The 47,392-nt window shown below is 53.7% G+C and carries 30 protein-coding genes (1 of these 30 running past the window's edge); 10 read left to right on the top strand and 20 right to left on the bottom strand.

Annotated elements, in window-relative coordinates:
• The 12 genes from VSS37_RS21430 to VSS37_RS21375 all read right to left on the bottom strand — a co-directional run.
• Positions 1 to 1,613 (bottom strand): DNA phosphorothioation-associated putative methyltransferase (locus VSS37_RS21430; protein WP_324698570.1); only part of this gene is annotated, 1,613 nt, incomplete at its 3' end.
• Between the two features lie 382 nt (positions 1,614 to 1,995).
• Positions 1,996 to 6,498: a coiled-coil domain-containing protein gene (locus tag VSS37_RS21425; protein ID WP_324698569.1), complete on the bottom strand. Its 4,503-nt coding sequence runs from the start codon at positions 6,496 to 6,498 to the stop codon at positions 1,996 to 1,998.
• A gap of 23 nt (positions 6,499 to 6,521) precedes the next feature.
• Positions 6,522 to 7,394: a DUF4007 family protein gene (locus VSS37_RS21420; RefSeq protein WP_324698567.1), complete on the bottom strand. Its 873-nt coding sequence runs from the start codon at positions 7,392 to 7,394 to the stop codon at positions 6,522 to 6,524.
• 14 nt (positions 7,395 to 7,408) lie between these two features.
• Positions 7,409 to 12,823, bottom strand: a complete 5,415-nt coding sequence (locus tag VSS37_RS21415) for an ATP-binding protein (protein WP_324698565.1) — start codon at positions 12,821 to 12,823, stop codon at positions 7,409 to 7,411.
• Between the two features lie 16 nt (positions 12,824 to 12,839).
• Positions 12,840 to 13,427 carry a nucleotidyl transferase AbiEii/AbiGii toxin family protein gene (locus VSS37_RS21410; protein WP_324698563.1) on the bottom strand — a complete coding sequence of 196 codons (588 nt, stop codon included), beginning with the start codon at positions 13,425 to 13,427 and terminating at the stop codon, positions 12,840 to 12,842.
• Positions 13,418 to 14,062, bottom strand: coding sequence for a type IV toxin-antitoxin system AbiEi family antitoxin domain-containing protein (locus tag VSS37_RS21405; RefSeq protein ID WP_324698561.1), 645 nt, complete (start codon positions 14,060 to 14,062; stop codon positions 13,418 to 13,420). Before VSS37_RS21405 ends, VSS37_RS21410 begins: the two co-directional genes overlap by 10 nt.
• Positions 14,063 to 14,152: 90 nt before the next feature.
• Positions 14,153 to 15,757, bottom strand: coding sequence for a hypothetical protein (locus tag VSS37_RS21400; protein ID WP_324698559.1), 1,605 nt, complete (start codon positions 15,755 to 15,757; stop codon positions 14,153 to 14,155).
• A gap of 18 nt (positions 15,758 to 15,775) precedes the next feature.
• Positions 15,776 to 18,196, bottom strand: a complete 2,421-nt coding sequence (locus VSS37_RS21395; protein WP_324698557.1) for a phosphorothioated DNA-binding restriction endonuclease family protein — start codon at positions 18,194 to 18,196, stop codon at positions 15,776 to 15,778.
• Positions 18,197 to 18,199: 3 nt separating this feature from the next.
• Complete coding sequence (locus VSS37_RS21390; protein WP_324698555.1) at positions 18,200 to 19,048, bottom strand: phosphoadenosine phosphosulfate reductase domain-containing protein; 849 nt, start codon at positions 19,046 to 19,048, stop codon at positions 18,200 to 18,202.
• Positions 19,045 to 22,491 (bottom strand): hypothetical protein, encoded by a 3,447-nt coding sequence (locus VSS37_RS21385; RefSeq protein WP_324698553.1) that lies wholly within the window; start codon positions 22,489 to 22,491, stop codon positions 19,045 to 19,047. Before VSS37_RS21385 ends, VSS37_RS21390 begins: the two co-directional genes overlap by 4 nt.
• On the bottom strand, positions 22,488 to 23,423 hold the full coding sequence (locus tag VSS37_RS21380; RefSeq protein ID WP_324698551.1) for a DUF4007 family protein: 936 nt from the start codon (positions 23,421 to 23,423) through the stop codon (positions 22,488 to 22,490). The genes VSS37_RS21385 and VSS37_RS21380 overlap by 4 nt, the downstream gene beginning before the upstream one ends.
• Positions 23,424 to 24,584 (bottom strand): cysteine desulfurase family protein, encoded by a 1,161-nt coding sequence (locus tag VSS37_RS21375; RefSeq protein WP_324698549.1) that lies wholly within the window; start codon positions 24,582 to 24,584, stop codon positions 23,424 to 23,426.
• Between the two features lie 276 nt (positions 24,585 to 24,860).
• On the opposite strand from VSS37_RS21375, the gene VSS37_RS21370 reads away from it, so the two are divergent.
• On the top strand, positions 24,861 to 26,729 hold the full coding sequence (locus VSS37_RS21370) for a 3'-5' exonuclease (RefSeq protein ID WP_324698547.1): 1,869 nt from the start codon (positions 24,861 to 24,863) through the stop codon (positions 26,727 to 26,729).
• Positions 26,730 to 26,904: 175 nt separating this feature from the next.
• Here VSS37_RS21370 and VSS37_RS21365 read toward each other — a convergent pair whose 3' ends face one another.
• The 3 genes from VSS37_RS21365 to VSS37_RS21355 are packed head-to-tail and all read right to left on the bottom strand — an operon-like array spanning position 26,905 to position 31,524.
• Positions 26,905 to 27,879 carry a dimethyl sulfoxide reductase anchor subunit family protein gene (locus VSS37_RS21365; protein WP_324698545.1) on the bottom strand — a complete coding sequence of 325 codons (975 nt, stop codon included), beginning with the start codon at positions 27,877 to 27,879 and terminating at the stop codon, positions 26,905 to 26,907.
• A 13-nt stretch (positions 27,880 to 27,892) separates the two neighbouring features.
• A complete protein-coding gene (locus VSS37_RS21360; RefSeq protein ID WP_324698543.1) occupies positions 27,893 to 28,624 on the bottom strand; it encodes a 4Fe-4S dicluster domain-containing protein in 732 nt (243 codons plus the stop codon).
• Complete coding sequence (locus VSS37_RS21355; protein WP_324698541.1) at positions 28,621 to 31,524, bottom strand: molybdopterin oxidoreductase family protein; 2,904 nt, start codon at positions 31,522 to 31,524, stop codon at positions 28,621 to 28,623. Before VSS37_RS21355 ends, VSS37_RS21360 begins: the two co-directional genes overlap by 4 nt.
• A 182-nt stretch (positions 31,525 to 31,706) precedes the next feature.
• Here VSS37_RS21355 and VSS37_RS21350 point away from each other — a divergent pair, with 182 nt between their 5' ends.
• Together VSS37_RS21350 and VSS37_RS21345 are read left to right on the top strand one after the other, a co-directional pair.
• A complete protein-coding gene (locus tag VSS37_RS21350) occupies positions 31,707 to 32,171 on the top strand; it encodes a phosphate-starvation-inducible protein PsiE (protein WP_324698539.1) in 465 nt (154 codons plus the stop codon).
• A 100-nt stretch (positions 32,172 to 32,271) separates the two neighbouring features.
• Positions 32,272 to 34,026: an endonuclease gene (locus tag VSS37_RS21345; RefSeq protein ID WP_324698537.1), complete on the top strand. Its 1,755-nt coding sequence runs from the start codon at positions 32,272 to 32,274 to the stop codon at positions 34,024 to 34,026.
• Positions 34,027 to 34,083: 57 nt separating this feature from the next.
• On the opposite strand, the gene VSS37_RS21340 is transcribed toward VSS37_RS21345, so the two are convergent.
• Together VSS37_RS21340 and VSS37_RS21335 are read right to left on the bottom strand one after the other, a co-directional pair.
• A complete protein-coding gene (locus tag VSS37_RS21340; RefSeq protein WP_324698535.1) occupies positions 34,084 to 36,375 on the bottom strand; it encodes a YncE family protein in 2,292 nt (763 codons plus the stop codon).
• Between the two features lie 38 nt (positions 36,376 to 36,413).
• Positions 36,414 to 37,649: a YncE family protein gene (locus VSS37_RS21335; RefSeq protein ID WP_324698533.1), complete on the bottom strand. Its 1,236-nt coding sequence runs from the start codon at positions 37,647 to 37,649 to the stop codon at positions 36,414 to 36,416.
• Between the two features lie 172 nt (positions 37,650 to 37,821).
• On the opposite strand from VSS37_RS21335, the gene VSS37_RS21330 reads away from it, so the two are divergent.
• The 7 genes from VSS37_RS21330 to VSS37_RS21300 all read left to right on the top strand — a co-directional run bounded on the left by VSS37_RS21330 (position 37,822) and on the right by VSS37_RS21300 (position 43,889).
• Complete coding sequence (locus VSS37_RS21330; protein WP_324698531.1) at positions 37,822 to 38,520, top strand: SDR family oxidoreductase; 699 nt, start codon at positions 37,822 to 37,824, stop codon at positions 38,518 to 38,520.
• Positions 38,514 to 39,701 (top strand): class I SAM-dependent rRNA methyltransferase, encoded by a 1,188-nt coding sequence (locus VSS37_RS21325; RefSeq protein WP_324698529.1) that lies wholly within the window; start codon positions 38,514 to 38,516, stop codon positions 39,699 to 39,701. The genes VSS37_RS21330 and VSS37_RS21325 overlap by 7 nt, the downstream gene beginning before the upstream one ends.
• On the top strand, positions 39,689 to 40,252 hold the full coding sequence (locus VSS37_RS21320; RefSeq protein ID WP_324698526.1) for a hypothetical protein: 564 nt from the start codon (positions 39,689 to 39,691) through the stop codon (positions 40,250 to 40,252). Before VSS37_RS21325 ends, VSS37_RS21320 begins: the two co-directional genes overlap by 13 nt.
• Before the next feature lie 149 nt (positions 40,253 to 40,401).
• Entirely contained in the window at positions 40,402 to 41,289 is an 888-nt protein-coding gene (locus VSS37_RS21315) for a LysR family transcriptional regulator (RefSeq protein WP_324698524.1), read from the top strand.
• Positions 41,290 to 41,533: 244 nt separating this feature from the next.
• Positions 41,534 to 42,736 carry an RtcB family protein gene (locus VSS37_RS21310; RefSeq protein WP_324698522.1) on the top strand — a complete coding sequence of 401 codons (1,203 nt, stop codon included), beginning with the start codon at positions 41,534 to 41,536 and terminating at the stop codon, positions 42,734 to 42,736.
• 6 nt (positions 42,737 to 42,742) lie between these two features.
• Positions 42,743 to 43,693: a hypothetical protein gene (locus tag VSS37_RS21305; protein ID WP_324698520.1), complete on the top strand. Its 951-nt coding sequence runs from the start codon at positions 42,743 to 42,745 to the stop codon at positions 43,691 to 43,693.
• The gene (locus VSS37_RS21300; protein WP_324698518.1) at positions 43,671 to 43,889 is read left to right on the top strand and encodes a hypothetical protein; all 219 of its coding nucleotides are present in this window, start codon (positions 43,671 to 43,673) and stop codon (positions 43,887 to 43,889) included. Before VSS37_RS21305 ends, VSS37_RS21300 begins: the two co-directional genes overlap by 23 nt.
• On the opposite strand, the gene VSS37_RS21295 is transcribed toward VSS37_RS21300, so the two are convergent.
• The 3 genes from VSS37_RS21295 to VSS37_RS21285 form a co-directional block, all read right to left on the bottom strand.
• Complete coding sequence (locus VSS37_RS21295; RefSeq protein WP_324698516.1) at positions 43,848 to 44,627, bottom strand: methyltransferase domain-containing protein; 780 nt, start codon at positions 44,625 to 44,627, stop codon at positions 43,848 to 43,850. The two genes, VSS37_RS21300 and VSS37_RS21295, sit on opposite strands and share 42 nt — an antisense overlap.
• A gap of 320 nt (positions 44,628 to 44,947) precedes the next feature.
• Complete coding sequence (locus tag VSS37_RS21290) at positions 44,948 to 46,741, bottom strand: ATP-binding cassette domain-containing protein (protein ID WP_324698514.1); 1,794 nt, start codon at positions 46,739 to 46,741, stop codon at positions 44,948 to 44,950.
• A gap of 61 nt (positions 46,742 to 46,802) precedes the next feature.
• Positions 46,803 to 47,392 carry the final stretch of an ATP-binding protein gene (locus tag VSS37_RS21285; protein ID WP_324698512.1) on the bottom strand. Its footprint extends 1,291 nt past the window's final position, so only the last 590 of its 1,881 coding nucleotides appear in the window; the start codon falls outside the window, past its right edge; it ends in the stop codon at positions 46,803 to 46,805.

Here is a 47,392-nt window from a genome sequence, read left to right as displayed (position 1 = left end):
AAACCGGCGATCTCCAACCGCAGGCGTTGTAGGGTGGCGTCGAATGCTTCAGGCGGCATGCCATAGCCCTCCAGATCCAGCTCCGGAATGGCGGTCAGCGCCTGGTCAAACGCTACCTGCTCGGCGTAATGCGGGTAATCCGGGGTGAGGAAGCGTGCTTTCAGGTACAGATAAGTCGGCGTGTAGGTTTCACCGTATTTGTAATACTCAAAACGCTGGTTGACCAGGCTGATTTTGATGCGTTCCAACAGGCGCGGCAGTGGCGACTCCTCAAATTCGTCGTATTTCATCAGCGACAATTTGCCGGATTCAGCATGGATTTTTAGCAAATCCGCCGAGGTCACATCACCGAAGATGAAGGTCGCGCAGCCGATGTAGACACGGAGCATGGGAGGCAATGACGCAACCTGCGAGGTGTGGAAGGTCAGGGAACCTTCTTCATCCAAATAGCCATAGCCTTGCGCGGCGGTCTGCTGACATAGGTCGCGGATCAGGGCAGGATTGCCAGCCGAGAACAACAGGCGTTCGCCTTCATCCAGGGCGTGTTTGTAATTCTGGAAGAAGGCTTTCACGTCTCGCTTGAGGCTTTCCGGCAAATGGCTGTAGATGCGTTGCTGGTCAAAACGGCGCATGGCGAAGTAAACCATCAAGTCTTCACGGCGGCTGTCGAATGCTTGTTTCAGGATGGCGTCGCCATGGTGGCGTTGCAAGAAACTCAGGGCGCGTCGCCAAGTGCCGAACAGTTCTGTAATTGCTGCAACGTCGGAGAATTCATCCTCCTGCGGCGGTCTGCCCAGTTCCAGCCAGTGTAGCCACAGGGCTTCCAACAACTCGGCGTGCTGTCCGTAGAAAGCGCGTTCCTTGTCCGCCTTGGTGACTCTGCCAGCTTTTGGTGCTCTGGGTACTTTGGGTAGCTGGCTGATCAGGCGGTTGGCGGTGGCGCGGTTACGGTAGCGGCGTTCCAGAAATGCCTGTTCTGCATCCTTGTCCTTGAACACGAAAAACACGCCGGGGCCGACGGCTACCGGGTCTTCGTCCAGCACATGGCGCAGGTATTCGCGGAATTCTTCCTGTGAGTAATAGCGTTGGAAGGTGTTGCGGCTGGTGAGCACGCCGTCGCGGAACAAACGCCCACGTTCGGGGGATTGTTCACCGAGCATGACCGCCGCGCAGAGGAATTGGGTGCAGAGTTGGTATGCGCCCAGAACGGCTTCCATGCGTTCGGTTTTGTCTTCGATCACGTTGATGACGAAGCCGAGGTTGACTATATCGGCGCTGTGTTTGGGGTTGTCGGGGCAGAAATGCGGGTCCCAGCCGTGGGCGGTGATGGCGTTCTTTTGCAGAATTTCCACATCGCTGCCTTTGCCACAGCCGTAGTCAAAGAGGGTGTGTTTGCCTTCCAGAAAGTCATGCTTTGCCAGTAATTGCATGGGTTTGGAGAGGGCGTAGCGGGTCAAGGCGGTGCGGTGGCGGTCAACGCTTCGTTGTGCCTTATCAGAGGGTATGAGCTGATGACCATCCAGTTCATAACCATGTTCATGAATGAGCGCATTCCAGGCCAACCGAAAACCGATGCCACGGGGATTTGCAAATAATCCAAGCCGTTCAGCCATTTCGGTTAAGGCTTGATATTCTGGAACGCGAGGGTGAGTGGCTGGAAGGAACAATTCCTTACGATGCAAAATAGGAGGATTGCCAGACCCAGCATAACTACGTCCTTTTACTGACTGCGCTGCCAAATCGACTGTCCAGGCGAGACTAAGCGCTGGAAACGGGTCATCAAAAAAATCCGGGTAATATAATAGCGACACCGAATTCTCAGTTTGGGCAAATTTGATGATATTAAAGTCTTTTCCGGCTTTGACACCGGCAAGCGCCGCCGCTTCCGCAATTCGATGCTGAACAACAAGGGGCTGTAAAGTAGTCAGTAAATAATGCCAATAGACATTGAAGCCAACCCGCTTACCTATCAATTCACTGCCTGTATCTTCGGCATCAGGCATCCTGCTGTTCCATCAGGCGCTGCGAAAGTAGCAGGGCTAATTTACGCTGGGCTTTCACAGGCAGTCGCTCAATACGTGCAATAATTTCATCCATACTCATTTGATCAAGATGAGCGGTCAACTGTGTTTCAAGAGGCTGCAATACTGATAGCTCATCGGGTTTGGCGTCCTGCGGTGGATTTCGCAATGACTTTAACCATCGCTCAGTTTCAGGCTGGGACAAAGCCGTAAGGTTTTGCAATGCCAGGAACTCTGCAAGCCAAGCCTTCACTTGTTTGCTGCACGTGTCCTCTTCAAGTTCCTTGCGGCGCTGGCTGACTAAGTGGAGTATCTCCGTGACTTTTTCCTGATCCTTTTGCGCCAAATAACCAGGTGCGGCCTGAAGCTCCCTTTCAAGGTTGGCACAACGGTTTCTATCCAGACCGGAAACTTGTGATCGCAATTCTAACCGGGGGGCAAGCCAATCTGCTGAACGTTTGCGCGCAGCCTCCATGCGTTCGGCGGCAAGAGCCAGATACAGCACCGACATTTCCCAGGCAGGGTCGATTTCTTGTTCTTGCAGATAATTATTGAATTCTGCCAATTGCCCTTGAACCTGGTGTTGCAACAATTCTTCCAAGCGTTCAACACCAACATCCTGGCATTCCCAGGCAGACACATCGGCGCGGACACGTTCCAGTTGCGCGTTCAGGTCTTGCACTTCCTGTGCGTCCGGTGTTCCCACAAAGATGTTCTGCAAACGCTTTACCCGCACCAGTGTTTCTTCCAGTTCAGCCTGAGTGGCGATGGATTGTGTAAAAATTTTCCCCAATGCTTCTGTGTGTCGGCGTACTGCCTCCCGCAGCCGAACTTGGCGTTGTTGGATTGCTGTCACCCGCGAATTGATTTCATCCTGTTTCAGCACGGGATAGGTTTGGCGGATGCCTTCAACCAAGGCATCACCCGTCGCTATTTCATCACGTAGGGTGCGTACTGGCGTTGAGTCGGTTGGTTCTGGTTGGAGAGGATAATCATTGCTCCGATCAAGGATAACCCGATGTTTTTCCCGTTCTTCGATTTGGGCAACACTCTCCCGTGACAAATTTTCGAGTTTTTGGGATTCGGTTGTAAAACCCAAATTTTTAAGGCTGGCCACCGCTTTTTCCATGCGTTGATTGTATTCACTGACCTGCACAATGCTGTTGCAGCCTTGTCGGGGAATCCAAGCGGCAATCCGTTGGGCAACAAATTCTTTCACTAAAGCCAGCAGCTTTTGATTGTCCTCATGCATTTGGGCTGGCCAACAATCTTGTTCCGCAAAAACAGCCTGTTGCCTTAGCAACAGGGAGCCAACCTTTAGCAAGTGCCCCACATTATCCTGGCGTTCAGCGTGTTCAATGTCCCGTTCCCAAAGATCCAGCTTTTTCTGTGCATCATGTATTTGTTCCTGCACCTTGTTTGCCCGATCGAGCAGGACACGGTAAAGCCCTTCCATGGATTCTGGCAGAGGTTCAATCTTACGGGTTTTCTCAACCTCATCAGTAAGATGAATGATAGCCTCATATTGCTGCTCTGCTTCCCATTGGTTCAACAATTGACGCCACCGGCCTGCCGCATCCGCAGACAGGAAACGAACTGCGCTTTTTCCGAGCGTCGCTTGGTCAAGGAAGTGCCTGCCTTTTTGGGCAGGAAACGCATCCGTCAACCAATCCCCCGCCGCCACCATCTGATGGTCGTATTCAATCCTGCGTGGTGGTGTTTCCAACCCCAGAAGCAAACCGAGCAACAAACCGGCAGAAGCAGCATTCATGCCATAGGGTGGGGCAAGCAACATTTGGTATGACTGCAATAATGTTTGTCCGGGATTGCCCTGATGGAGCTTCAGCAAATGCTCGTATGCCACCTTGGCCTGCGGGGTTGTGGGTTCCGCCAGTTGGCCGGATGTCCGCAAGCTCCCCCAACTTTGGGCAAGCAGCGTCATTACCCGGTTTTGCATCCGTTTGGGCTGCGCCTGTATCCACGCCCCATTCACCTGCCGGGAAACCAGGCTGCGGGTCAGTTGGGCGCAATCCGCAGCTCCTGCACCGACTGAACTCGCAAATCCATCGAAAGGGAACGGTACTGTTTGCGGGTAGACTGCCTCAAATACCGCTTCACCCACATGCTTTAAACGGCCTGCGGGAATACTGGAAAATCCTGCCATCCAGAACAAACGCTGCTTGATGACATCCTGGACAAGTTCTTTAAGCGCCCGTTCGCTACGGTCTTTTTCTTCAGGGACAAAACGGCGGAAGCGTTCCCTGTCCACTTCAGTAATTTTTTCATCAAACAAATAGAGCCGCCCGATATGCTCCGCCAGACTGGCCGAAGCATCATTCAAGCCGATGACCCAAACCGGAGCATTACTGGCGGTGGCGTTATTCAGCTCCTTTTGCAGGACGGCATGTACCTTGGCATCCAGCACACTGACATCTTCGTTAGGCTGAATGTACAGATAAATGACATTGCCTTTCGGGTCTGTTGGCAGGGATGCTTTTTTCCAGTCTTGGAAAGCGCCTGCCACGACTTTCCCTATATTCTGGCTGTGGGCAAGGTGTGGCTTAAAGTGCCAGTCGGGTGTGGAAATTTGTTTGTGTTGTGCAAAATCGGGAACAGAAAGGAGCGTTTCCAGACCCATGTCCAATGCACCCCGCCGCATGAACAAGTCGCGGATAACATCACCATTGAGCTTGGCCTGCTGTTGCCGTAACCATTGCTGGAATTGCCCGCGTGTCGAAGCATCCGCAATCAGCTCGTATTGCCCCAGATCGCGGTTCCATTCGATGACCCCCAATTCCTGGCTTAAGCCAGCCAAGGCACGGTCAAGCTGTTGCAATGGGAGCGCACACGTCTCGGCCAACAATCGGTTCATATGCTCCTGATCCAGCCTGCCAACCCGCATCCTTTCCAGAATGGCCACGCCCGCCAATGCCAAACGCTGGTCAGCCGTCAGGTGTGCCTGGAACTTTTCCAGCAGCAATTGCAGGGTTTCCGCCACTACGCCGCCGGTTTCACGCTCTGCGGCAATCATTTCCGGCAACATGCTTTGCAGCACCAACTCAGCAGCGCTGACTTGCCGCAAGCGCCCGGCTGTCACAACCTCTTCAGGCGCAATGCGCTCAACCATTTCCTTAATGAAGGTCAACGCCGAACGGGACTGCACAACATCCCGTTGACGGGTCAGGAACCACGTTGCCAATGGGTGCAAAGGCCAGCAGCCTTGCGCAATCACGCGGGAGAATTTTTCCGGGTCTGTCCAGACGGGAAAGCGCCCATAGCCGGGCAAGGCATGATTCATTAACTGCCTGGCCGCCTCATTATTGCGTTGAGCGGACGTATCCTGCCAGACCCCATCCAACGCCGCCTGTTTCTTGCCGATCATGTGCGCGAACAAGGTTTCCAGGTTGGTGGAGAGATACCATTTCTGGGCTGAATCAAACCGGGTGATATAACGCTGCAATTGCCGCAAATCAGCACTGCCAAAACGTTTCAGGTAGGCTTTCAGTTCATATTGGATAAAACCAACAAAGCGAATCTTGTTGCTGTTGTCTTGCACGCCCTGGAAAACTTGTTGCAACGCCGCATCCCCAGCCAGCAAAGGCTTCTCCGCCGCATATTCCAGATAACGCCCAAATTCATCGAACATGATCACGACATTGGAAAAAGCGCCTTCAGGGCCGCAGTACACTTCACACAAGGTATTCAGCAATTCTTGGGCGGACTCCTGTCCGACAACGGGTATATGTGACCCATTGGTTTCGCTATACAGCTCATCTACGGCAGCGTAAACATCTTCGTCATTGTTGCGCAAATGGGCGCAAATGGATTCTGCGCCCATTCCCGGCAAGCGCTCCGCAAAGCGGCTGGCACGGAAGCCATAGTTACGCTCAACAAACTGTTCAGCGAGTTGGAAACGGGGCGATAACGCCAGAACAGCGCCGGTGTCGGCACCATGCTGTTGTAACTGGGCGAGGGTTGCTTGTGTAAGGGCATTGCCAAGATGAAAACCTGACATGCCATCCAGCGTGATGACTAATGCCGGACGCTCCAAAGCATCAACGGCTTGCCGGACTTTCAGGCCAAGCCCTTCATCTGCCTTGCTGATATTGGCAATGACCGACTGGGCAGTTGCGGAAGTGGGTTCAGCCAGCAAGGTTGAGCAGGTCAACGCAAGGTGAGATTTACCGGAACCGTAGCCTGCGACCACTAACCAATAGGGGTTGTGTTCTTCACCACGCAAACCGCCCTGTATGGAGCCAAGCAGTTCATGCACGAAACTGGCGCTGTCTTTAAGGCGGTAGCCACCTGCGATCCCATCTGTTTCGGCATCAGCAGCGCCATGATAACGGGGGCCATGAAACACAAAGGCGTTGGCAGCCTGCTTCGCCTGTTCCGGCCGCTCAGTTACCCACCGTAGCTGCACTGCGCCTTCAAAAAAGTTTTCGCTATGAAAACTAACCAAATCCCCAATTTTCATATCCCTGCCCCTGTTCAACCTGTTTAAATAAGTTCGCTGTAGATATTGCCCACGACTTGCGCTGTCGTCCCCAAGCGCAACAGCATTGCCGTTCCCGTATACCGATCCAGTTGTATCAAACCCTTGTCAACCATCCATTCCAACCAACGGTTGATTGCCACATTATCCCAGCCCATTAGCACGAAACAGCGGCTTTCCCCTGCCAATCGATCCAGCCCTATCTGATTTTCACCCTCAAATAACTCATCCCAAATCAGATAAAGATAAGCAGCATAGACCGGGTAATAGCTCCTATCAGATGGAGCGGAACAACGCCCAAACAAAGCATCATCCCCGCTGCCTTGCTGGCGTAAGGCGGTGATCATCCCCAAGCAGCTTTCTTCCAGATAAGTCCGGATCGCCACGCCAGCCAGTGATTTCGTGTAGGTTTTCTCACCATACCGTTCAATCAGGCAATTCAGGAAGTCCTGTTGGCTAAAGTTTGTACCAAGCCGGACATGACTTTCTGCAAACAACGTAAACCAAACATCGGCTACGCCTGTTGGTGGGGAGGCCAAGTCCAGGCGGCGACACAACAGCAAATGCAGTAACCAAAGTGTATGCAGTTCACCAAGATAACGGTCTTCCTGAAACACCACCCGCCCCAATGCAGTCAAACCCAGCCGCCATTCCCCTGAATCCCGATTTGCAGTCACCAAACCCATGCCTTGGCAGTAATAAATCATCGGCTCAACTTTGCCCGTGCTCTCTCCGGTGGGAATGCCCGTTTGTTCGCCAATGGCAGTCTTCTCACCTCGCCCATCTTCAGCAGCAAATGCCAGGAGCTTTGCCAGCAAACGCCGCTCTGGCAAGAAAGTTTGCGGGAAATTCAGCGGTAAGGATTTGCGTTCCACCATGTGTATCTTGTTCCTCATCCGCCTAAATTGCGCTGTTCCAGTGCCGTCACCGATACCCGCACCGCCATCGTCCGCAACGTGCCATTGCTCGTCAACACCGGCCCCAATGAATAGCATTCCCCTTTGCCCAGCTTGGAAAGCCGTTCTGCCCACTCTGCTTCCGAACCATTACGCGAGGTCACGCTGAGTATCTTGGCGAATGACTTGATTTCCGTATCGGCTGGTTTAAAAAACAGCTTATGCCCGGCCTGGAACAAACGGTCACGCTGTTCTTGGTCAAAATTGCTGGTGGTTTGTGTGGCAAGCATTAACGACAAGCCAAACTTGCGGCCTTCCCGCAGCATCTTGTCGATAGGGGAATCGTTGCCATGGTTCAAGTTCTGGATTTCATCCAGCACTACGGGCAGCGGGCGGTTTTTGCTGCCTGTATTGCAGGCATAATCATACAAATCCCACAAGGCAAACTCGGTCACAATTCGGTAAGTGTCACGTGAAAGCCCTTTTAATTGCAGCACATTTACCCATTGGCCAACAGAACCAAAGATGCCATCCCAGGCTGTGTTATCACTATTCCGGAAGGGTTGGGAGCGCACGAAAGGTTCCAGTTTGTTTGCCAGTGTTTCCCCGGTTGTGCCTTCATCCCGCAGCATTGGCAACAGGTCATCCAATGTGAATGTTTGCCCACTGCCGATGCCTGCATCCAGTACACGGGTTAAGGTTGCCGCTTGCTGGTCACCCATATTGAACACAGAAGTAAAAATACTGGTAATGCGGGACGCCACATCAAATGAACTTTCCTCCATCGCAGGCATATCCGGGTCAATCACCTGCATTTGCCGCCGGAACGGGTTTAAAGGAAGCTTATCAATTCGCACATAGTGATTTTGGGGTTGCGTAATCTCTGCAAACCGTTTTTCCACCTGATTTGGCAAGAAGCCATCCGTGTAATCAATAATCGCGGAATGCAAATGTTGGGCGGCCATTTCCGCCAATAAGCACTGGATGCCATATGTCTTGCCAGAACCAGATGAGCCGAACAACAACAAATGGCGATTGGCCAAACTTGGGTGTCCGTAATACCAATAGACCGGCTCACCATTCGCCACATTTGTGCCAATCAACAGTTTCTCCGGCACACTCGGCAATATCCTGTCTGATGGCGCGGTTTCAATAAACGATGGCTCAGGCATTGCTGCTGGGGCAACAATTTGTTCAATGGGAGCAGGCACAGGCTGTGACCCGGTAACTGCCCCAACTGCCATTTCTGCTACAGGAACTACAGGGTCGGATATGGGGGAAATGCCCATGTTAACTGGTGCAACAATGGGCGCTTGTTCTGGTTCCACCACCAGCGGAGGTAATGGCTGCTCCGGTTTGCTTTCAGAGGCTGGCGACATACGAATCGCCTCGCCTTTGGCGACGATATTCTTCTCGCCAGCATGATCAAACAACCCCAACAACCCCTTGTATCCCATGATCCAGTGGTTAAACACAAAGCCTGCGGGCCGGTAAAATGGCGGGGTGAGCGCATAAGCGGGTAACGGGTGCTCTTTCAAAACCAGTTCCGGGTCTGGGGTATCAGTCCAGAATGTGAAAATGGCGCTTTGCCAAGCGATTTCATAATAGCCTTCCGTCACTTTTTCCAAGGCTGAATTGAGTTTCTTGTACCCCTCATCCGGAAGGGAGACAACCGTGCGAGAAGTCAATGCCCGTTGCAATTGCGCCCACCAATAACGCCGGTCGAAAGAGGGCCGTTGGATATCCTGGTGGAAAGGCACAAACAATTGGGTTAAGTGGTTTAAGCCTTCCTGTACCTGTTCAAGCGCCTTTTCCACATGACGCTCGGATTGTTTCGCCAGTTTGCATTCAATTACGGTTGCTTCAATCAGTGGCGTGCCTTTATCGCGCAGGGTCAATGAAAGCTGGAGCAAATCCGGACGCATGGCCGTGCCACTACCAGTAAACCAATGTGAAAAAGCGTCTATCGGCAACAGTTGCGTCATGACGGCTTGTTGCGGCGTCGCCAACATCCGGCGAATTGCAGCGAAGCCGACCACCTCGCGGATTTTTTCCCCCTTGCCAACAACCGCCCGCAATGATGATAGGCCGATAATTTCTTCAGCTTCTTGCACAATTTTACTGGCAGTTTCATCTGGCGTTTGCCCATTCTGGATCGGCAACAAGGCGTTTAAATGCTTTTTCACCAATGCTGCCAAGTGTGCCAGCGTATCTTGTTCGGTGGAGATGGAAAGGTTCAGCTCACCATAAGCCCCCAATCCTGAGGTGAAACCCACGATTTTGCGTTGGCTGCCATTATCACGCCTGCCCAACAAGCGCTTGTCGATGAATGGGTCAACACATGCCACCCATTGGGCTTTTTGGTGCAAGGCTTCCACAGTCTTTTGCCAAGGCTCATAGTTGACTGAGCCAAACATCAAATGTTCAAAGCCCGGGTCTCCCGGATGGCGTAGGCGGGCAGACAAATCAGCGTGCCGCGTTTGAATACATAGGCGGCGATTGCTCAATAGGCTCTGCCGTTTTAAATCATCGCCTTGCTTGATTGGCCGGGGGTGTTCACTAATAGGGAACCTGCTTAACGTTTCCGCGTTGGATGTGTCAAAGGCAAAAGGTTCGGCTGCTTCCACATCCGCGATCATGTCCTCGCCAAGGAAACGGAACAGGAAAGCGATGTCATACAAACGCTCTTCTTTGCTGAGCAATGCAATAATATCTTCACGCCTGGGGGCAAAACGATGCCCCACTGACAAATTCAGCCGCCGCCCTTTTTCGCGGAACTTCTCCACCATGTCATCACGCCACAAGGTGAGTTTTTTCTCGACAGAAATCGGTGACGACGAGGTTGAGTACACCATTAGCTCACAGAAAAAAGCAGGTTGATTAAAACCGGTTTTTTCTTCCAGATATTGGCGCAAGAACAGATCCAGCCCTGACAAGATCAGCGGGACATTCTCCACATGCACGGCAATAACACGCACTCCATCCGCCGCAAAGGCGTAGAGACTTTGGTAGTCTTTCAATACCTTGGTAATGATTTTACCGTCTTCGGAAGCGTGTTTGACTTCACTCAAGCCGTCTTCATTATCATCGTCTTCACGCAATAAAGTTTGGACGGCAAGGCTTTTTTCACCGCAAGGTTGCTCCCCCAAATAATGCAGCAAGTTAAAGCTTTTGATCTTGGCGGACAGCTTGAGTGTATCGTCCACCACCAGCCCAGCCACAGGACGTTGGATCGTGGCCAGATTGACCAGCCGCTCAAAAGCCTGTTTGGCTTTAGGGGCTTTGATGTCTTGCTCGCGGACATATTCCGCAATGACTTCATCAAAATGGTTACGCAAGAAAATTTCACGCGCCCATGTCAGTTCCAATACTGCGGGCGAAGTTCCCAAAACAACTGCGGAGCGTATATGGGAGTCATTCGCTTGCACTGTAGGGTCTAGCAACAAAAAGGCTTTATAAAACCGCCGCAAGAGTTCAGCGCTACCTTGCTTGCTTTTATCCAGAACACTGGTGGCCAACTCAGTATAAGCTTTCTCAAGTTGCGGGTAATGTACATTGGTTGCATGGTAGTAACCGTGCGTGACATAAGCCGTCAGCCAGGTACGGTAAACTAATGACAAAGCCTGCGCCTGTTCGTTTAACGTTGTATCCAAGCATTGCGGGTCATTCCGCTTCAACCCCGCCATCAGGTCAATGATTTTTACCATGCCTAATGCGTTATTGATAAGGCGATGGGCTTCCTCTTCATCGGCGGCAAAATACAGCGCGGTCATTTCCTCGGTTCCGAGCTGTAAAGCGGGCAGAATAAACGGGGATAAGCGCTCGGCTTGCCAGTTTTCCCCAATCGACTTGGCGCATTGGAAACGCACCCGTTCGGCATGGGTTGCTTCCAATGCCCATTCATAGCGGCAGGCATACTCAACCCCATCCTCGCCTTCATGATTCAAAAGGCTGACCTTGAAGCGTAAATGGGGGCGTTTGCGGCTGACACGGTACTCGTCTGGCTCCAGATTGCACACCACTTTGATCTGGCGTTCCCATTGCCTGGAGGGAAGGGCGGCTTGTTCTTCATCCACCGGCAGATGCAGATCGAGCTGCTGCAACAATTCTGCAAGGCCACCGAGACATCCTTGCAATAGCTCTTTCGCCAAACCGATGCCAGCAATGCCATTGTCAGAATCCGTTTCCAAATCATGGTTAAACTGTTCAGCGACTACATGAATTTCAGAAACATCATCTGTCCATGCCCCACCTTCATCTTTACTAGCCTTTGCAAACATCAGGATAGTTTCCCAAATCGCTTGCAAAAAGGCTTCCATGCTGGAGCCACGCAGGCGGATGTTTTTCTCACGAACAACTTTTTTATTTTTTTCACGGCCTTTTAAGCGCTTAACCAGCGTCACAACATCGGTATGCAACAGGCGCTCTCTCGCTTGGGCATCGCCGCTGAAAATAAAGCTTTCCAACGTGGCGCTATAATCTTGGGGGTCTGCATAAGCGGAGACATCGCCAAATGTCTGTGGTGGCGTAAAGTCTGTTTCCTGAAGCAATTTCTCGACTTTCTTCCAGGCTTTGTCCTGGTCACTTTTGCTTTTTAGCTTTTGGTGGGAAATAAACGCATCGGCTGATTTGATCAGGTCTTTGGTTTCCCTCGTTTTCCTGACCTGTTCGGTGGACAGGTGCAGCGGGGGAATCCCCCAGAATGGCAAATGCTCGTAGAAGGAGGCCAATACTTCATCCAGGTTATCGACAAACTTGTTTGTGGGGATAATCTCTGTTTCCAGGAATTCCGCCAGCCTGAGCAGACGGCGTGGCTTGATGCTGAATAGCTCCTGCAAGGCATTTTCAAAGCGCATAACATCTGGCTCAGGGGGATCAATGAGCCCCACTTTACGTGACAAACGTATTAACCACGGCTGGTAGCTTTGCCCCATATGGCTCCAGATACGCGACTCGTCAACCAGATGGAAGTCCGCCAAACCACCCTGATCCGAGGTGTGGTTCAGGCCAATCAACACCACGACCAAGCTGTCCTTGTCGGCGGGCTTGGTGAGGTTGCGGTACCACGTCAGGCGGTCATCTTCATCAATCCAACGCAAATGCAGGGTTTCATCGATGACCTCAACGCCCCCTAGGTTTTGCATTTTCTGGATCAGGTTTTCGCGCGATTCGCCGGGGTGCTTCAACCAAGCATCCCACAAGCCTTTGGCCACTTTGAAATGGCATTCCACGTGCGACTCCTGTGCGACTTGCAAACGGTGTTCTTCCAACTGGCGCAACAATGCGAAAGTGTTGTCCGGCGAAAGACTTTCGACGACAAAGCGGGCTTCTTTTGTGCCGCCTTGGGTTTGCTGGATGCGCTTCCATTCCTGGATCAGGTAAGCCGCTAAATCTTCAACAAACAGGTTCATGCGTTGTGCTCCAAAATTAACATGACTCAATCAGTTGCTGAGTCAATTGCAGAAAGTAGTCTGTTGACCAGATATTCAGTACCTTGGCGTCAGGTATGAATTTCACGACATCCTGCTTGGCATCATTAAAATCGACCGACTGGATACGTTGCTGCAAAAGCGTATGTAGCTCCGCCTTGGAAACCGCATCTTGACGGATTGCACCGCTTTCATAAGCACGTCTGGCGAAATGCTCCAGATTCGGCGTCACCCCATGGCGTACATACCATTCAAAATCGAACCAGTCGCGCCCCTTGACGCGGTTTTTCCACTGGCGGAACAGCAGCGCATGGAACTCTTCAAGCACGGCTTTGAAATACGGTTGCAGGGAAAAATCTGCATTCGGCTGCAATAGCGAAAAATCCAGATCCTCCGAAAAACGCGGCAAACCATGAAAAATCCGCAGGCAAGTGCCGCCATAAAAGGCTGCTTGCTCAAAGAACCATGCACGGTTAAGGCCCGCCAACGTGATCTCCTGCATCACTTCGCGGAGCGTTTGCTCCTGTTGCCCTACCGGACTCGAAGGGTGGCGGCCCAGCATTTGTTCCAGCACTGTCATTGCCATTGCTTGATAGCCTCATGCAGGTGTTTTAACAGCTCAGGCTTGTGCCCGGATTGCTGGTAGGCGGCAATCACTGCCAAATCCATTTGGCTGGCTTCATCCGCGTCAAAACGCATGTCGTCCAGCAAAAACTGCTGCATGGATTTGGCCGAATGCACCCGCAGGTTGCGCGTCAGCACCAAGCGGTCACACAAGGCTTTGGCAGGAGTCGCCAGCAGGCAATAACCACCGCCGGTCACAGCCACCGATTGCATACCGAGCGGGTACAAAGCATCAGGCAAATGTTGGTAGGAAAAGCGCCCCAACCCGGTTTCCAGCGTTTGGCTACGGCGGGTGGTCACGGAGGTCACTTCCACCACGGTTTCCGGGATCAGCCCGTAATGCCACAAGGCGTAGTCCAGCGACACACAGGAGGGGCCATACAGCAGGTTGGCCACCAGCAGACGCTCCACCGGTTTACCGCTCACGTCGGGGGATACCACATACATCCCACGTTTCACAGGCAACAGCACTCCCTCATCCAGCCAGCGGGAGATTTTGTTGTTGGGGGTCTTGTAGCCGTTGAGCACCGACAGCACGGTTTGGTGCATAAGCGGAATATTGCCAAAAGACCTAAGCTGTAACTCGGCGTTTTGCATGACTTTTCCGTTGAAAATGACAGGTTGGTTTCATTGAATCAAACCAACCATGCATAATCAACGCAACCTCCTCTATTCTGTTCATAAGGTTTAGCTGGTTTGCCCTTCGCCCGGATTCATGACCATTGACACGGCATCCGACAATTCCACCAGGAAGCCGCCTTGCTTGAGGGCTTCTTCCACCCACGCGCTGCTGGAAGCAACAGCGTAGGTGTCGCTATCTTCTTCCTTGCCGATCCATTGCAGGGCGACTTTCAACTGGTCACCACCAATGGCAATGCCATAATGGGCAAAAATGCGCTGGTAGAACTGGTTCAGGCGGATGCGTTCACCAGGGCGGATCAATGCCGCAACCAAAAAGCGTAACAAGCCTTGATGCAGGACAAAGCGCGCTCCCTGGCCTTGGCGTGGAATGACTAAGCCAATCTCTTTTGCAAGTTTTTTAAATATGTCATATCCATGTTTAGTTGCTTCTTTATAATCCTTAGGATTAGGCAGTACTTCATGGCGCAATACACGATAAAGTACATTATCTATTTTTCTGAATGACTCTTGTGCTATCTTTCTAAGAGAGTCATTAGCAGGCGCACCTTCACTTGCAGCAACCCAAACATAATTTCCAGCAAACCCATCTGTAAATGATTCAACACTATCAAGTCGACTTGCTTGAAAACAATGAGTACGTAAAACCTGCATGCAACATAATGTTTTTAGCAAATCTAACTTTTCCATGCTTCCTAAGTCAGATGTACATAAATTTTCAATTTCAATAGCAAATAATAATGCCTCAACCCTAGTTGAGGTAGGAACCCAGCCTAATGTTGCAGGACTCGAATCAATGTCATATCCATTTAAAGTATTATCAACAAAATCTACTATATAATTTAAAGAACCAGTCCCGTTAAACAACAAAGCAGATAAGCCATTTTCAATGTTTTTTTGAATGTTTTTTGAGAGCGGCTTAAGGTGATAATAATGAATGTCTTCCTGTAAATTTTTTAGATCTTCATGATTGATATTGTCAAATAAATTGACTAGTTGTAAAAAAATAGATTCTCCACCTCTTGCCATAAAGTTATGTCGGTCATGAACAAAATAATTCGTTATTTCACTTTGATTATTTCCAAAATTCCATTCCAAATCTTTATTTTTAGCGCCACTTTTTCCTGTATGGAGCCAATCTACTTCTCGCGATAAGAGGCTAGTAGATGCAGGTAAGAAACAGTGTGTAACCCATGTCCGATTATTTGAAACACCAACAAAACCATTAAACAAGCTTTGCAAGAGTTGAATAGCCTCTTTCTTATGGCTGACATCACCATCAATTTTATCAGAAAGTCTAATTAATGAATCTATATAAGCCTTGTAATGTGCTGGATGGCGGGTTTCCAATTTTGAATTGGAGAAAAATGAAAAAAGCTTCAACGCTACTTTGTTTTCAGGATAATAACGTGGTTCGGCCTTATCCAAATCAAATTCAAACATTCCTCGATAAATGATTTCATCATCACCAAGCACGCTCCTCGATTTTGGAGATGAGAAAACCAAAAGAAACTCAGCCAAATATTCAACAGGCGTCTGATCTTTATAAAATCGTTTTCCATATAAATATATGGCAGGATTCTCATTGGCACTGCTTTTTCCTCCCGATAAGCTATCAGGAAAGCGCTGAAATACTAATTGCTTATTATTCATGATAAAGCTCCCCAATCCTTATACAAATTCCAACGTGTTTTTACTTTTATCGATGTAAAAATGACTAGTTTTAACAGTGCCATCAACTTCAGCACTAAGCACGATAAATTCGTCATTATTTGTCGTTTCGTGCTCTGAAATTTTTAATAGTTTGGAGCGGAACCATTCCAGTTGCGCCAAATGAATGGGCACAAGCTGATTGCCAATACTGCCAATACTGCATGTTTGGATGTAGTCTAACAATGGCAGGCTCAACATTAGCTTGGCGTCACGGTAACGTAAAAATGGCAATTGTTGGTGTATGTCGTAGCCCACGGAAAAATCATTGGTATTGAAGCTGGCAATGACCATTTGTGCGGGTTGCACGACTGCCTTATCTGGTCGGCGCAACGTCAGATAGAGGCGATTATTGGAATCTTTGAACTGCCCGGCATTGAATCCTGAGTAAACCTCCAATAGCACGTCCAGAATATTGTTCTTGAATGCCCGCTGTTCTGATGATGACAAATCTAATTCCCCCTTGCGTTGCCAACGGTCAAACTGGCGCAGTTTGGGGGCTTGCAAAAAGTTATCCAGGAACGACTCGAAGCCCGTTTGCTCATGTTGGCTTACGGGTCGCCCGTAAAGGTACGCCATGCGCCGTAATGCAAAGCGCCAGCGTATTCCTGTCGCCTCGCGGGAATAATTCCGCCAGCGTTTGGCGACTGGAGTCAAGGCAGGTGGCAGATCAATCCAGGAGGTGTCATCATTGGCAATCAGTTTGCGCTCGAAATCCACCGCAAATGGGCTACCAAACTCCAAACGGTGGATCAGTTCAATGGCTTTTAAAGTCCCTGCCTTTTTATTCACTTCACCATTCTTGTAGCCAAAAAAGCTTTCGCTGAACAAGATGTTTTCCAGCCCGACATTCACCTCGCCGTTACTGGCTTGGGTGTCATAGGCAGAGGTACGGGCTTGGGTGCAATCCAATCCGCCAGTTACCGAATAAGCCAGATGGGCGACAATCTGGCGTAAGGTCAGGCGCTGTTCATAAGCTGTAAGCCGTTGATAAACCCAACGTACCCGGTCAGTAATATCCTGTTGCCGCAAGGCTTGGCGATTTTTGCGCAATGGGCAACTATCCTCCACATCACACCCTTGGCATTTTGACCAGCCGGAGTGCGACAGCATTTTCTCCAATACTTGTGCACCCAAGTCCACGTTGTTCAGGCGCGTCATATTGAGAATCACCAGGGGTTTGCTGACCTCAGGGAGTTGCAGGGTATGCGTCGGCAAATTTGTTTTCTGGTAAGGGGTGTCCAGCTTTTTCAGGACTTCATTTTCAATCCAACCACTATCAGCACCGTTGTGATATTCCCGGACGTAACCGGACAAACTGTCCAGCAACGGCCCAGTGTTGCTAATGATTAACCAGCTCCCCGGTTTGTCAAAAGCACTATCTAGCCAGCTTACCCGTTCTTTTGCCCCCAATTCACTCATGTCTTTGACAATGGAAATCTTCCGGTCACCAGATCGTACCTCCTCCAACTCCTTCAATTTGTGCTGAAGTGGCTGTTTGGGTACGTAACCGTTCAAATGCTTAAAGACATCCAGGGCGACCGTGGACTTGCCGTCGCCAGCATGGCCAGTCAAGACAATGACCTTTTCCTCACCAGAGGTCAGAGCCTCCTTAACGGTTTCGACTAGTGGGAATGCAACATATAACTCATCGAAATAAGGGTTCAATGCTTGTGACTCCGCCAAGGCATTTGAACCATCGGCAGAGAGGTTATGCAAAGAATTCAAGTAGCTGATGTAAGCATTTTGTTGGTCTTTATTTTTTGACCTGAACGTCGCAATCATATCAAGCAAATTCAAATTACCGTCATTAACACGGTTATCTTGTTTTGCCTCCGCTGGCATTGGTAATTCTTCTATAGTCCCCATATCTTGCTTCACTCCATACAATATATCGTGCGCCCTTGTATGGCCTGCGTCCGGTAGCCCTACCGCAGCACGCAGCCCCTGATGTTTTTCTGGTGGAAAATAACGTCCCAGTAGTAAACTCACTATATCTAGGAGTAAATATTTATTTTCCGATAAAGTATCATATATTTCTTTTGTAAAACCAGCCCTAATACTGAAATTTATCAATTCGCTTTTAATTAAATGCCCGACAGATGTTCTTTTTAAAGTTGAACTTCCTTCTACTTCCCATATGCCATCATTTTCAAGCTTTCCAAATGGATAATGTGTATTGTTGTATTCAGAGCCAGCCGGATAAAAAGCATCAAACAATGTCGTCAATTCTTTATCGGCTTCATTATAAGAAATGAGTCGCTCTCTGTTGTTCCAACAAAAACCTAAATAAGACAGCAACAATAAAGGCTTGTGAAGAAAATATTCTCCATTCTCTTTATAAACTGATATATTAGAAAATTGATCAAAGATACTCTTCATATGTTACAACGTGCAAATCAAGCACCCTCCATCAGCGTCGTCATCAGTATCCTCAACAATATCCATTAGCCGCTTTGATTTTTTTATAATTTTTTTTGAAGACACACTATCAGGTCTTGATATTAATTCTTCCAAAGTACCTACAGAACTCCAGGTGTAGCGAATATCTGTATCTTCATCTAACTGTTCATATTTTTTAGCTCTTTCAAATAAATCTGGATGATTTTTTTTCAAACCAATCCATTCTTCTTTTCGTTGAAAAAAACAAAAATAGCAACCAGACCTACTTCTCCATTTATAATATTCAGGAATGCCTATACCAGAAGATTCAAGTATTTTAAAAATATCTTCCTTGTCCAAACCATCCTCTCTGAATGGCATTCGCGTTTTTATATTAGGCTTACTTGAAATATAACCAACCCTATCAGGCTCGTCTGCACGAATACCTATATAACTAATTGCCTCGTCATTGCCAACGAATCTTTCAAAAGGAATTAATTTTAGATTAATTGTACACCATCGTTGTTGTGGCGATGGAAGATAATTCTTATGTAATTTCAGATAGTGACCAAAAAGACCATCTTCTTCATTGGAGTTTTCCTTTTTAATTTGATTCTCTTTGAATCCATCAGGTAGGAGTCTAACTATTGGCTTGCACAGATAATCTTCCAGTTTATCAATATATTCCAAGGTTTCGGGGAGTTCTGCTCCTGTATCTGAAAAAAAATACTCCATTTTTTCGTGGATTTCTGGATATTTGTCACGGATATAAATGGCCAGCGCGGAACTATCCTTGCCACCCGACAAACCCAGTAAATGCCGCACAGGTTTCTTTTCCGTTAAATCATTCATGACTGAACCTCTTCCATTTGCTCTTTTTGTGATAAACGCCCCAACAGGCTGGCAATAATGGCCAGTTGTTCGGATTCGTTAAGCCCATCCAATCCTTTGGCAATTTCCCCCACCCGCTTTTCAACAGCTTTCCGCTGGGAGTCCGAGAGTTGCACCACCCGGCTTCTTTCCCCATGCGTGGTGTCCACCCATCGGATCAAAACGGTGCCCTGGGCATTGTCAGCATTGGGAACAGCCAACCGCAGCTTGATCAAATCCCGCAACTGTTGCCCACGCTCTTCCAGCCGCAAGCCTGCCTGCAAGCGGTTCTCATCCGCCCATTTTTTCGGTGGGACGCCCTCAACCAATGTGGCGATGGATTCCAGCCAAGCCTGGTCAGAGTCATACCCAGAATCCCCAAGGCGACGGATGAACGCCCCAACCCCTTTCTGGTCAGTCGCGTATTTGTCCAACCCCGCATAACGCTTTGCCAACTCCGCCCGTAGTGACGGCAGGTCAGGCATCGCCCCATCCAGCAACACCTGGTTTAACTGCGCCTGCCAATGCTCCAATAGTGTCCCGTAGGCGGCATTCAGCTCGCGCAAAACGGCCACCAAACGCTGGATAAAGCTTTCCACCAACACCGCGTCGCCGGACTCAAATGCATCAACGGCAAGCCCACAAGCCTGAGGCAACTCATTGAACAACAAGGCCCCCGGACTTTTCGCCTGGGCGAACACCTTGCGTACCCGCTCGGCATCCGCACTCAAACCTGAACAACGCATGGTGTAGGGCGGCAAATTGGAAACAAAACGCACCAACGGCCCCACGATGTCCAATAGGGAGGCGTCTTCGCGCACCTTGCCAACCACTGTCCCCATGTACTGGTCAAACAAGTCGCCGCGCACACCTTTCAACTCGAAACGTTCCAGTGCAAACAGCTCGGGGCGACGGCACAGGAGTTCTGCTTGCGCCAAGGACATGTCATCGGAGAATACGCCTTCCTGATACAGCGCCACTTCACGACGATAGGCCAGGAAATAGGCAACCAGGATAACCGGCAATACCCCCAGCTTGATGCCGAAGGGCGGTTGCCGCAAGGCATTGTAGATTTCGGTGAGTGGCACTTGCCTTGCGCCTGCATTGCCCAGCAATTGGGTGATGGCTTCCCACATCGGCTGCAAACTATTAGGGATCTGGAATAGCAATTTCCCATTGTCCAGCACATCCTCTGGAGCGGGCGCATGAAATCCCCAACGCCCTTTTTCTTGCCGATGCAACTCTGTTGCGTAAAGCAATGACAAATACAAGCTCATTTCCGCAGGCGTTTTCTCAATCCCCAGATAGGGCTGGTCAGCCGAGGTGAGCATGGCGTTGATCAGGCGTTTGCGCCCAGTATTGGCACTAGGGGATGGCTTGTCCCAATTGGCCAACTCATTGCGGATCAGCGGCGCTTTCGGGTAGCAAGACTCCTTCATCCATGTGGATAACTGCCCCTGCAAACTGCGGCGGTTAAGCACAGTCCATGCCTTGCCATTCGCAGACCATTGCAGGGATTCCGGTTCTTCCAGAAAGCTCCGTAAACGCTTGCTGGTTTCTATTTCGGCATTGTGCAGCCAGTCCCGGTATTCACGCTGCGCCACCGGGTCTTGGTGCAGGGCTGCGTGATGCTTGGGCAATTCCTGCAAGGCCAATTGGGTGATGACGGCTTCCCGCAGCCGTTCGGTGGAGTGGCATACTGCAACCACGTCGTATTGGCCGAACGTGTTCATGTCCGGCAACACTTCGCCCTCTTCAGCGAGGTAAAACACGATGCGCGGGGATGTTTGCCCCAGCTTGGCTTTATTGCGGGTAAGGTGGGAAGCAAAATACGGCGAGAAGCTGCGTAATGTGCCCTTTTCAATGGTGGCGCGGCGTGCCACTACAGACTTGAACGGTGCGAGCGCGTTGAGTTTGTCCGCCAGTGGCAGGTTTTCAAACTCCACCCTTGCTTGCCGCAAACTACCGGCCAAGTCGAAATCACTGCCCTGCCAGACACGGTATTCCTGGTTGAAACTGCGGAAATGGATAATGGAGGCATCCAGCAACCGCTGGCTATGTTGTGGCAGGCTTTCACCAAAAGCCAGTTGCAAAATGGGCTGGCTGGCTTTCAGGCCACGTTGGCTGCCCACCAGATTCAGCAAGCCGATAACTTTCAGCAAACCAACAGCAGGGTCATTTGGGGCAGCATCAAAACGTTCCAGCGCTGTCACCACTTCCACCCAGCGATGGTAGGTCAGGGGATCTGAGAAACCGCCGGGATGATTCAGCATAAAGTAGTCATACAAATCGGCAGGCATGACCCATTCACCCACATGCAACTGGGCAAGCCGGTGACGTAGGCCAAATGGTTCCTGGCTACCCAAGTATGAAAACAGGGTGCGTTCATTCTGGGCAACCTTCTGGCACAAGGTCGGCAATATCAGCGTCGTCAGGGGGTGCAAGGGATAGCATTGTGCAAACAGGGCTTGGGCATTGGGTTTGTCCATGCCATGTGGGAGCGCCCCTTCTTCGGCCAGTACTGTTGCCCAAATGTCCAGTTGTGTTTGGGTGGCGGCGGGTAACGGGCAGTGGCCGTCAAATGCGGCGGCGACAATCCGTAATGCCTGTTCAGCAGGTTCAAGGAATGCCAGCGTATTGAAACGCCCCTGAATTTTCTGCCATTCGTCCCGCAGGTGTTTGCCCAAACGTTGTGTGTAATGCTCAAACGATTGGTGCAGCATGACCACGATGTGCAAGGGCGCATCCCCACCTTGATGGGCGTGTTCCGCCAACAGTTGCAGCAAATGGATTTCGCGGTTTTGCGGGTGGTACGCTTCATATTCGAGGAACTTGCCCAGTTCATCAATTTCGAGCAATACGCCCGCCCCACCCAGGATCGCCCACTCCAACTGAATCTCTTCGATCAGCGCGATGACGCGATCCATCGTTGGTGGCGTAGCATCTTGGGCGGCTGTCAGGACTTTGCGCTGAAAGGCTTTGTCCATACCTTGCTGCTCCATTGCATGGGCAAAGGCCGCCAGCAATTGCTTGCTCAAGGATGTTGGGATGCCATTAACCACGACGCGCAAAAAGCCGCGTTCGCCAACAGCGGGTTGCTTGAAGTGTGGCAGCAATGCCTTGGCATGGTCATGCTGCGCCAAGACGGTTAACGCAGCCTGGCGTAGCGGGTCATCATTCCCAGCCAGTAATGCGGAAAGGAACAAGGCAAAGGCGGATTTTCCCGAGCCGTAAGGGCCGATTAATGCCAGTGCCCGGTCAGCAGGCGCATCACTCAAGCTGTCGGTCACTTGCTCCAAGGCTTGCAACGATTTGGCTGTTGGCAAATAAGCCTTTACCAACTCCAGATTGCCCACATCACGCTGCAAATTGACGGAACGGGTGTAGCCTGCCCGCAAACGGATTTGTTCGCTCAAGCCACTCATGCCGCTTCCCCCTTGTAGTGCTGGTAGTAATTGGCCAACACAGTTTCAGGCCGTTGCGGGGGGGTCAAACGGTAAAGCTGGTTGACGCCTGCCGTATCGCGCAATTCATACATGCGCGGGTAATCTTCCATCATCTGATGCAAACACGTCATCAGGCCATCTTCATTCAAGCGGAATATAGCGCCAGGAGCCGCCCAACCACTGCCGCCATAAAGCAGGTCACGCACAGGAATGGCGGCTTCTTTAGCGTTTTGGTGTTTGCCTGCGTGTTCAGCAAAGCGTTGTTGCAGGGCAAAGTGCATGGCTACCGTTGGCAAAAAGGGGCGCGACGTCCGCAAACTGTTGTAACCATAGCCTTCGTCGATATTCACCAATTGCAAGGACGCCAAGGGTGAATCGAGGTGTTCTTCTCCACCACGACTGGCAACAGGTGAGTACATGCGTAGTAAAGTTGATATATCAGATTTCAGCGTAGTGTGTGCCCGCTTCAAGCCCAATTCTTGTGCCACGAAATCTTCCAGGGCTTGCAGGGCGTCCTTGTCGCGGAAACGTGGCGCGGAATAGTGGTTGAAGAACCAGAAAAACCCTGTCGCCCACTCGGCATTGGAGGCAATCAACCAATGCACGATCCACAATGTGGCTTCATCTTCCAGGTAAGGGTCGCCTTCTTTGCCCAGCAAAGCCTTACCTAGCGGGGAAACTGATCCGTCACCACCAACGAAGGTGGCTAATCCGGTAACGTGTAACCAGTAGTGCAGGGCATTGACCATGTTGCGCCCCAACCCCAACTCGGTCATGGCTGTTTCGTGTTCGCGTTCCTGAAAAATGCCCTTTTGCTTGCCAATAACTTCCACACCTTTGGTCAGCCAGCCATACCGCAAGGGGAAGGTTTCGTGCCGCCCAAAGGCCGTTTTGTTCTTGTTCAGTTTCATTCAATCCAATTCCTGCATCCGGCGCACAGCAGCAACAATGCGCTCCACCGCCAGTGAAATGTCTGCCATTGTGTGGTAACGGCTGAAACTTGCCCTGACAGCCCCATACAACGCATCCCCTTCGATCCCCATTGCCCGTAACACATAAGAGGGGTCGACAGTTCCCGAGGCGCAAGCAGACCCGGATGATAAGGCCACCTCTGTGGCGAGTTGGTTTATCAACGCATCGCTGCTAATGCCATAGATGGAAAAATTGACAATATAAGGTGAACTTCGTTCTCTATCGCCGTGTATTTTTATAGCAAAATTTTGTTCGAGCTGCTCAATAAATAGTCTATTCAGCGTTGAAACGTGTGAGTGGTCTTGTGCTTGATGCTTGGTGGCAAGCTGCAAGGCCACACTCATTCCAGCAATCTGATGGGTGGCCAATGTTCCGGAACGCAGCCCAAATTCTTGCCCGCCACCAGTCAATAGAGGTTCTAGGCGCAGATGGCGGCGATTGCGGATAACCAAACATCCCACCCCCTTGGGGCCATGGAATTTATGGGCAGACAGTGAAAGCAAATCAATGGGGGTTTCGCTCAGGTTGAGGGGCAACTTGCCAACTGCCTGGGCAGCATCGACATGAAATAGCACCCCAGCGTCCGCCAGCAAACTGGCAATTTCCCCAACTGGCTGGATCACCCCAGTTTCATTATTGGTATGGAGCAGCGAAACCAGCAAGGTATCAGGGCGCAAAGCATTTTTTACAGCATCAGGGTTTATCGTCCCCCCGCTATCCGGCCTTAGGTAGGTTAGCGTAAAGCCTTCCCGCTCTAGCGACCGGCATGTTTCCAGGACTGATTTGTGTTCAATGAGCGATGTAATTATGTGCTTGCCTTGGCTTGCATGGGTGTGCGCTATGCCCCTTAAGGCCAGGTTATTTGCTTCTGTTGCGCCTGATGTGAACACAACCTCTTCTGGTTCGCAGCCAATAGCCGTGGCAATCGCTGTGCGGAACGTGTCTACGGAGGCTGCTGCCTCTTGGCCGGGCAGGTGATTTGTAGATGAGGGATTGTAGTAACACCCGCTAGACCCTAGGTAGCAAAGCATTGCCGCTATGGCTTCCGGCGCAACAGGCGTAGTTGATGCCGCATCCAAGTATAGGGGTTGTTTATTCATTAACACTCAATTACTTAGCGAAAAATGAGAAAACCTGTAAAACATTAAGCCCGGAGATATGTATGAAACATAGCCAATAGAGCGCTTTGCCCAAAGAATACAGCGTGAAACAGGTAGGGTAAATTTACATCAGGCCACCATTGATTATCAATATTTATGATTATATTTTTATAATAAAAATGCTGGAATTACTTAAAAGATAGGCGGTTATTCGTCCAGCAAGGCAGTGGTATATACTTGACGCCATATCGTATGGTCGAAACAGTTACAACAATCATGGCTACCCTGATCCCTTCCCTGAACAGTTGCATCAGCAAGATGACTTCCGGCGAAAAGCGCTTCGCCCGGCGGTTGGAGCAATTGCTGGAAAATGATTACCTGTGCTGGTATGAGCCGCGTGTCGGCAGCGGCTTTCGGCAGCGCTATGCCGACTTCATTATCGTCCATCCTTGGCGCGGCCTGTTATTGCTGGAGGTGAAAGATTGGAAGCTGGAGCATATCCGCTCCATCGACAAGGTTTCCGCAACCTTGCTCACGGATAACGGTTTGAAAACGGTTGCAAACCCGCTGGAACAGGCAAGGCAATGTGCCTACAAACTGATACAGCAATTGGAGCAAGACCCGCAACTGATCATGCATGGCGGCAAGCATCAGGGAAAACTCGTGTTCCCCTACGGTTACGGAGTGGTGTTGAGCCAGATTACCCGCCAGCAATTTTCCAGCACTGACCTGCCTGAAGTGTTGCCGTGGAACCGTGTCCTGTGCCGGGATGAAATGCAGGAAAACACGGATCCAGAAGATTTTCAGCAATGTTTGTGGAACATGTTTGACTATCAGTTCAGCAAGCCGTTGAGCGTGCCGCAGATCGACCGCATCCGCTGGCATATCTTCCCCGAAATCCGTATCGCTGGACAAGGCAGCCTATTCGCTGACCCACTGGCGGGCAGCAGCGAAGCGTCAGAACCAGCGCAGGCTGACACACTCTTGCCAGACATCATCAAGGTCATGGATATGCAGCAGGAGCAATTGGCCCGGAGCATGGGGAATGGGCACCGTGTCATCCATGGCGTCTCGGGTTCAGGCAAGACGTTGATTCTGGGTTACCGCTGCCTGTATCTGGCGAAACTGCTGCATAAGCCTATCCTGGTGCTGTGCTACAACATTGCCCTTGCCGCCCGCCTACGCACGCTGATGGAGGAAAAAGGCGTCAACGATAAAGTCAGCGTTTACCATTTCCATGATTGGTGTGGTGAACAGTTACGCGCCTACCACATTGACCGCCCGCAAGCGCAGGGAATGGAATACGTGAATGCGTTGGTTGGCGCAGTCATCGCTTCTGTCGAAAATGGGCGGATCCCCCGCGCCCAGTACGGTGCCATCATGATCGATGAAGGCCATGATTTCGAACCGGAATGGCTCAAACTGATCAGTGGCATGGTGGATCCGGAAACTGACTCCCTGTTGCTGCTGTACGATGACGCCCAGTCGATTTATCAGCCGCAGAAACAACTGAAATTCAGCCTTTCCAGTGTCGGCGTCAAAGCCCAGGGGCGCACCACCATCCTCAAGCTCAACTACCGCAATACCGATGAGGTTTTCAGCTTTGCGTATCGGTTTGCCCGCCAATTTTTGCAGCCCCAAGACAGCGATGACGACCATATACCACTGATTGAACCACAAGCTGTTGGCCACCATAGCTTCAACCCAGAACTGCGCATTTTTCCAAGCTTCGGGGCAGAAGTCGCCAGGATCACACATTGGCTGCAACATTGGCATGACAGCAAGGGAATCCCATGGGCTGACATGGCTGTGCTTTACCGCCATGTCCCGCAGGGGCGAGAGTTGTATCAAGCGTTATCGTCAGCCTCTATCCCCTGCCACTGGTTAAGCGATTCAGCCAGCAAGAAGCGTTTCAACCCCATGGCCGACAGTGTGAAATTGATGACCCTTCATAGCAGCAAAGGGTTGGAGTTTTCCTTGGTTGTGATTGCAGGCGTGGGTTTCATCGACACTGACCAGACAACAGCGCCTGATGAAGCAAAACTCCTGTATGTCGGCATGACCCGCTCAACCGACAGGCTGTTATTGACCAGCCACCGGGAGACAGACTTTACCCATGCCCTATCGGAAGGCATCGAAGCCTAAACAAATCCAATTCCTAGATGCAACCAACTTTCAGCTGGCTTCCAGCAAGGAACCCGTCAACGCATCTAAATCATAACCCGCCAAAACCAGATGTTTAGAGGTCATGTAAACCACCACGTAATAGAACCAGCTTCACCAGCAAACGCCCTGCCATGGCCACCAACCAGCCCCAAAATCACGTCGCCTGGTAGTACAAATTCTGCGGATGGTTCGCCTGTGCGAAGAAAAACCAGCGTTCCGCCAGCAATCCGACATATTGCACCAGCACCGCCACCGCCAGCAGCGCCAGCATCTGGTTTGACCAGCCGATCACCACCAGCGTCACCGGCGCGATAAAGGCAGCGATCAGGAAAAACACTTTCACCGCCTGCACAAACTGCGGGCTTTTGTGGTGGAAGAATTCACGGGTATTGAACGAGCCGCCCATCGCCCCCTGCGAAATCTGGCGGATGTTCGGGTGGCGCACGCCAATTGCGGTGCTGAGGGTGCTCTTGCGCTTGAGGTTGGCATTGCGGCGCAGCGAAAACATGCGCATGACAAACCCCGCCAGCGTGAACACCAGCGCCCAGCCCGCATACGCATTGGTCAGGCTGCTGTTGAAATAGCCCCCCAACGTCGCCGCCAAGGTAAAACCGGAAGCCAGCCCCAGCAAGGTATAGTTGATGATGGTCAGCGGCGACGCCCATTCCTGGATGAATCTGATCGCCGCGTAAACCATGCCGGTGCACAGGTACAGCAGCAATGACAGCAACCCCGCCAGCAACCCAACCACCAGGGTCAACCTGATTTCCACCGCGCCGGTGGTGGTGAGAACCGGATCAATCCCGAAGTGATGCAACGCGCCCCAGATGAACGCCATGCCGCTGAAGGCGGGCAGCACAATCACTTCACGCGCCAGCCAGGAGGTTTTCCACTTGGTTGCTGCACGCCAGGCGCGTTCCGGGCGGCCCAAATGGAAGAAGGACGCAAACAAACCAAGCCCCATCAGCACCAGCACGATCAGGGTGCCGGTAAGGTACAGGTTTAGCGGGGCGGCATCGCCCACCACGCCGAAGGTGTTGTAAACCTGGCCGGTATACAGCGCCAGAAACAGGCCCTGGCCCGCGCCGATCAGCGTCGTCAGGAAAATGACCGAAAAAGCAGGGTGCATGGGTAAAATCTCCTTAGAACAGGAAGTCGTCCAGCGTCGGCAGGTCGGCGCTGGCCGGGGCACGCTGTTCTTCTTTCTTCAACGGGTTGTCGACACGGTGCAGGGACTCTTCGGTCACATGCGACTTGGTTTTCTGCCGGGGCAGGTAATGGTTGGCCGGGCGGGTTCCCCATTCCGGCTGCAACTGATAGCCGCCACGCTCGGCGATTGCGGTGGAAACTTCGGAATCCGGGTCATGTACATCGCCAAACAAACGCGCACTGGTCGGGCAGGCCAGCACACAGGAAGGCTTGCGGCGCTCTTCCGGCAGGCTCATGTCGTAAATGCGGTCGACGCACAGGGTGCATTTCTTCATGACCTTCTGCTTTTCGTCGATTTCGCGCGCGCCGTATGGGCAGGCCCATGAGCAGTATTTGCAGCCGATGCACTTGTCGTAATCGACCAGCACGATACCGTCTTCCTTGCGTTTGTAGCTCGCACCTGTCGGGCATACCGGCACGCATGGTGGGTCTTCGCAATGCAGGCAGCTTTTCGGAAAGTGGACCGTTTCCACTTTCGGATATTCGCCCACTTCAAACGTCTGTACACGATTGAAGAAGGTGCCGGTCGGGTCTTTGCCGTATGGGTTTTTGTCGACCATGCCACCGCCGCCGGAGCCGGAGGTGTTCCATTCCTTGCAGGAGGTGACGCAGGCGCTACAGCCTACGCAGACGTTCAGGTCAATAACCAGGGCTAACTGAGTCATGCTTTACCCCTCTTGAAGCGATTCTTGAACAGGCCGGAACCACCGATAAAGGTTTGCCACTTGCCTACTGGCTTGGCCATACCGGGGTAACGAGGCTGGGTCTGGAACTGCGGGAAGGTGGAGCCCTGTTCCTTTTTGTCCGCCTTGTACACTTTCACGCGCACATCAAACCAGGCCGCCTGGCCGGTCAGCGGATCGGAGTTGGAATAGTGCTGGCCTTCCGGCTGGTTGGGTAGCTCTTCGCCGATGAGGTGGTTGAGCAGGAAACCGCGCTGGCATTCGTTGGCGTCCTTTTCCAGACCCCAAGCGCCGGACGCCTTGCCGATGGCGTTCCACGTCCAGACCGTGTTCGGCTCGACCGATTGCGAGTAACGTGCCTGACAACGCACGCGGCCATGCACGGATTCAGCCCAGATCCAGTCGCCGTCCTCGAAGCCGTATTTCGCGCCCACGCTTGGGTGCATGTGCAAATAATTGTGTGCATGAATCTGCCGCAGCCACGCGTTCTGCGAATCCCACGAGTGGTACATCGCCATCGGCCGTTGGGTCAGGGCACTGAGCGGATAATCATGCTTATTGATCATCTCGTTTTCCAGCGGCTCGTAGTAGAACGGCAGCGCATCGAAGAAGCGTTCCACACGCTTGCGCAGACGATCCGGCGGCTGCTTGCCGTGGGAAATGCCTTGTGCGGCGCGGCGGAATTTGTGCAGCACTTCGGAATACAGGTGGATGTGGATCGGCTCGGCGTAACGGGTCAGGCCGTTTTCCTTCGCCCAGCGCAGATAACCCATGTTCCAGTTGCGCATGTACTGGTAGGACTTCGGCAGCACGTAATGGTGCATGCAGTTGTTCTTGGCGTAACGCTCCCACTGGTTCGGGTTAGGTGCGCCACGCATGGTTTTTTCGCCGCTCTGCCCGCGCCAGCCGCTTAAGAAACCGATGCCGGAGCCGGGTGCGGTTTCAAAATTGACAATGAAATCCGGGTAATCGCGGAATTTGCGCTTGCCATTGGCATCAACGAAGGCAGGGAGTTGCATGCGTGAACCCAGCTCGATCAGCACTTCCTGGAACGGCTTGCAATCGCCAGTCGGTGGCAGGATCGGGATGCGCACAGAGTCGACCGGGCCATCATATTCGGAAATTGGCCGGTCGAGCATCGACATGACATCGTAGCGTTCCAGATAAGTGGTGTCCGGCAGAATCAGGTCGGCGAACGCGGTCATTTCCGAATGGAACGCATCGCACACCACCAGGAACGGAATCTTGTACTCGCCGTTTTCGTCCTTGTCCGCCAGCATCTTGCGCACTTCGCTGGTGTTCATGGACGAGTTCCACGCCATGTTCGCCATGAAAATCAGCAAGGTGTCCAACTTGTACGGGTCGCCGCGCCACGCATTGGTAATAACGTTATGCATCAGGCCGTGCACGGAAAGCGGGTATTCCCAGGAGAAGCCCTTGTCGATACGCACCGGCTCGCCCTGATCATCAACGAACAAGTCATCCGGGTCGGCAGGCCAGCCCAGCGGAACGCCTTCCAGCGGTGTGTTCGGCTTGACATCATCCGGTGAAGTCGGTGTTTTCGGGCAAGGCGGAATCGGGCGCGGATACGGCGCTTTGTGGCGGAAACCACCTGGGCGGTCGATGGTGCCGAGCAGCGACATCAGGATGCTGAGTGCACGGATGGTCTGGAAACCGTTGGAATGTGCCGCGAGGCCGCGCATGGCGTGAAATGCCACCGGATTGCCGGTGACATGATCGTGTTCGTTGCCCCACACGTCCGTCCAGGCAATCGGCAGTTCGATCTTCTGGTCGCGCGCGGTGATGCCCATCTCGTGCGCCAGCCGCTTGATGGTGGCAGCCGGGATGCCGGTAATGTCTTCCGCCCATTCAGCGGAGTAGGCTTCGACGCGCTCACGCAGCAACTGGAAGGAGGGCTTTACCGGGGTGCCGTCCTTCAGTTTGAATTCGCCGGTCAGGAATGGGTCAGCGCCCGGCGTATGGGTGGAAATCGGCTTGTTCAATTCACGATCCCACCACAGCTTGTTCTGCGGGTCGAAACAGCCTTCTTCCAACGGGACTTCGAAGCGCAGGAACATGCCGTATTCACGGTTTTTCGGGTCCATATTGACCAGTTCCGGCCCGTTGGTGTAGTTCACCACGAAGTCGCGGTCGTACAGGCCCTGCTCGATGATTTCACGGATGATCGCCAGCAGCAGCGCGCCATCGGTGCCAGGGCGGATTGGAATCCATTCATCCGCAACGGCTGCATAGCCGGTACGCACCGGGTTGATCGCAATCATGCGCCCGCCGTTGCGCTTGAACTGGGAAAGCTCGATTTTCAGCGGGTTGGAATGGTGGTCTTCCGCCGTGCCGATCATCACAAACAGCTTGGCGTGATGCAGGTCAGGCCCACCAAATTCCCAGAAGGAACCGCCGATGGAATAGATCATGCCCGCCGCCATATTGACCGAGCAGAAACCGCCGTGTGCTGCATAGTTCGGCGTACCGAACTGCTTGGCGAACAGGCCGGTCAGTGCCTGCATCTGGTCACGGCCGGTGAACAGGCCGAATTTTTTCGGGTCGGTTTCCCGAATGTGTTTGAGGCGGGTTGCCAGCGTGTCGAACGCTTCTTCCCAAGTGATGGGTTCGAACTGGCCTTCGCCACGGGTCGCATTGGCTTTGCGGCGCAGCGGCTGGGTCAGACGCGCGGGGGAATATTGCTTCATGATGCCGGAGGAACCCTTCGCGCAGATCACGCCCTTGTTGAGCGGATGGTCTGGGTTGCCTTCGATGTATTTCACCTCACCGTTCTTGAGGTGGACGTTGATACCGCAGCGGCACGCACACATGTAACAAGTGGTGCTTTTGATCTCGGTAGCCTGGCTAGTTTGGGTAGTCATAATCAGTATGTAACTAAATAAGGATTTACTGAAATACAGTGTAGCCCGATAGTGCTTGAGATGGGTTAAGGAATCAATAACCCATTTTATCTATATAAATAGAAATTATTTATTTAACAATAGATTACCCTGTCACGAATCGTGTGCTTTAATCAAAAGTGTGCTGATGAGGAGGGAATATTATGCGGCGTATACGGACTATAGGTGAGTTGCTGGGGAAACTGGGCGACTTTGCGGTAGAGGTTTTCCATATTCTGGGGCTGTTTGTGATTGGCGGCACAATCGTCTGGACGGCGATCCATACTTATATCGCCGACATCATGAGCAAGCCTTATGCAACCCTGGATGACATCCTGTTGCTGTTCATCTACTTGGAGCTTGGGGCGATGGTGGGGATTTTTTTCCGCACTCACCGGCTGCCGGTGATTTTCTTGCTGTTTATCTCCATGACCGCGTTGACGCGCTATCTGGCAATCGACCTGAAAGGCTTCGACAATATGAAGATCATCACCATTGTGGCGGCGATCCTGCTGCTGTCACTGGCGACGCTGGTGCTGCGTTTCAGCGAAAAGCGCTTCACGTCGGACATGGAAAGCCCTTCCGCACGGCAGGACGTGAGCGACCACGGGGAAACACTGTCATCATGACAAATGAAACATGAGGCAACCGGGACAAAAGTAAAACAAAACAACCAGAGGCAGTGTCTCATGATTAGCCGACAAACCTAACCATCGGGGGAGACTCCTCATGAATACAGCCAACCGCTACCACAGCATCCTGCAAGCGACCGAACAACGCTACACCCAACGTTTCCAGGAACGCGCGAACCGGGCCAAACTGGCACCCAAACGCATCTTGGGAAGCAATGACCTGGTTCCCATCCTGTACCTGCATCAGGCACTGGCCGCCGCCCGCCCCGTGGCGCGGATTCACATCTACTCGGCGGATGGCGTCCGGCTGGGTTACGGCACCGGCTTTCTGGCGTCGCCGCGCCTGCTGCTGACCAACAACCATGTGCTGGGCAATGCGGCGGATGCGGCCAAATGCCAGGCCGAATTCAATTACGAGCTGGGCGCATCCGGCAACACAGGCCCTAGCGCCAGCTTTCCGCTAGACCCGGACAGCCTGTTCCTGACCGATGAGGAACTGGACTATACGTTGGTGGCATTAGGCCCTGACCCCGCGCTTGCCGCCTACGGCTGGCTGCCACTGACCGAAACGCCCATCAAACCGATGCTGGGCGAATGGGTCAACATCATCCAGCATCCCAATGGCGAACCCAAACAGCTTGCCCTGCGCGAAAACCAAGTGATCGACGAACTGGAACAGTTCCTGCAATACCGCACCGACACCGCCCCCGGCTCCTCCGGCTCGCCGGTGTTCAATGACCATTGGGAAGTGGTGGCGCTGCACCATTCCGGCGTGCCGCAACGCGATGGGCAAAACCGCATCCTCACCACCGACGGGCAAGTGTGGGAACCATCCATGGGCGAACAGCGCATTGCCTGGAAAGCCAACGAAGGCGTGCGCATCAGCCAGATCGTCGCCCACATCAAGGCGCAGCCCCTCACCCCGGAACAGCAGGAACTGTGCGCTGGCCTGTTCACGGCCACGGCTTCCCAGCCGGATGCGGCACCCGCCAACCCCGAACTGGATGCCGCGCTTGCAACCCTGGCCGAAGCCGCCGGGCGCGATTATTACAACGCCACGGAAGACCAAGCAGCGGCGCAAGCCTATTACCAGGCTGTCCAGGCCGACGCGCAGCCTGCGGACTTTTACGCCCAACTCAGCGAACTGGTGCGCACCACGCATCCCCGCACATTCACCTACAACCCCAGCCAGAACGTTTACCCTTGGGTGGATTTACACCCAGACCTGAAAATCCGCAGCATTTATTCCGGCCAGGATTTTGACCCGGCAGAACTGATCCGGGAAGACTTCCGCATCGGCCAACAGCGCTCGGAACGCCTGCGCGAGGCGCTGCTGCACGAAGCCAGCCTGGGCCGGGAGCGCCTGGAGCAGGAACTGGATCTGCTGGAAACCTCCCTGCCTTACAACTGCGAGCATGTGGTGCCGCAATCCTGGTTCCAGAAAAAAGAGCCGATGCGCGGCGACATGCACCACCTGTTCGCCTGCGAAAGCGGCTGCAACAGTTTCCGTGGCAATACGCCGTATTACGATTTCCCGGATTTCGAGGAGGCGCTGCGCGACGCCTGCGGCAAGCGCAATGAGGACAAATTCGAGCCGGTCAGCGGCAAAGGGACGGTGGCGCGCGCTGTCCTGTATTTCCTGCTGCGCTACCCTGGCGTGGTGGGGAATGAGGCGCGCGAAATGCAACGGGAACGCCTGCCCATGCTGCTGGCTTGGCACAACAGTTCCCCGCCGGATGCGTATGAGCAGCACCGCAATGCGGCCGTGCACGCCCAGCAGGGCAACCGCAACCCGCTGATTGACCACCCGGAATGGGCGGACAAGATTGATTTCACACCAGGCATGGCCTGAAACGGCAAGGGGCGCATGTTGAATGCGCCCCTGTGCCTGCCCCGTCAGTTCAGGTTATTAGAACTTCATCAAATAGTAGCCGTCGCCTTGTTGCAGGATGGCGTAATGCTCCGTCCCGCTGGCGTTGAAGAAGGCAAAGCCCGCTTTGATGGCTTCATCGCCGCCACTGAGGGTGACGCCACTCAGCGATAGGCTGCTCTGCAAATTGAGCAGTGGGCTGGTGTAGGTTTTCAGGCTGTATGAACCGTCATCCCCGGCTTCCACCACCACAAATTTGGCGGCCTGTTGGGAATGGTCGGCAAACACCAGATGGCCAGTCCCATCCGCATCCGACAGGGTGCGCTGGTAGCGCATGTCGGCACCTTGCTGGGCGGCGGTCTGGAATAGGGTTCCGCCTGCAGTGAGCAGATACATGCCGTCTTCCGTCGCCCATAGGTTGCTCTGGATTCCGCCCAGTTCGTACTCGCCATCATACGGGGAGTCATTGAGCCAAACCGGCAGCGTTGTGCTGACATCATAATGGTTCAAGTCTTCAGGCGAATGCTTGCTGTCCAGCGTGTAGACCGCATCCAGGCTGCTGACCAATTGCAGGTGCGCGCCGCCATACAGCAGGTGGTTGCCGACAGCGGATTCTTCCTGGACTGCGCCGGTGGCCAAGTCGATGGCGTAGAGGTAGCTCCACTGCATATTGGCCGGAGCCGTGGCATAGGCAACCCCGTTCTCCCCATAGGCGATGTCAAACACATCAAAGCCCAGGCCGTCATAAAAGTTCAGCACCGTTTCCCCGGTCAGGCTGACCTGCGAAATGGCACCCTTGTGGCCAACCACGGCAATCTTGCCATCCGGGCTGATGGCGACGCTGGTTGGCGGCAATTCCAACGGTACGGCCTGCTGGGCACCGGTGGCCGGGTTAATGATGTTAAGGACATTGTCCGGCTGGCTGCCCACTGTCACCACCCGGTTCAACTTATTGCTGTAAGCCGCGTCCACCACACTGTAATTGAGCGGGCGCGCCAAACCCAACACGGTGGTGTTGGCCGTCGCCAGATCGGTGTTGCCCAACGCATCGGTGACTTTCAGGCTGAATTCATAGGCACCCTGCTTGTCAGGCGTGAAGGAGGCGTTGGCATTGTCAGCGTTGACAATGGCGGCGGCGCTGCCTGCCGGGGCGGATTCCACCGTCCATTGATAGCTGAGGAAGTCGCCTTCGGGGTCGGTGCTGCGGGTGCCGTTCAGCGCCAGTGTGCCGCCCAAGGCAATGGATGCGTGGGTGGAAGCGACCGCCGTGGGCGCTGTATTGACGGTGACAGAGAAATTCTTGAGCACGGACTCGCTACGGCTGGATAGCGCCTCATACATGCCATCCCCATTGCTGTCCACATTGACCCGCAACTTGCGCTGCGGCGGCGTGACGGAATAGTCATAACCATCCGCAATCACCTGGATTTTGCTGTTGGCGGCACCATTCATGAGCATTTCACCTTCCAGCGGGACACCATCATCACCAAACTGGAAGGGCGTGACGGTTGCCGTGTTGACGCAGCCATCCGTGCCGTCGCAGAACTTGCCGCTGATCGTGGTGGAACCTGAGGTTTCCGCCACCATTTTGACATTTTCCGCCAACTGCTGTTTGCCCGTGCTCAAATTGAGTTGGTACTGGTTGATGGTCAGGGTTTCTTGGCCGATTTCCGGGTTGGCATCTGTGCGTAAAGTGCCGGTGACGGAATAGGGGACGTTATCCACCCGGACGCCCAGCCCTTTCATGCTGACCGTATAGGCGGACGGCGTCTGCCGCACAATGTCGAAAGCGTGGATCACCAGCAAGGCCGAGCCATTGGTCAGGACGTTTTCGCTTTGGCACTGGTTGTATGTGACCTGCAAGGTGCCGGTGTAATCCGTATCGCTGAGGTTGCCGGACGCCGCGACAGAACCGCCGCCAGGGCATGCCTTCGACAAGCTGTAACCGCGCGCTTGGTAACGTTGCGTTGCTATCGTGTCCGCCGCCAGCGCGGAAAGCTCCCGTTGCAATTGCAGCACACTGCTGCTGGCAGCGTCCGCCGCGCCCGCAGCATCACCCTGCGGACGGGCGGAAATATTGCCATTGATGTTTTCGGTGCCAAACACCAGGTTGACAAATTCCATGCTGTTGGCAGTGGTCAGCAGTACGGTGTTGCGGCTACCGGAATAGACGCTGCCCGCATCCGCCAGCACGGTCGTATTGTTGTTGGTGGTGGTGCCGCCGTTATTGGTGGTGGTGCCCCCCGTAGTGGAGGAAGAGGAACCCCCTCCCCCGCACGCCGTCAGCAGCGTTGTCGCCACAAAAAGCGGCAAAATATTATTGGTTTTCATGATTAGCCCCTAGTTGTAAAAATACCAGCCCTTGGTGATTAAAGTGTCCTCAAATACGTTCCATCCCCTTGTTTCAGCACCACATAGCGTTTGCTGCCATCACTGTTGAAAAAGACGAATTGTGGCGTTACCGGGTCAGTGCTGGTTGACGGTTTTAAATCCGTCAGTGTTTTTTCCTCGACCAGCACAAGGTTGGGCATAGAGTAGGTTTTCACCCTGTAATCGGAACTGGTTCCCGTAACCCCTTTGTTTAAAATGACCGCAACTTGCCCCGCTTCCTGGGAACTGTCAGCATGCATCAGCGTGGTGTTGAAATCGCCATCGCTATCCGCCAGGCTGCGCTGGAACAGCATGTCCTGGTCTTCGCTAGTGGCCGTGCGGAACAGGGTTTCGCCAGCAGTCAGGAGATAACCCCCATCTTCTGTTATCCAGAAACCTTTGGCGTCAGCGCCCCCCATGTCGTAATCGCCATTGTACGGGGAATCATACAGCCCAACCGGCGGCGTCACCGAAGTGTCAGCTTTCTCCAAATCCACCACAGCACCTTTATACAGGATGTACAGCGCCTTTTGTGCAGGCGCAAACTGCAAATAGGAACCCGCCAGGTCATTGATTTGGGAGCCTGTCTTGACTTCCCCAGTAGCCAGGTTAATGGCTTTCAAGGGAGCCCAGCTCACGTTGTCCGTCGGTGTGGCGTAAGCCATGCCATTGGCGTCCAGCGCGATGTCAAACACAGTAAAGCCAATGTTGTTGTAAGCACCCACCACGCTGGCGGTTTGCAGGTTGATGTAGGTGACGCCATTGGCATGCCCCACCACCGCCATCTTGCCATCCGGACTGAGCGCCAGGCTGGTGGGAGCAAGGTTCAACGGGACTGCCTGCTGTTCGCCAGTAGTGGGGTTGATAATGTTCAGCGCATTATCCGGCGAGGAACTGGCCGTTATCAGACGCTCCAGCGAATCGCTGTAGTCGGCATCCACGGCATTGCGCGCCAACTGCTTGACCGTGCTGGTGGTGGAGCCAGAGCCAGTGGAACTGCCGGAACCTGTGTCACTGCCGGAAGAGGAATTGCTGTCCGTGCCAGAGGAACTGCTGCCGGAACCTGTGCTGCTGCCGCCTGTTGAAGAATTGCTGCTGGAAGAAGAGCCGCTGCCCGTCCCTGTATCCGTGGAAGTGTTTGCCTTAACGCTGGAAAATGCCGCACCGGTGCCGCCGCCGCAAGCCACCAACAAGCTGGACAGCACGACTACCGGAAAAATTTTGCCTGATTTCATGAAAGCCCCTTGTTATTTATCATTGTTGCCGGGAAAAGTGATTACCCTAAATTATATACATATAATCATAATAAATTAAAATGATAAATTAAGCTTGTCGAAACCGGAACAACCCAAAAGCCGGATTGACGCTGGTATACTGCACCCATCCACAAAAAGAGGAGATTCCATCATGCCAACCCTCCTGATCACCGGAGCCAACCGTGGCATCGGTCTGGAAATCACCCGCCAGTATGCTGCTGACGGGTGGGACGTGCTGGCCTGTTGCCGTTCCCCGGAAAACGCCCATGAACTCAACAAATTGGCCGCCGCCACCAAAGGCGGGGTCAGTGTTTGCCTGCTGGATGTCGCCAACGACGCCCAACGCCAAGCGCTCGCCGCCCAGCTTAAGGGCCAACCCATCGACATCCTGTTCAACAGCGCTGGGGTTTCCGGCAACTGGGCGACACAGAGTTTCGGCCACTGCAAAACCGACGAATGGTTGGAAGTCATGCGCATCAATGTCATCACCCCGATGCTGATGATGCAGGATTTCGCCGCCAACGTAGCCCTCAGCGAACACAAAATCATCGCCAACATGAGCAGCAAGATGGGCAGCGTCGCCGATAACACCTCTGGCGGCAGTTACCTGTACCGCTCCAGCAAGGCCGCGTTGAATATGGTCACCGTGAGCGCCGCGCATGACCTTGCCCGCCGGAAAATCGCCGTGGTCGCCTTGCATCCCGGTTGGGTGCGCACCGACATGGGCGGCCCCAACGGCGAGCTGTCCGTGGAAGAATCCGTCACCGCCCTCAAGCGCAACCTCGCCAAGGTTGCCTTCGCCGATTCAGGGCGGTTCATTGACATCGATGGCGGCGACATTCCGTGGTAAACGGACAAGTCATCCTCAAAAATGGGCGCGATAAAAATGTCCGCGCCCACCACCCGTGGGTGTTTTCCGGCGCGGTGGACAAGCTCAAAGGCAAACCGCAATCCGGCGAAACTGTTGAAGTGCGTGCCGCCAATGGCGACCTGCTGGGTTTGGGCGCATGGTCGCCCGCCTCGCAAATCCAGGTGCGGCTGTGGACATTTGCGGATGCCGTGATCGACCGCAGTTTCTTCCTTGAGCGCATCCGGCAGGCGCTGGCCTATCGCCAGCAACTCGGCATCCCAGAACACAATTCCGGCTACCGGTTAGTCAACGCCGAATCCGACGGGTTGCCCGGCGTGGTGGTCGACAAGTTCGGCGACTGGCTGGTGATGCAATGCCTGACCGCCGGAGCGGAACATTGGAAACAGACGCTGGCGGACGCCCTGTTGGAAGCGGTACCCGCTCATGGCGTCTACGAGCGCTCTGACGTGGATGTGCGTAAAAAAGAAGGGCTGGAAAACATCACCGGCACCCTTCGGGGCACACCGCCGCCTGCATGCATCGATATTGAGGAAGCAGGCCGACGCTACCGGGTGGATGCGCACAATGGCCACAAGACCGGCTTCTACCTCGACCAACGCGACAACCGCAGCCAATTGCAGCAATACGCCAGCGGCAAGACCGTGCTGAACTGCTTTGCCTACACCGGCGGGTTCGCCATCGCCGCGTTGCACGGTGGGGCGGAACACGCCGTCAATATCGACGCCTCGCAACCGGCGCTGGAACTGGCCGCCCAAACCGCCGCCCTGAACGGTTTCCAGCCCGCCCAGATGGAAAACGTCTGCGGCGATGTATTCAAACTGCTGCGCGAATACCGCAACGAAGGCCGCCAGTTCGACATCGTGGTGCTGGACCCGCCCAAATTCGCCGACAACCGCAACCAGTTGGAAAAAGCCGCGCGCGGTTACAAGGACATCAACCTGCTCGGCTTCAAGCTGCTGAAACCGGGCGGGCTGCTGTTCACCTTTTCCTGCTCCGGTTTGATGGAGAGCAACCTGTTCCAGAAAATCGTCGCCGACGCGGCAGTTGACGCCGGTTGTGACGCCCGCATCCTGCGCAAGCTGGATCAGGCCGCCGACCATCCGACCCGGCTGGCGTTTCCCGAAGGCTATTACCTGAAAGGACTGATATGTCAGAAGTAAAACAACCCGCCGCCACCCAGCCTGCTGATGTGAAGGAGCGGCTGCTGGACATTTTCACCCGCCTGTTGCCGCTGGTGGACAGCGTATCCGACAAGATCCGTTTCGCCGCTTTATTGGGCGTCGGCCTGGATGTGTGGATTTTCATCTGGTTATATTTCCTGAAACATTTCTCCCTGAGCAGCGCACTGATCGTCGCGGGGGTGGCGTTGTTGCCGATCCTGATCCTGCTGCGCTTCTGGTGGGCGTTGGAGGAGCTCAAGGATTTGCCCAATATTGCCGGGCGCATGGTGGATGATGCAAAGGGCGAAATCCGCGAGACCGTACAAGGCATCCAGGCAGGCAATACGCCGAAACTGGGCTTCATCAGCTCCGCCAAAAGCCTGTGGAGCATCGGCTCGATGGCGTCGGAAGCCCGTGAACTGCTGGGTTCCTACCTCAGCATCGGCACGCTGGTGAACCCATTCTCACTGGTGCTGGGCGTATTGTCGCTGTTGTTCGTGCTGCTGCTGGCCGTGATTGGGCTGGTCTTGCTGGCGTTGGCGTTATTCTGATGAGCGCGTGGGTTTTCCTGACAAACCCGCGTTATCCAAAAAAATATTAATTGCTCGAATTTTTTTATAAATTTCAATAAATAAAAATGGGCTGCTACGCTCATTGTATTATGAGAGAAAATGATTATCTGGCCCTGGATGGGCATTCCATGCACATATTCCTGACCGTATTGGAACAGGGTTCCATTGCCAGCGCCGCCGACAAGCTGGGGATCACCAAAACGGTCATTGGCAACAACCTCACCAAATTGCGCTCCGTCTTTCAGGATCCCTTGTTTGTGCGCACCGGCGGGCAAGAAATTGTCGCCACCGCCCGCGCCGAACATCTGGCGGAAGGCATCCGCTCAGTGCTGTCCGGCATGCAACAACTGACGATCGAACAGGATTTCAAACCCAAGCAGGCATCCTTGCGCTTCACGGTGGGGACCAATGATTTCCAGCGCGATCTGGTTTTGCCGGAACTGTACCGACAGGTCGCCAGCGAAACCAAGGAGTTTTCCCTGCGCACCATCATTGCCGAATACCCGTCCGTAGAGCTGTTGCGCACCGGCAAGGCGGATTTGTTGCTGTCCCCAGTCGCGCCGGATGGCTCCGATATTCTCTACAAACGCCTGTTCATTGACCAGTCGTGCTGTTTCTTCGACAGCAGCGCGCGTGAACAGCCGCGCACGCTGGCAGATTTCCGGCAGGCCCGTTACATCGGCCTGAACTTGGTGGATGGGCAACGCGCCGCCCCGATAAGCGCGCCGATTTCCCGTGAACTGGAACAGCAGGTTGCCGTCCGCGTGCCCAATTTCTCCGACATGGCCAGCTTCATGCGCGGCAGCGACCTGTTGGCGCTGGCACCGGGCATGTTGCGGTTGGGCGCATTGTCGGCATTCAAGGCGATCAAAACGCCTTTTACCCTACCGTCCATCTTTATTTTCATGCTGTGGCATAAGCGCCATCAAGGCGATGTCGCCCACCAGTGGGTTCGCTCCCAACTGGAATCGGCGGTGGGCAATGTCATGCAACGCGTCAAACTGGCGGAAATCTGACTATCCAGGCAAACATTCCCCCTCTTGACAGCCGTGGCGGTTAGGCTACACTTCCCGCCATTATCAACCTCATTTACGGAGACATTTGACATGCTGAAACACATAAGGAACAACCAAGCAAGCTAAGTGTCTCCCGCACTGCGCCGGGAGACTGATTGATCCAGTCATCCGGTGTAAGAAATATGCAGCACAGATACGCTGCCTGAAAACCCCGGATGGCCCAAAAAACCAACGGGGTTTTTTTATGCCTATCAGTTTTATGCTCAACAAGGGCAAGGTTCCGGTGAAAATTTTTACCGCCGACGTGGACAGCGCTTCCCTCACGCAACTGGGGAATATGTCACAACTGCCCTTCATTCACAGCCACATTGCCGCGATGCCCGATGTGCACGCCGGTATTGGCGCAACTGTGGGGTCGGTGATCCCCACCCGAGGCGCGATCATCCCGGCGGCGGTCGGGGTGGATATTGGCTGCGGGATGAACGCCGTGCGCCTGTCGCTCACAGCCAGCGATCTGCCCGACAACCTGTATTCCATCCGCAGCGCGATCGAGCAACGTGTGCCGACCGGTTTCGACGAACACCAGAAGCCATCCACGCAGGGTTCCACCCTGAAAAACATGGAAAAGCATCTGGACACGATCACCGACAAGCACTCTGGCCTGGTGAAAATGATGAAAAACTTCCACCGCACCTGGGGCAAGCAGCTCGGCACGCTCGGCGGTGGCAACCATTTCATCGAGCTGTGCATCGACGAAAGCGATGATGTGTGGGTGATGCTGCATTCCGGCAGCCGTGGCATCGGCAATGCGATCGGGCGCTATTTCATCGCCAAGGCCAAAAAGGATGTCGGGCGCGAACTCGGCCAGTTGCCAGACAAGGATTTGGCCTACTTCACCGAAGGGACGCAGCATTTCGATGACTACGTGCAAGCGGTCAGCTGGGCGCAGGATTACGCCATGGTCAACCGCCGGGAAATGATGCGGCTGGTGCTGGATGCGCTGCAAACCAGCAAGCATCTGCCGACCTTCACCACCACGCGCGAGGCGATCAACTGCCACCACAACTACGTGCAGCAGGAAACGCATTTCGGCGCGGAAGTGTACGTCACCCGCAAGGGCGCGATCAGCGCGCAGCAAGGGCAGCTCGGCATCATTCCCGGCAGCATGGGGGCGAAATCCTACATCGTGCGCGGCCTTGGGAATGCGCAATCGTTCTGCTCCTGTTCGCATGGCGCAGGGCGGCGCATGAGCCGTAGTGAGGCCAAACGGCGTTTCAACACCCGCGACCTGGAAGCCCAGACCGCCGGGATCGAATGCCGCAAGGACAAGGGTGTGGTGGATGAAATTCCCGGCGCCTACAAGGACATCGACGTGGTGATGCAGAACCAAACCGACCTGGTCGAGGTCGTACATACGTTGAAACAGGTGATTTGCGTGAAAGGGTGACCAATCATGGAAAAAACACAAGTCGACATGATCCGCGAGTGCCTGGGCGGCAAGCGCAAGGTGTTCCGCTACGCGCCGGACAGTTACGCCCTCCAGTTGCTCAAGGACTACATCGGCGATGGCATGGGGGTTGGCGCGCTGCGCCGCTCCCCTTACGCCAAACTGCTGAACAAGCCGATTGTCATGGAAGCCTTGGCGCTGGCGGGCAATGGCCAGTTGGAAACCTGGCATCTGGAGGCGGTGCTGGCGAAATACCGCGAACACACCCCGCTCAATTTCATCCTCACGCTGGATGAATGGGGCACGGATGACAAGACCGACCGCCACTGGAAACAGACGGTGCGCACCGGCTATGAGCTGGTGCTGCAACTGAATTTCGCCAGCGACCACCAGAAACATTTCAAGGAACTGATCAACACGGAGCATATCGCCCCGTTTTCCTACCACGGGCACCCGGTGCGTCAGGATGGCAAACTGGAAACGCTGGCCTGGGCGCGGATTGACCTCGATTTCGCCACCAATCAGGCGCTGATCGAGGAATTGCAATCCGATTGGGTGAAAAACGCGGCGGATCGGGAGCAGGATTGGAATTACGGCGCGGAGAATATGCGGCAATACCGCGAAGTGCTGCGCCCTTACGCGAAAGTGTGGGACGAAGCCATCCTGACCGCCGTGCTATGCCTGATCCGCCGCGACCTGGGCATCCGCGAAGTGTTCTACCACAGCTATGACACCGGCAACCGGCTCAAGGGCATCGAGCGTTACTACCATTACGGCAAGCCGCCGCGTTACCTGTACACCGAACTGCCGAAAAAGTTTTGCTTCGCCAAAACCAGCGAAGCGCCGGACTTCCTCAAACAAGTCCGTTACGTGCATTACCTGCAACGGCACGGTAAGGCGCAATGGTTCAAACTGCCAACACAGGAGACTTCAAATGGCAAAAAAGCAGCGGCGTAGCCGCAACCCCGTCGCCCGCAACCTGTTCATCCATCGGGGGGGCGTGCATGAGAAAAGCAATTCCGCCAAACGGCAGGCAGGCAAACAGCAGCTGCGCCGGTTGCTGGACAAGGCAGGGGCCGGATTTTCCGGCTCCGCCGACTGGCTGGCGACATTACTGCTTCCAGCACAGCATATGCTGGTAACGCGCCAGTGAGCGCCACGGCTCCTGCTGCGAATATTGCCGCTCCAGTGGCATAACTTCCGCCAAATCCGCCTGCTTGCGGACGCTGTGATGCATGTAGTCGTAAAAGCAGCGGATTCCAGACCACGTTTCCACCAACATCCCCATCTCCAACAACCAACCGGACACCTCATCTGGCTTTAGCGGGGAAATCGGTGCCAACCCCCTCTGCCCGTTACTGGCGATGGCGCCTTTACGCAGCGTCTCAAAATCCCCCGCAATCAGGCGGCGCATGACGGTTGAATGGTAGTTGAAGAACATCAGCGACAGCCAGCCGCCCGGCTTCAGGCAACACAACAACTGCTCCAGCACCTCGCGCGGCTTGGCCAGCCATTCCAGCACGGCATGGAACACGATCAGGTCAAACGGCCCGCAGCCTTTGTCGGCTAGTTCCTGCACGCTGTGCTGCACCAGATGGATGGAATCCTGCAAGCCTTCCCGATCAATGGCGGCTTCCGCCCGTTGCAACATTTCGGCGGAGGGTTCCGCCAGCACCACCTGATGCCCCTGTTGCGCCAGCCAGATGGACATTTGCCCCAGCCCGCCGCCCGCATCCAGAATCTGCAAAGGCCGCTTTGCCTGGACCACCAACGGCTCCAGATCGTCCTGCAGGATGGCCAAACGGATTACACCGCGCGGATCATCGTAAATTTTTTGCTGGAAACGTTGGGCGAGCCCATCAAACATCCTATCCTGCTTGTTGTCTGGCATGAACTATTCCTTTGATTATCAATTACCTGTGCTGCACAAAAAGAATTATACAAATCAATAAACCCACCCATTCGCCACACCTATGGCTCCTCCTAGGTAATGGCGCAATTTTTTTTAAAAATTGTACAAAAATTTTTGTTGTGTAAACCCCCGTTTACCTTTTCTTTGTTAGGATGTTCATAAGTCGCAATTATTGACGCAGGGCCAACCAGACAGGGGGCAATGTTTCACTATTTGCTTCTGTGTGCCAGAGGACCCCTCAACTGACCATTTCATCTGGCGCACTTTTCACCGACTGGTATATATGCCAGTCGGTTTTTTTATGCCTGTTGCTCCAGCTCCTCCCAACGAACGAACGCCTGTTCCAGTTCAGCCTCCAACGCCTCTAATTCAGCCTGTTTGGCGGTGATCACTGCGCTGTCCTGCTGGTAAAACGCTGCCGACCCCATCGCCGCCTGCAAGGCATTGATGTCAGCCTCCAGCTTTTCAAGGCGGGCGGGCAATTGCTCCAGCTCACGCTGTTCCTTGAAGCTGAGTTTTTTCTTGCTGGCAGGTTTGGTTTCGGCTTTAGGCTTTTCCGCCGGTTTTTCGGGCTTGGCGGCGGGCTTGTCCACGGCGGGTTCCGGGCGTTGCAGCAACCAGTCGTCATAGCCGCCCGCGTATTCGCCGATTGTGCCGTTTTCAAACACGAGGCTACGGGTCACCACGGCATTGAGGAAACTTCTGTCATGCGAAATCAGCAGCAAGGTGCCCGGATAATCAATCAGCAGCTCTTCCAACAGCTCCAAGGTTTCGGCATCAAGGTCGTTGGTCGGCTCATCCAGCACCAATAGGTTGGAGGGCTGGGCGAACAGGCGCGCCAGCAACAGGCGGTTGCGTTCGCCGCCGGACAGCACTTTCACCGGCTTCTGGATTTGCAGCGGCGTGAACAGGAAATCCTGCAAATAGCTGATGATGTGCCGTTTCTGCCCATTGATCTCGACGTAATCGGAACCGGGCGCGAGGTTGTCGCGCAGGTTTTTTTCATCCTCAAACTGGGCGCGGTGCTGGTCGAAATAGGCCACCTGCAAACGCGCGCCCAATTCCAACTGGCCGGAATCCGGTTTGAGCTGACCCAACAACAGCTTGATCAGGGTCGTCTTGCCTACCCCATTGGGGCCAATAATGCCGATCTTGTCGCCACGCAATACCGTGGTGCTGAAATGGTGGATCAACGGCTTGTCACCCCAAGCGTAATCTAGCTTGGTTGCGTCAATCACAATTTTGCCGGAAGCGTCCGCCTGGCCGATTTCGGCCTTGACCTTGCCTTGCAGGTTGCGGCGCTGTTTGAATTCCTCGCGCATCGCTTCCAGGCGGCGCACACGGCCTTCATTGCGGGTGCGGCGCGCTTTAATGCCCTGGCGTATCCATGTTTCCTCTTCCGCCAGGCGCTTGTCGAACAGGGCGGACTGCTGGGCTTCGGCCTCCAGCGCCGCCTGCTTGCGTTCCTGGTATTGCTGATAAGTCCCGACCCAACTGGTGAGCCTGCCCCGGTCAAGCTCGATGATGCGGGTGGCGAGCTTTTGCACGAAGGCGCGGTCATGCGACACGAACAGCAAGGTTCCCTTGTAACCGAGCAGGAAGTTTTCCAGCCACTCAATCGCCGGGATGTCGAGGTGGTTGGTCGGCTCGTCCAACAGCAGCAAATCGGGCTCGGAAACCAGCGCGCGGGCCAACAGGGCGCGGCGCTTCCAGCCGCCGGAGAGGCTGTCGAAAGCGACCTCGCCATCCAGTTGCAAGCGGGAGAGCACGGCGTCGACTTTCCATTGCGCCTGCCATTCGTCTTCCGGATGCAAGTCGGTCAGCCCTTGCGCCACGATGTCGAACACACGGGCAGCGCTGCCATGTGGCACATCCTGTTGCAACCGGGCGATTTTCAGGTCGGGGGAATGGATGATGTCGCCGTCATCCGCAATGACTTCGCGGCATAACAGTTTCATCAGGGTGGATTTGCCGGTGCCGTTGCGCCCGACCAGACACAAGCGTTCGCCCTGCTCAATCGTCAGGTCGACGCTGTCGAACAGGCGGTTGTCGCCGTTTTCGAGATGGATATTGCGTAGATGCAGTAAGGCCATGATACCCGTCGGAATAATGCAAAATGGAGCTGTTTGCGGACAAGCAACAGCCCCATTTTCCTCATGAGCCTGTGCGTGTCCTCGTATGCTGATAGTGCATGGATTGCACTTCTTTATCCAGTTGCCGGATGCATTTCTGGAATTTTTTGGTGCGGATTTGCAGCATCTGCAAGGAGTTATGGAACTGCTGCAATTGGTCGGCCAGCTGGCCAATTTCTTGCAAGTCGGCGCTGGTGATGGTCACACGGGGAACAAATGGCACAATGTTCGCCGCCACTGCTTGGGGTTCCGGCGCAATTGCCTGCGGTTCCTCGGCAATAGTGGCGGGAGCCAACGCCTCCGTCTCCATTTCCGGCAGATCCAGTGCGGGCTGCCCGGAAACAGTGGGAAGCGTTTCCACCACGATGGCGTCAACGGCTTCCTCCACCGAAACAACGTCTGCCTCTGGAACAGCTTCCGCCTCAACAGCGTCGGTTTCCCCAGGAACAATTTCCGCCTCTTGTGCCACCACTATTGCAGGCGCTTCCGCCTCTTGCGGCTCCGCCATCAGCGGGGTTGTTTCTGCAACCGGCTCGGTAGCCATGACCCGCAGGGCTGCTTCCACCATCGCCACATCCACTGGCGCTGTTTCCGGCGGCGTAACGGCATCCA

It is taken from the genome of Candidatus Thiothrix phosphatis (assembly GCF_035668035.1).
Taxonomy (GTDB): Bacteria; Pseudomonadota; Gammaproteobacteria; order Thiotrichales; family Thiotrichaceae; genus Thiothrix; species Thiothrix phosphatis.
This window is presented reverse-complemented; position numbering and strand designations above follow the sequence as displayed.

Excerpts from the sequence above, each read along its gene's own strand:
- VSS37_RS21425 (WP_324698569.1), bottom strand. The coding sequence starts at position 6,498 with ATGAAAATTGGGGATTTGGTTAGTTTTCATAGCGAAAACTTTTTTGAA.
- VSS37_RS21420 (WP_324698567.1), bottom strand. The coding sequence starts at position 7,394 with ATGGTGGAACGCAAATCCTTACCGCTGAATTTCCCGCAAACTTTCTTG.
- VSS37_RS21415 (WP_324698565.1), bottom strand. The coding sequence starts at position 12,823 with ATGAACCTGTTTGTTGAAGATTTAGCGGCTTACCTGATCCAGGAATGG.
- VSS37_RS21410 (WP_324698563.1), bottom strand. The coding sequence starts at position 13,427 with ATGGCAATGACAGTGCTGGAACAAATGCTGGGCCGCCACCCTTCGAGT.
- VSS37_RS21405 (WP_324698561.1), bottom strand. The coding sequence starts at position 14,062 with ATGCAAAACGCCGAGTTACAGCTTAGGTCTTTTGGCAATATTCCGCTT.
- VSS37_RS21400 (WP_324698559.1), bottom strand. The coding sequence starts at position 15,757 with ATGAATAATAAGCAATTAGTATTTCAGCGCTTTCCTGATAGCTTATCG.
- VSS37_RS21395 (WP_324698557.1), bottom strand. The coding sequence starts at position 18,196 with ATGAAGAGTATCTTTGATCAATTTTCTAATATATCAGTTTATAAAGAG.
- VSS37_RS21390 (WP_324698555.1), bottom strand. The coding sequence starts at position 19,048 with ATGAATGATTTAACGGAAAAGAAACCTGTGCGGCATTTACTGGGTTTG.
- VSS37_RS21385 (WP_324698553.1), bottom strand. The coding sequence starts at position 22,491 with ATGAGTGGCTTGAGCGAACAAATCCGTTTGCGGGCAGGCTACACCCGT.
- VSS37_RS21380 (WP_324698551.1), bottom strand. The coding sequence starts at position 23,423 with ATGAAACTGAACAAGAACAAAACGGCCTTTGGGCGGCACGAAACCTTC.
- VSS37_RS21375 (WP_324698549.1), bottom strand. The coding sequence starts at position 24,584 with ATGAATAAACAACCCCTATACTTGGATGCGGCATCAACTACGCCTGTT.
- VSS37_RS21370 (WP_324698547.1), top strand. The coding sequence starts at position 24,861 with ATGGCTACCCTGATCCCTTCCCTGAACAGTTGCATCAGCAAGATGACT.
- VSS37_RS21365 (WP_324698545.1), bottom strand. The coding sequence starts at position 27,879 with ATGCACCCTGCTTTTTCGGTCATTTTCCTGACGACGCTGATCGGCGCG.
- VSS37_RS21360 (WP_324698543.1), bottom strand. The coding sequence starts at position 28,624 with ATGACTCAGTTAGCCCTGGTTATTGACCTGAACGTCTGCGTAGGCTGT.
- VSS37_RS21355 (WP_324698541.1), bottom strand. The coding sequence starts at position 31,524 with ATGACTACCCAAACTAGCCAGGCTACCGAGATCAAAAGCACCACTTGT.
- VSS37_RS21350 (WP_324698539.1), top strand. The coding sequence starts at position 31,707 with ATGCGGCGTATACGGACTATAGGTGAGTTGCTGGGGAAACTGGGCGAC.
- VSS37_RS21345 (WP_324698537.1), top strand. The coding sequence starts at position 32,272 with ATGAATACAGCCAACCGCTACCACAGCATCCTGCAAGCGACCGAACAA.
- VSS37_RS21340 (WP_324698535.1), bottom strand. The coding sequence starts at position 36,375 with ATGAAAACCAATAATATTTTGCCGCTTTTTGTGGCGACAACGCTGCTG.
- VSS37_RS21335 (WP_324698533.1), bottom strand. The coding sequence starts at position 37,649 with ATGAAATCAGGCAAAATTTTTCCGGTAGTCGTGCTGTCCAGCTTGTTG.
- VSS37_RS21330 (WP_324698531.1), top strand. The coding sequence starts at position 37,822 with ATGCCAACCCTCCTGATCACCGGAGCCAACCGTGGCATCGGTCTGGAA.
- VSS37_RS21320 (WP_324698526.1), top strand. The coding sequence starts at position 39,689 with ATGTCAGAAGTAAAACAACCCGCCGCCACCCAGCCTGCTGATGTGAAG.
- VSS37_RS21315 (WP_324698524.1), top strand. The coding sequence starts at position 40,402 with ATGCACATATTCCTGACCGTATTGGAACAGGGTTCCATTGCCAGCGCC.
- VSS37_RS21310 (WP_324698522.1), top strand. The coding sequence starts at position 41,534 with ATGCCTATCAGTTTTATGCTCAACAAGGGCAAGGTTCCGGTGAAAATT.
- VSS37_RS21305 (WP_324698520.1), top strand. The coding sequence starts at position 42,743 with ATGGAAAAAACACAAGTCGACATGATCCGCGAGTGCCTGGGCGGCAAG.
- VSS37_RS21300 (WP_324698518.1), top strand. The coding sequence starts at position 43,671 with ATGGCAAAAAAGCAGCGGCGTAGCCGCAACCCCGTCGCCCGCAACCTG.
- VSS37_RS21295 (WP_324698516.1), bottom strand. The coding sequence starts at position 44,627 with ATGCCAGACAACAAGCAGGATAGGATGTTTGATGGGCTCGCCCAACGT.
- VSS37_RS21290 (WP_324698514.1), bottom strand. The coding sequence starts at position 46,741 with ATGGCCTTACTGCATCTACGCAATATCCATCTCGAAAACGGCGACAAC.